The sequence below is a fragment of the bacterium genome (genome assembly GCA_036382775.1).
In the GTDB taxonomy this organism is placed as follows: Bacteria; Hydrothermota; Tepidihabitantia; order SM23-42; family JAOAFX01; genus DASVHD01.
On sequence record DASVHD010000020.1, the window covers coordinates 1 to 41,122 of the forward strand.

At 50.0% G+C, this 41,122-nt stretch carries 32 protein-coding genes; 6 read left to right on the plus strand and 26 right to left on the minus strand.

Annotated features, from left to right (window positions below; all coding sequences use genetic code 11):
• Positions 1 to 398: 398 nt before the first annotated feature.
• From VF399_03195 to VF399_03280, 18 genes are all read right to left on the minus strand, one after another.
• Positions 399 to 629 (minus strand): type II toxin-antitoxin system HicA family toxin, encoded by a 231-nt coding sequence (locus tag VF399_03195; protein ID HEX7319348.1) that lies wholly within the window; start codon positions 627 to 629, stop codon positions 399 to 401.
• A gap of 61 nt (positions 630 to 690) precedes the next feature.
• Positions 691 to 984, minus strand: a complete 294-nt coding sequence (locus VF399_03200; protein HEX7319349.1) for a hypothetical protein — start codon at positions 982 to 984, stop codon at positions 691 to 693.
• 136 nt (positions 985 to 1,120) lie between these two features.
• On the minus strand, positions 1,121 to 1,963 hold the full coding sequence (locus tag VF399_03205; protein HEX7319350.1) for a hypothetical protein: 843 nt from the start codon (positions 1,961 to 1,963) through the stop codon (positions 1,121 to 1,123).
• A 237-nt stretch (positions 1,964 to 2,200) separates the two neighbouring features.
• On the minus strand, positions 2,201 to 4,624 hold the full coding sequence (locus tag VF399_03210; GenBank protein ID HEX7319351.1) for a hypothetical protein: 2,424 nt from the start codon (positions 4,622 to 4,624) through the stop codon (positions 2,201 to 2,203).
• A gap of 207 nt (positions 4,625 to 4,831) precedes the next feature.
• Positions 4,832 to 5,572: a hypothetical protein gene (locus tag VF399_03215; GenBank protein ID HEX7319352.1), complete on the minus strand. Its 741-nt coding sequence runs from the start codon at positions 5,570 to 5,572 to the stop codon at positions 4,832 to 4,834.
• A 209-nt stretch (positions 5,573 to 5,781) separates the two neighbouring features.
• The gene (locus tag VF399_03220; GenBank protein ID HEX7319353.1) at positions 5,782 to 8,589 is read right to left on the minus strand and encodes a tail fiber domain-containing protein; all 2,808 of its coding nucleotides are present in this window, start codon (positions 8,587 to 8,589) and stop codon (positions 5,782 to 5,784) included.
• Positions 8,590 to 9,018: 429 nt separating this feature from the next.
• Positions 9,019 to 9,384, minus strand: coding sequence for a hypothetical protein (locus VF399_03225; protein HEX7319354.1), 366 nt, complete (start codon positions 9,382 to 9,384; stop codon positions 9,019 to 9,021).
• 355 nt (positions 9,385 to 9,739) lie between these two features.
• Complete coding sequence (locus VF399_03230) at positions 9,740 to 10,084, minus strand: DUF5674 family protein (GenBank protein HEX7319355.1); 345 nt, start codon at positions 10,082 to 10,084, stop codon at positions 9,740 to 9,742.
• A 232-nt stretch (positions 10,085 to 10,316) separates the two neighbouring features.
• On the minus strand, positions 10,317 to 10,718 hold the full coding sequence (locus tag VF399_03235) for a cyclophilin-like fold protein (GenBank protein ID HEX7319356.1): 402 nt from the start codon (positions 10,716 to 10,718) through the stop codon (positions 10,317 to 10,319).
• Between the two features lie 160 nt (positions 10,719 to 10,878).
• On the minus strand, positions 10,879 to 11,508 hold the full coding sequence (locus VF399_03240) for a hypothetical protein (GenBank protein ID HEX7319357.1): 630 nt from the start codon (positions 11,506 to 11,508) through the stop codon (positions 10,879 to 10,881).
• 318 nt (positions 11,509 to 11,826) lie between these two features.
• Positions 11,827 to 13,251 (minus strand): PKD domain-containing protein, encoded by a 1,425-nt coding sequence (locus VF399_03245; GenBank protein ID HEX7319358.1) that lies wholly within the window; start codon positions 13,249 to 13,251, stop codon positions 11,827 to 11,829.
• Between the two features lie 132 nt (positions 13,252 to 13,383).
• Positions 13,384 to 14,346, minus strand: a complete 963-nt coding sequence (locus VF399_03250) for an OmpA family protein (protein HEX7319359.1) — start codon at positions 14,344 to 14,346, stop codon at positions 13,384 to 13,386.
• A 253-nt stretch (positions 14,347 to 14,599) separates the two neighbouring features.
• Positions 14,600 to 14,977, minus strand: a complete 378-nt coding sequence (locus VF399_03255; GenBank protein ID HEX7319360.1) for a four helix bundle protein — start codon at positions 14,975 to 14,977, stop codon at positions 14,600 to 14,602.
• 120 nt (positions 14,978 to 15,097) lie between these two features.
• Positions 15,098 to 15,535: a four helix bundle protein gene (locus tag VF399_03260; protein ID HEX7319361.1), complete on the minus strand. Its 438-nt coding sequence runs from the start codon at positions 15,533 to 15,535 to the stop codon at positions 15,098 to 15,100.
• 535 nt (positions 15,536 to 16,070) lie between these two features.
• Positions 16,071 to 18,749, minus strand: a complete 2,679-nt coding sequence (locus VF399_03265; GenBank protein ID HEX7319362.1) for a polysaccharide biosynthesis tyrosine autokinase — start codon at positions 18,747 to 18,749, stop codon at positions 16,071 to 16,073.
• Complete coding sequence (locus tag VF399_03270) at positions 18,746 to 19,216, minus strand: four helix bundle protein (GenBank protein HEX7319363.1); 471 nt, start codon at positions 19,214 to 19,216, stop codon at positions 18,746 to 18,748. Before VF399_03270 ends, VF399_03265 begins: the two co-directional genes overlap by 4 nt.
• Before the next feature lie 84 nt (positions 19,217 to 19,300).
• Complete coding sequence (locus VF399_03275; protein ID HEX7319364.1) at positions 19,301 to 20,050, minus strand: polysaccharide biosynthesis/export family protein; 750 nt, start codon at positions 20,048 to 20,050, stop codon at positions 19,301 to 19,303.
• Between the two features lie 585 nt (positions 20,051 to 20,635).
• Positions 20,636 to 24,244 carry a S8 family serine peptidase gene (locus VF399_03280; protein HEX7319365.1) on the minus strand — a complete coding sequence of 1,203 codons (3,609 nt, stop codon included), beginning with the start codon at positions 24,242 to 24,244 and terminating at the stop codon, positions 20,636 to 20,638.
• Between the two features lie 652 nt (positions 24,245 to 24,896).
• Between VF399_03280 and VF399_03285 the strand changes: the two genes are divergently transcribed.
• Both VF399_03285 and VF399_03290 read left to right on the plus strand, forming a co-directional pair.
• Positions 24,897 to 25,589, plus strand: coding sequence for an SIMPL domain-containing protein (locus VF399_03285; protein ID HEX7319366.1), 693 nt, complete (start codon positions 24,897 to 24,899; stop codon positions 25,587 to 25,589).
• 152 nt (positions 25,590 to 25,741) lie between these two features.
• The gene (locus VF399_03290; GenBank protein ID HEX7319367.1) at positions 25,742 to 27,067 is read left to right on the plus strand and encodes an NCS2 family permease; all 1,326 of its coding nucleotides are present in this window, start codon (positions 25,742 to 25,744) and stop codon (positions 27,065 to 27,067) included.
• A gap of 209 nt (positions 27,068 to 27,276) precedes the next feature.
• Here the strand turns inward: VF399_03290 and VF399_03295 are convergent, their stop codons facing one another.
• The 8 genes from VF399_03295 to rpmH form a co-directional block, all read right to left on the minus strand.
• Positions 27,277 to 28,215 (minus strand): PorV/PorQ family protein, encoded by a 939-nt coding sequence (locus VF399_03295; protein ID HEX7319368.1) that lies wholly within the window; start codon positions 28,213 to 28,215, stop codon positions 27,277 to 27,279.
• A 123-nt stretch (positions 28,216 to 28,338) separates the two neighbouring features.
• Positions 28,339 to 30,429, minus strand: a complete 2,091-nt coding sequence (locus VF399_03300) for a hypothetical protein (protein ID HEX7319369.1) — start codon at positions 30,427 to 30,429, stop codon at positions 28,339 to 28,341.
• 168 nt (positions 30,430 to 30,597) lie between these two features.
• Positions 30,598 to 31,974, minus strand: coding sequence for a tRNA uridine-5-carboxymethylaminomethyl(34) synthesis GTPase MnmE (gene mnmE, locus VF399_03305; protein ID HEX7319370.1), 1,377 nt, complete (start codon positions 31,972 to 31,974; stop codon positions 30,598 to 30,600).
• A gap of 124 nt (positions 31,975 to 32,098) precedes the next feature.
• Positions 32,099 to 32,770 (minus strand): R3H domain-containing nucleic acid-binding protein, encoded by a 672-nt coding sequence (locus tag VF399_03310; protein ID HEX7319371.1) that lies wholly within the window; start codon positions 32,768 to 32,770, stop codon positions 32,099 to 32,101.
• A complete protein-coding gene (gene yidC, locus VF399_03315) occupies positions 32,767 to 34,311 on the minus strand; it encodes a membrane protein insertase YidC (protein HEX7319372.1) in 1,545 nt (514 codons plus the stop codon). The genes VF399_03310 and yidC overlap by 4 nt, the downstream gene beginning before the upstream one ends.
• A 99-nt stretch (positions 34,312 to 34,410) precedes the next feature.
• Positions 34,411 to 34,668: a membrane protein insertion efficiency factor YidD gene (yidD, locus tag VF399_03320; protein ID HEX7319373.1), complete on the minus strand. Its 258-nt coding sequence runs from the start codon at positions 34,666 to 34,668 to the stop codon at positions 34,411 to 34,413.
• An 11-nt stretch (positions 34,669 to 34,679) separates the two neighbouring features.
• A complete protein-coding gene (rnpA, locus tag VF399_03325; protein ID HEX7319374.1) occupies positions 34,680 to 35,009 on the minus strand; it encodes a ribonuclease P protein component in 330 nt (109 codons plus the stop codon).
• Complete coding sequence (gene rpmH, locus VF399_03330; GenBank protein HEX7319375.1) at positions 35,006 to 35,140, minus strand: 50S ribosomal protein L34; 135 nt, start codon at positions 35,138 to 35,140, stop codon at positions 35,006 to 35,008. The genes rnpA and rpmH overlap by 4 nt, the downstream gene beginning before the upstream one ends.
• A 344-nt stretch (positions 35,141 to 35,484) precedes the next feature.
• On the opposite strand from rpmH, the gene VF399_03335 reads away from it, so the two are divergent.
• The 4 genes from VF399_03335 (at position 35,485) to cdaA (ending at position 40,643) form a co-directional block, all read left to right on the plus strand.
• On the plus strand, positions 35,485 to 36,990 hold the full coding sequence (locus VF399_03335) for a HEAT repeat domain-containing protein (protein HEX7319376.1): 1,506 nt from the start codon (positions 35,485 to 35,487) through the stop codon (positions 36,988 to 36,990).
• Positions 36,991 to 37,000: 10 nt separating this feature from the next.
• On the plus strand, positions 37,001 to 38,377 hold the full coding sequence (locus VF399_03340) for an HD domain-containing phosphohydrolase (protein HEX7319377.1): 1,377 nt from the start codon (positions 37,001 to 37,003) through the stop codon (positions 38,375 to 38,377).
• A gap of 121 nt (positions 38,378 to 38,498) precedes the next feature.
• On the plus strand, positions 38,499 to 39,794 hold the full coding sequence (gene folP / locus VF399_03345; GenBank protein HEX7319378.1) for a dihydropteroate synthase: 1,296 nt from the start codon (positions 38,499 to 38,501) through the stop codon (positions 39,792 to 39,794).
• Positions 39,795 to 39,884: 90 nt separating this feature from the next.
• Positions 39,885 to 40,643 carry a diadenylate cyclase CdaA gene (gene cdaA, locus VF399_03350; GenBank protein HEX7319379.1) on the plus strand — a complete coding sequence of 253 codons (759 nt, stop codon included), beginning with the start codon at positions 39,885 to 39,887 and terminating at the stop codon, positions 40,641 to 40,643.
• The last annotated feature ends 479 nt before the right edge of the window (positions 40,644 to 41,122 follow it).

The following is a 41,122-nucleotide window of genomic DNA, read 5'->3' on the forward strand; positions in this document are numbered from 1 at the left end:
AAGTCGGTGCACTGGTTTTCATTCAAATTCCTAAAGGTACAAACAGTACACATAAGTCGGTGCACTGGTTTTCATCATAATTCTTATAGGTGCAACCGGTACTCAAAAGTCAGAGAGTGCGTTAATAGTGTTAAGATCGTCATTATCGTTAATCATTAGATCCTTCGTATAGTTTACCATGAACCGCTTCCTGAGATTCTTCGCCTGCCAAGAACCATGGCGGACTCAGAATGACAGAACGATAAAAGCATTGCGAATTTCGAATTTATGACTAAAAGTCATCGATTACAGAGATATAAGATATGATTACAGTGATGGAAGTACGCTAACGACATTTTTGATTGCGCTTTGCAGTTTTGCCGAAAGCCGTGAAAATTGCGAGCAGCTCACCGGATTCTTTAGCACTTTTTTAGCAATTCAAAGTATTGCTCACGGATCATACCCACGGTCTTCATATTTATCCGTATGATAGAAACTGGTATCTCATCGTATTTCGGTATAATTACGGGTCGCCTGGCACTGGGGTGGCTATAAACCATATGGTCACCTTTTTGCCGTTCGAATTTACACCCGAAGAGCTCAAAAATCTTACTTAATAGACGCCAGTTTATAGGGTTTATTTTTGGCAAAGTTATTCCTCTTTGTCTTTAATTGAGAATTGGGTAATGACTTCGGATTTATGTATTTGTATTACTTGCTCTTTATCGGCAAAGACAGCGTTTCGAATTCGACAATTTCGCATCGGCGAATCAGAATCGCATCCTTTGCTGCCGGGTCATACCCGGCTTCTTCCAACAGGTCATTCAAAGTACCCAACTTTGATGTTTCTTCAAAAAATATTTCCAGTGCTTCACGCAGATTTTTCTGTGCTTGAGCTACGGTTTTACCGCAACTGGCAACTTCCAGTTCAGGACAATAGGCAGTATACATCTTTCCTTCTTTCCAAATTTGTTCGGACACAATTATTCTTTTCTTCGTCTTCATAATTTTATCATAATCTTTTTTACTCATAAGTCAAGACTCTTAAACACAGCATTCCGAATTGCACCGCTTTATGGAATAACCATATATTGTAGAAGCGGTACACAAAAGTCAGAGAGAGTGTTAATAGCGTTCATTTTCACTCCACCAGCCTTAGCCGACGGCCTTTCTTAATCGCTTTTATCATCTCGCGCTTTTCAATACAATCGCCGTGTTTGGGGCCTGCAAGTCCGCCAATAATAAGTCCAGCAACCATAAGGCTATTAGAAGTAATCGATTCAGTAACACTTAGTCCCGTGGTCATAAAACCGTCTGAACTGAAACCTATTATACATCCAGTTGCGTATAATAAGCACCCAGAAACACAACCGATTCCTGCATATCGATTAAAATTTGAGTTTTTTTTGAATTTTAAAACCTCTCGCGCGGTAATGGGAAGCCCTAAGCAATCATCGTATTCCACGATTTGCCGTTCTGCTTCAAGCGGATCTTTAATTTTTTCAAAAACAGGCTCTCTGTCTTTAAAATACAACACTTTACGCAGTTTTATTAGGCTGTCCCTTTTTGCACTATATGTTTCGTAATTATCAACCATATCAGTGAGAATCCGTGATCCATAATTATCGTGATATACAGCACGGAATTTATTATTGTCAGTCGTTATGATCTCAACTACATAGCCCGCTTCTTTAGCAGTAGTATCGCTAAATATCGTATAGATCTTTGCGGATGAAAAATTTACCGCTTTAGGTAAGAGGTGGTACTGATTTCTTTCCAGAGAATCTATGGTATCCCCTACTTTATTGCTTATGGTAATGAGCTTAAGGTTGGCGTCCGGCACATTATCATAGTCAGGCAGCGTGTATTTGACAGAACACGCGATAAAGAGCAGGATACCTAATAACGATCGATTCACCGTTTTTAATAAAGATCTTTTACGAACAAACGGTATGCACACTTCAGCACATGATACACGATTCATGGTTATTCAACCAATTTTTATTTTCGGTCTTTTTTGATCGCTTTGATACATATACGAATAGCACGACCCGGCACTTTCACTGATAACTTTCATTACGGCTGCCTTTATATGTATATGCATACCAATTAAGAAAGTGCTGAATTCATGGAGAGAATACTGGATTCCCGCTTTCGCGGGAATGACAAGGATCTGTCATAAAACTCAGATTCTTCACTGCGTTCAGGATGACAAATTATACTACTTGTTGTTTTGCTCCAACATCCGTATCATCTCCTTATAGCGGTTTTCTTCAGACGCGTGGCGGAATTTGAAGCCGCCGGCCTTGCCCATGCGCTCAAGCTGGGCCTTCGTGACCACCAGGAATTCGTCGTCCAAAGAACGACCGGCCAGTCCGCCGGTCTTGAGCTGTTCCACGGGCATGAGGACCCTGGTGATCTCGGCGGATTGATCTTTGCGCGCGCCGGTCACTGTCCAATGGACTTCGGCGCCTGGCTTGCCGCCGATGATAAAGCCATTATCTTTCACGTTCTGCGCGATGAATACTTCATAAGTCCCGACGCCGGTCAACTGAATCTGGGGGTTTTCATTGAGCGCGTCATAATAATCCGGAAGGTGGACCGCGCAGCGGCCATCATCACCGATCACGGCGATACCCCGGTAAATATTTACCATCTCCGGCGATTCCACGAAGTAGTGGTTCAGTATCTTGTTTTCCGGATCCAGAGGATGGTCGATCGTGAACGTGCCCGAGTTTTTGGCTAAGATGCCGACCCGGGTCTGACCCGCCGCAGTAGTAGTCTGGCCATTGAACGCAGCGGAATTGTCGTCTCCGGATGGAACAGTAGAGTTTAAGCCGACAGTAAAACTGTAAAGCGCCATGGAACTGTCATTTTGCCCGCCAGCCACGGTTGCACAATAACCGAGCGCTTTGTTGATCACTCCACCGCTTACGGTTGCATAATAACCGCTGGCAGTATTGCCATAACCCCCGCCTACGGTCGCATGTTCATAGTTGGCCATGTTGCTATCTCCACCAGCCACGGTCGTATAGTAGGAATTAGCTACGTTCTTCAAGCCGCCGCCAACATAGGAATATTTGCTGTTTGCATGGTTATTCAAGCCGCCAGCTACGGTGGCAGCGGTGTCACTGATATCCGTACCAGCACGGTTGCGGTAACCTGAAAGGGCGCCGCTATAATACGCTCTAGCGGTATCGCATAATCCGCCACCCACGGTCGCGTAGTTGCCGCTGGCCAGGTTGTCATAGCCTCCATCTACGGTCGCATATGTCGCGCTGGCAGTGTTATTTCGCCCCCCGCCCACGGTCGCATAGCCGCCACTGGCGGTATTTTGTACGCCTCCGCCCACGACCGAGTAAGCCCCGCTGGCAGTGTCCTGATATCCGCCGCAAACGGTCGAATAGGAACTGGTGGCGGTATTTTCAAACCCTCCGCTTACGGTCGATGAGTAACCGCCGGCGACGCCGTGATATCCGCCGCCTACGACCGCATAGGATCCAACGGCCGTATCAGCAAACCCTCCGCCCACGACCGCATAGTAATTGGTGGCGTGGTTGTTTCTCCCGCCTCCAATAAAAGAATATTTACCTGTCGTAGTGTTCCCGTATCCACCCGTGATCACATTCGCTGTATCGGACGGATCGTTGCCCACCTGGTTATCGTACCCGAAACCGATACCTGAATAATAACCATAAGCCAGGTTGCTTTCTCCGCTGACGATCGCGGTAAAGGGATCGTTCGCGGTATTCAGATATCCGTTCACAACCGCGGTGGTGAAACCATAGGCCGCGTTCTGCTGCCCGCTCCCTACAAAGGAATGCCCGCCGTATATCATGTTCCCGTAGCCTCCGGCGACGACTGAACAAGTATCAAATTCGTCGTTGCCGGCTAAATTACTATACCCGCTGAACACGCCGCATTGTACGCCATAGACATAGTTGTTTTGGCCCCCACCGACGACCGATTGTTCAGCGTACACGCTGTTATTATAACCACCCAGGATCGCCGCGTGATTACCATCGGACAGATTGCCGTATCCGCCTACTACCGTGCCGTAATTTCCATATACCGTATCCATGGTTCCGCCGCATATGATCCCGTTAACGTCCAGGGAATAACGGGGAGTTATGTTCCTTATCCCAACGCTGTCGGTCGCATTAAATGTGTACACCTTGCCGCCAGACCGGGTCCAGTCGTTGTCCGGGGCCGAATTCCGCGCAAATTGCGCTGTGTCTGAATAAGTCGAAGTATAGGCATATGCCGAAGATACGATCCGAGTGCGCGGCGACAGCACTTGCCCGGCAACGGTCAATTGCAGATAACGGCTGGTGCTGTTAACAAAAACGCTGTCCGGGACCGGCGTCACGCCGCCTAAAAGAACGTTGAATATTCCTTTATCGATAGCGACAGAAGCTTGATTTTCCGACCATTTCTGGTTACCTGCTGATGCCGCGTCGAAGATCGCGAAGGTCATGGATACCGATGGATTGGTGATCGGATTACCCTGGGTATCGGTGAGATAGCCCTGGTAGTTGAGTAACCTTGGAGATAAGCGGATGTCGTTCACCTTGATGGTTTGACCGAAGGCCGTGACGGCCAGCAGGCAAACAATACATACGCATAAAGTGATTTTTGATTTCATTATGGCTCCTTTCAAGTTGGTCTTTCTAGTCTTTTTAGTCTTTTTAGTCTATTTGGTCTGTCTGGTCTTTTTGGTTTCATACATTAACGAACATTAACGAAGAGAACGAATGATAGCGAATCATACGAATGGAAAGCGTTGAGATCGTTAATATCGCTAGTATCGTTGAGAGCGTTTGGAGCGTAAGAATGGTTAAGAACGTTCATTTTACTCCACCGGCTTTAAGCGACGACCAGCTTTGATGGCCTTGACTATTTCAGCTCTGTCAAATCTCTTGCCATAACTAAAACCAGCAAAAGTCGATATACCTATTCCGGTGACAATACCCATTGAGGCATACGCTGCTTCATTATCTTTTGTCAAAGCGTCGTTGTTGAAAATATTTATAATCGCCAATGATCCGGTTATACAAGAAATACCGCAACATGCCAATCCATAAAATGTCGCATTGTAATTGTGACCGTACATATAACCATCTATTTCATCATTTGTTATCGGTAAACCAAGAGCATCGTCGTAGTCCACGATATGCCATATTTTTTCATATTGTTTTAGCACTGGTGCAATCTTTTCATAATCATCAACATATTTGCGTAGGAATTTAACATGAGTATAATCACTGCCGTATGTACGGTATTTTTTGCCATCGGTTGTTGTGACTTCAACGATATAACCTATTGTATCTTTCCAATTACAGAAGCTTGAATAACAGAATCTTTCCACTCCGTAAAAAATGGCAGATTCGCAACCTTTCATTTTAGAAAAGAGTTTAAATTGCTGCATTTCATTATAATCTATCGTATCCCCCACCCGCTCGCTGATGGTTATGAATCTAAGGGAATCATAGGGGGGCCATATTTTATCATAATACGGTAACGTATATTTTGCAGCACTGCAAGCAATACATAGGAATACCATCGGACACATAATACAAGATACACGATTCATGGAATGACAAATACTCCTGATTTATTGGTGCGCATGGAACGAATACTGGATTCCCGCTTTCGCGGGAATGACAAAAGGGACGGAAATGACAGTGATTCTATTGTCATTCAGAGGACGGTAAGTAAGTTTACCCTGAGTTTCTTTTTGAGATTCTTCCCCTTCAGGCTGTTCGGGGTCAGGATGACACACATAAAAACTATATAGCTTATTTATTTTTCGCTCAGTTTTGCGATCTGGGCTTTCAGCTGTTCGATCTCGGCCTGCTGCGCCTTGTTCTGCTTAATGAGTTCCTGGATCGCGGCCAGGGCAATGCCGTCGGCGTCGATGGTCGTGATGTGCTTGTCGTCCTCGCCCACGCCGAATTTTGAAAAATCCTGCGCCATGGGACCGATGTGACGGATCGAAGGATCCTGGCTCTTATAGTTCCAGGTCGTGATCGGCAGCTGCTCGATATTGTTGAGGATCTCATCGCCGTCCACGGGCTGGAAGTTCTCTTTCATGTTCCGGTCACTGACCGCGGACCAGGAGTTGCCGCCGGCGGCGACGTATACGCCGCTGGTCAAGCCGCTGTTAGTATAGAAATAAACTCCACCGCTGCAGCGCGCGATCCAGCGGTTATCCACGCTGGCAGATACATCCGCGTCGGTCGCGTCGCCCCAGACAAAACAACCCTGGTTGTAAGATTTAGCGCGGCGTCCCGCCGCGAATGAATATGCGCCGTCGGCATTATTCAAACGCCCCCCAGGTACCGTGGCAAATGATCCAGCAGCGGAATTTTGCTCTCCACCGCCCGCCACACTTGAACCGCCGCCGGCCGTATTCGCTAAGCCACCGCCGATAAATGTGTATGAACCGGAGGCATCGTTGGCTTGGCCGCCACCTATTGTCGCGCACCAGTCGGTGGCATTATTGCTCTGTCCGCCACTGATTGTTGCATAATAACTGGTGGCACAGTTGACAGCTCCGCCACTCACGCTCGAAGCTTCTCCGCTAGTCAGATTATCATATCCGCCGCCCACGGTCGTATAATTGCCATTTGCAGCATTTGAATATCCTCCGCCCACGGTCGCGTGCGTGCTGCAAGCGGCGTTGTTATCTCCCCCGCCCACAAATGCATATTTGGCGCTCGCTGAGTTATCATATCCCCCGGCCACCACGGCGCCGGTATCCTCGGCTGCATCGCCGACGAGGTTGCCATATCCGGATAGCACGCCGCCGTATACCGCCTTTACAGTATCCTCGCTTCCCCCGCCCACGACCGCGAAATTACCGGTAACATTGTTAAACCATCCGCCGGTGACGACCGAGTAATCACCGTAAGCATAATTGCTTCGTCCACCGCCTATGAATGACGCCATACTATCAGCGTTATTTGAATAACCTCCACCCACGAATGAACCAGCATTATTTGCCCAGTTATTTAAGCCTCCGCAAACAGTCGCGTACGTTTTAGCGGCGAAACAGGATCTCCCTCCGCCGACGAATGAATATTTCCCGGTCGCGTTATTATCATACCCGCCGCAGACTACGGCCGCGGTATCTGAGGGACCTACTCCAGCCCTGTTACTGTAACCGCCCAGTATCGAGCCGTAAACCGCTTTTGCTGAATCATACACGCCACCCGCTACAATGGCACAATCACCGCCAGCTTCATTCAAAGCCCCGCCGCACACGGCAGCGTCCATTCCGCCGGCTTTGTTGTTTTCACCGCCGCCCACGGTCGATCCATATCCATTCGCCATATTATCGTCACCGCCGCCTGCGAATGCGTAAGTTCCGCCAGCCGTGTTACAATTCCCGCCGCTGACGGCTGCATGATCACCGCCGGCACTATTCATTTCACCACCACCCACGGATGACCTGTTTCCGTCAGCCTGATTGGACAATCCGCCGCCGATAGCTGCGTATGCGCCATAGATATTGTTCCCATATCCACCGGCGATCACGCAGGTATTGCCGCGGGCCACATTCATCGTCCCGCCCCCGACTGCGGCATTTATTGAGTCAGCGGCATTGCTTACCCCGCCGGCCACGACCGCGTACCTGCCTCCGGCTATATTGCTGTATCCACCGCCGGCAAACGCATACCGGCCGGTAACGGAATTATTATAACCTCCGGCCACGACGGCGCCGGTATCTTCGGCCGCGTCGCCGGAGATATTATTCCGTCCGCCGCCTACAGCCGCATAATGGCCGTTGGCCTGGTTTGTACGGCCCCCGCCGATGGCCGAGCCGTCGTTCGCGGCGCTATTGTCGCAGCCGCCGGCGATGGTCGTGCACCAGCCGTCGGCAAAGTTGTCTTCACCGCCGCCCACTGCCGCGAAACCACCGATGGCTTTGTTGATCCAGCCGCCAGCCACGGTGGCGTACCAGCCGCTCGACGCGTTGCCGTCGCCGCCGCTGACTACGCAGTATTTGTTGTCCAGACCGGCTGCTCCGGTTGTGCACGCGACGCCGAAATTAACGTGTGTGCTGTCGGCATTGCCCCATAGCATGTTCCCGGCGCGCGCCAAACCCCATGTGCCTGTCATCTGGAGCGTGGTATCCGCGGTATCGGTGACACGAAATGCCCAGTCGTTATCAGCCGCAGAATTGCGCGCGAACAATGCGGTATCCGAATAGGTCGCGGTATAAGCGTAAGGCGCGGACACAATCTGCGTGCGGGGCGCGAGAGTCTGGCTGTTAAACCTCAGTTCCAGCCACCGGTTCGCTCCTTTGGTGAACACGGAATCCGGTATCGTGCTCACGCTGCCCAACAGAACGTTAAAGATCCCTTTCAGGATCGGCACTTCCATCTGCGTTTCGGACCAAAGCAGGTTGCCGGACGTCGACGCATCGTAGACCCGGAATAATATGTCAAATGAATCGTTTATCGGGTTGCTTAGATCATCGGTCAGATAGCCCTGGTAGTTTAAAAGGCGCGGCGAGAGACGGATATCGCCGGACTTATAAACCGTCTGGCTAAATGCTAGAGTGATGAACAGGGCCAAAATAAGGGTGGCATGTATAGATCTCATTTTTCTCCTTTCGTTTCGGTTATTAAATCCTAAATTCTAAACTCTAAATCCCGCTTCGTGTCGAAACTCAGCATGAGACATAAACAATATCAAAATTCTAAATTCTAAACAAGAACTGGATTCCTGTTGGAGTTCACCCCTTTGGATTCCCGCCTTCGCGGGAATGACAAAAGGCGCGGGAATGACCCCATTAGAAATTGCATTTCTAACGGGGCAGGCAGAAAAAGATGAGATTGCTTCGCACGCGGCATACTCGCAATGACATCTCCCCTCACCCTTACCCTCTCTCCCACAGGGACACCTTTCATTGTAACTCCTTTATTTTTTCCACGTTGCCACAAGGGGAGAGGAAAAAACGTGTAATGCTGCACACACAAAGCGCTCGCAATGACGGGCAAAGAGGCAGGTCTTTGAGACCCTGCATTATGTTCAAGATGATAACACCGCATAGCTGTTTTTGTCGAGCGAGACCAGAATCCTGGTTAATTTTACCAGTTCCATGCAGACGCTGCCCGCGATCATCGTTGTTATTTGCGTCATATCAACGTAAACTTGCGCGAGCGCCTCACGGAAGCGCAGGAGTTCAAAACGAAGGGTTCCGGAAACACCTTCCACAGTCAGGTCGACAAGCTCGAACGCGCGCTGTATCGCGTTGACAGCTTCGACCGGATCGTTTGAGTCCTGCAAGAGATTTTTTGCCCGGTTTAGTTCGTTGGCGATCATAAGCAGCCGTTGATCCTGCGTAAATCTATGCCAGCGCTGGGCAAGACCGGGATGATATTTTAAGGGATACATTTACTGCGAATGGATCGAATGATAGCGCATGTAACGAATAACAGCTGAGATTGCCCCACGGGGACACCGGTTATCCCTCACCGCTGCCCCCGTATCATGTACGGGGCAGGCTCTCTCTCCCACAGGGACACCAGTTATTTTTGATGTTCAATATTTTGATGTTGCCTTTAAAGGAGAGGAATAAGGTGAGGGTTGAGTCTTTAAGGTTGCGCACAAAGAACACTCGCAATGACAGAAACCCAGCACTTTCATAGATAATCATAGTTATGTATACCCGATATAGAGCCATTGTTTATCTCTTTTCAAACTTTTTAATATGTAAACGTAGTACATCTTCGTTTAAGAAAGTGCTGGGTCATTCCTGGATCAGCTTTTCGACGATGGCGCGGACCTTAGCCCTCATACCCGGATCTTCGACTTCCATGGAACGGTTGTTCATTGACGGACGGATGTTGATCAGGGCGGTGAACTCGATCCACTCCTCTTTGGGCTTGTCCAGGAAGAGGTTTACGCCCCAGAGATCTTTCTGATCGCTGTTCCTTTCAGATAAAAGCATGTTCTCCAGATCAGCATGCAGTTCGGCATCGATCGCCAATAATTCACGTTCCACGTCAACCACCGCCTTGATCATGCTTTTGAAAAACTGGCCGTGCAAGGCTTGTATTACTTCCTTTTTTTCCGGATAGGTGATGATTTTCATCGGTTATTGTTTTTTGAGATCCCTTTTTGCCATTCTTAGGGTTTGGCAGTAAGTTTACCCTGAGCGTGAGTCGAAGGGAAGAATCTGAGATCCTTCACCTTCGCGTTGTTCAGGGTCAGGATAACAGAAAAATGCGTTCAGGATGACAAACATTTGGTTTTTGTGGGCTTTTGGTTTTAACTAAATAGACGAAAAAGACCAGAGAAACTAAAAAGATGATTATTTTCTATGGTTATTCTATTGCGTCCGGTTCGGCTTCGACCCGGCTGACCGTGATCTCTTCGTTGCGTCTTACCTTTTGAAAGACGTCGGGATTGCCGGAGATCTTGCCGATAACGTTGACCACGCTATAAGCCCTGATCTCCTTGCCCTTGCTCATCGGTGTCTTGCCGAAGAAAATACAGAATGAAGGATTTTCGATCCAGATGGCGATCTCGCCTTTTTTCACGACTTCCCTGGCATTTTCCGCTTTTATTTCTTTAACGGGCAAGGGGAAGTAGATCTCTTCGCCCCAGACATAGGTCCTGCCCGATAGCGGCAGGGCGTCGTAAAATTCCTTTGCCGTTTTGGGATTTTCATCGGATAATACGGCGCGGATCTTGCCGATAGATTTGCATTTTATAATTATTTTCATGTTATTGTGTTATTATACATATATTTAAGGCGGAATCAAGCATTGTTTTCGTTTGGATCGTTAGGTTCGTTTCGCCGGTTTTCATTATAATTCTTATAGGTGCAACCGGCACTCAAAAGTCAGAGAGAGCGTTTGTATCGTCCCATTCAGGATAATTATTTTATTGCCGGCGTCTTTCCTTGATACGGGCTCTGATCCGCGTGAGCATTTCAAGGTCCGCCTTATCCTGCAATCGGTTAGACGCTTTTTTATTTTTGATCAATGAATTCAACCCGATAAAATATGCCCGCTGCCGGCCGTAAGTGCCTGTTTTCTTACTGCGCCACACTTCATTGAATTCGCAGCCATCAATGGACGTTAGGATATCGACCCGTACTGGTTCATAGCCCAGCTGTACGATCCTGCCTTTATGCATAAAGTCCCTGGCTTGTAGTTTCAGACAGCTAAATCCGAAATCGTTCAATGCCTTGACAACCTTAGCGGCATTCACTGGATCTGACCCGACCATGATATCCAGGTCTTTCGTGAAACGCGGCCGCGCATAAAAGGCCAACGCGTAGGCGCCAACGATACAGTACTTAACGCCATGGCGGTTTAAAAGTTTTAATAGATCTTCATAATCTTTTTGAAATTTTGCCTTTCCTCGTTTTATTTTTTTGTAGTCCGAAAAAACATCTCTTAAAAACCGCATGGTCGCCAACCTTTCGCGGCTGCCCATATTGGAATAGTAGGTATCGTTCGTGCTTTCCGAATCAGAGACCGAACATATCTTAATCCATATTTTTTTCATAAAATGCGGTAATTAATGGAACGAATAAAACGAATCACAGCAAATGATTTTCGTCACTCCCGTGTAAACAGGAGTCCAGGAATACAAGCTGGATTCCCGCCGCAGTTTACCCCTTTGGATTCCCGCTGTCGCGGGAATGACAAAAGGGACGGGAATGACCCCGATTTCCTTGTCATTCGGAGGACGCTGAGAATGGCGGAGCGGACGAAGAATCTCCGATCCTTCGCAACCCTGCGGGTTACTCAGGATGACAGAGGAGGGCGGGTTACCCAGGATGACAAAAACAAAGATTGCTCGCAATGACATTCTACGCAACAATCATAGGATGATGAGCTTAAATACCGCCTGCCGGGGCGAACTGGATCCATGGTTTTCAATAGTCTGGTATTTAAACAATAGGAAATAAATTCCGGGCGCGAGCCATGCCGGCATTGACAGATTCTGAACGCATTTGTTTGATCCGAACGGTTCCAGATCAGTCACGCAACGACCGTCAGCGGAATATAATACGGCGCTTAACGAATGAACGGACGAATGCAATTCGAATGATAAATGCGAATTAGGGCGAATGATAGAAGACGAATAAAAGCGAATAACGGAATTCAGATCACGGACCGCGGTTTGCGCTTCGTTCTCAGCGATTTGGGTGGAACGCACGACGATATCGAATTTATACTGGGCGCAAAGACGAGGGTTATTATATGCCCGGAAAACCACGCGGTAATGACCCGTGTCAGCGTAGCTATGCGTAATATTTGCCTGCCCTGACGCGCTGCTGTCGCCGAAATCCCAGGCGTACGATAAAGAGCGCCAGTCCGGAAAATTGAAAGAATCGACAAGGCAGTCGAAATACGCCGTCTCCCCTGCCTGCAGGGTTTCGGGATCGACGGACGCGCCGACGATATTGACCATGGGCACCGTGTCCAGGGGGCTTTGCAGCCAGACCGTAAAGGTTTCGATGCCGTTTGAAAAAACCTTGACCACCCGGTACCCGCACAAACCGATGTTCGTTTCGCAGGTCGCGAGGCCGGTCTGGAGCAGCGACGGACCGTATAAAAACTGGAGATCGCCGTGTAAATGGCCGGCAAAGACCGCGGAAAAATCGTAATCAACAAGATCGAACAACAAGGTGTCGCGCCGCGGCCGGTCCACTGACGAATGGCTGTTCCCCTCGCCGGGCGATGACACGTACAGGGGAAAGTGATGGAAGAAAAAGAGGTGTTTGTATTTTTGGGGCGACCCGGCGACCGCCGCAAGGTCGGCACGCAGAAAGGAATCCTGCTCGAGCGAATATGGGTCATAGCACGCGTGACCCGAATAGGTATCGAGCAGCGTGGAGTTTAAGGCGATGAAATGGCACGAATCGGCGCTATTATTGTCGAAAGAATAATAATCGGGCCCCCAAAACCCGCGATATAATAAAAGCTGGCCCGGCGTCCAGCATCCCTCATCCTCGTAACCGACATCATTGTTACCCGGCGCGTAATATTTTCCCACCGGTACCGGCAGGAGATCGAACAGCGAATCGCAGGTATGCCACTGCTGCTGGACCAGGGTTTGGTTCTCGGGGTTGTTCGCCATATCACCGCAGACGATCACGAACCCGGGTAAAGGCGACATCGCACTGATCTGGGCTATTGCCAGGGAACAATGCGGCACAGCATAGGCATTGCGCCCGATCTGCGGGTCAGAGTAGTGGATGAAATAGAAGGAATCAAAAGTCAGTAAGAATAAAATAAACATAGTCTTTTGGTCTTTTAGTCTTTTTAGTCTTTTTAGCTTAAACCAGAGAAAGGAAAAACACTGGAGAAACCAGAGAAGCATCACCCCCACCTTTCTCCTCCCCCCTCGAGGGGGAGGGTAAGGGAGAGGGGGTTATTTCAAAATTATGAAATCGACGCGGCGGTTTTTCGCGCGGTCCGCTTCGGTATCGTTGCCAGCAACGGGCTTTGATTCGCCGCGGCCCCGCGCGATCATCCGCACCGGCTCGATCATGTGAATATCGATGAGGTAATCCCGCACCGCCTCGGCTCTTTTCTGCGACAATTCAAGGTTGTATGTTTCCGACCCCACGTTATCGGTATGCCCCTGGATCTCCACCTCGAGTTCGGGGTGGTTGGTCAGCAGCGCGGCCGCCTCGTCCAGCGCCGGCACGGTCTTTGACTCGGGATCGAGCTTGAGCCGGGCGCTGCCGAATTCGAATTCCACGCCGTACAGGGTGATCGTCGTGTTGATCTTGAGCATGCGCATCATGACCTCTGAATCTTTGTTCGGTTCGACTACAACCTCGGACACGCTGGGCGTGTAATCAATAGTTTCGAACTTAAGCAGATAAATGCCCGGTTCCAGGTCGTTGAATTCGAAATAACCCAAAGAATCGTCGGATGCCGCGCGGACGGGCTCAGTGCCCTTGAGGAAAGAAATGTCGACGACCAGCGGTGCATTCGTCATATAGTCGGCAACGATCCCAGATATTTTTCCCCGCGCCGATTCCTCGTTTTTCAACATCACACGCTGCTCGAACTTCTTACCGCCTTCGATATTTACTTTGACGTTAAAAGGCGCGTATCCGGCTTTGGTTATAAGCAGAGTGTATGATCCCGGTTCAATATCAGCGACCTGAAAGTATCCGGCGCGGTTAGTATAACATGAGTATTGCTGAGCGATATCCCCAGCGATCCGAACCTCGGCGTTTTCAACCGGATCATAACTTTCATTGGTCACGAACCCGTAAACCGATCCGACTTCGACCAAACCGGAAGTGGAGCGGGAAAAGACAGCGCAGGACGAAAACAACAGCAGTGCCGATATTATTACAGTGAAAAGATCTTTTGTCATGGTGTTACCCTCCTCCTTTAACAGCATTTATGTGATTAAGCTATTAGGTAATTGAGTAATTGATGTTATTAACGGATAGCGAAATTTATTAAGTATTTTTTTTCTTTTCTGCCAACCACATCTTTATCTTAACCCTCACCCCGACCCTCTCCCTGCCTAGGGAGAGGAAAAAGCGAGGGATATTTTTTTGCAGAGCAAGTTCTGGCCGCTACGGTCTTCACTTCATCCCTTCAGCTCTGCATCTCTGCTTGTTTCACTGTACTAACTCCGACGGTTTGCTCAGCATGCCCGAGATTTTCTCGATCAGTTCATCGTAGGATTTCGATATGGTGAGGGCTGTTTCCGGTTTTATATATTTGGCATCGACCGCCGCTTGTATCCGTTTCTGAGTTTCCGCCGCATCGAGGGACGCGGAATTGAGCTTATCCATGAACACCGGATGGTTCGTGCGGTTCTGCCAGGCATCGAGCATGTTATGGCAGACCAAGCTTGAATAATAAATCATTTCCTCGGTGATGCGGCGGGGATCGTTATGGGGCAAATGCGGCGTGAGCTCAAAGACCTTCATCGCGACATTCATCGCCGTGGTGTAAACGTTGTGAGCCTCGAGAAGCTTGACGGCGGAAAGCATGATTATTCCTTCGGAAATAAAGATATTCCTACGGAATGGAAGTTAACCACGGAAGGTTGGAAGCTAATGCTTCGCATTGGAAGTGATCGCTGCACGATGGAATCGAACCAAAGGATTAATCTATACCGCTTGAGTATCATTTTTATCCCGTGCTTTACGAACATTTGTCATCATTCTATTTAACAAATATCCGATTTCTTGCATCTTTATTTTGAAATGCCGGTGTTGTTTTATATCTATGTACTTATGAGCTAATGCATCACCAAAGTGATTGCGCAATTCACCAAGAGAAGCACGTGCACGTTCATAGAATGTAAGTTTATCATTAAAATGAAATCTGTAGAAACCTTCGCTAATCTCAGACGGCACACTGCGAGCTGAACGGTGCATTTGACTCGCGAGATCATACTTCTCATTACCTGGAAAAGTCTTAACGAGCTGCGATACCTCCAGCGACAGTTTGTTTGCTAATTGCCAGACTTTAAGATCTTCGAACTTTTTTACATTCATATAATTTTCTGTTTTCAAAAGAACATTATCATTGTGCATAGATTCCATGTTTTGTACATAACTTCCATCACGTTAGAATAACATGATCACTTCCATGATGGAATCATAAATTCCATCTCGACAGAGATCGTATTTTCTTTTTGCTTTTTCCGCAAAAAGGAAAAAGGCTACCGCCCTTGTCAGGACGGCGTACGCATGCAAGTTGATATTGCGCCGCCCGCCACTGACCATTACTTTAGTGCCTCTCTTTTCGATCCACAACAGTACATATTAGTTAGTCAGCGCAAAATACTCCAGTATAGATTATATATATTGAAGCGGAATTGTCAAGGAATAAAAGCACATTCCGTTGGAATGGAAGTAAGCCATTTAGGCTGGAAGTGAATGCTACGCATTGGAATTGAGCGTTTCCCCTAACTGGAACAACCCATTATCAAATATATTCTTAATGATGCACGCTGGAACTCTGTAAAATTCCACGCGAAGCGTATATTATATTCCAGTGCGAAGCACTAACTTCTATGGCGAAGCCATAACTTCCAGACGGAGTCTCGCTTCCATTCCGAAGGAATTACTTGCAGCGCTACGCTTCTTTTCTATAGTACTTACTATAGTATTTGTAATAACTTTGGTAGTAATACGAGCCCGGGGACAAGGGTACGCCGTTCAGCACCATGCCGATGACGTTCGCCCGGGCATTGGTCAGAATGTCTTTCGTGTCCTGCAGTTCCTTTAGAACCGTCCTGCCGTACCGCGCGGTCAACAGCACCGCGTCCGCGCTGCGCGCCGAGTATGTCGCGTCAGCAAAAAGAAGCATGGGCAGGCCGTCAATGATGACGTAATCGTAATGTTTTCTGAGTTCATCCAGCACCTGGTTCATTTTGACCGATTCTAAAAAGACAAAGGGATTGGGCGGCACACTACCCACGGGGAGCAAGGATAGACTGCTCGTTACGGCAGATTTATCGTTGGGATCGTGATTAACGTTTTTATCGTATTCCGGCTTGTAGGCGACGACCGCATCCTTTATCGTTGATTTCCCCTGCAGGACATCGAACAGGCCGATTTCTTTTTTCATTTTTACGACGTCGGTGAGGTGCCCTCTTTTTTTTCTGAAATCCGTGTCCACGACCACGACCTTCTTCCCCACCGCGCTCATGGTCACGCCCAGGTTAAGCGATACGTAGGTTTTGCCTTCTTCAGGGCCGGCAGAAGTTACGTACACGACTTGATAGTGTTTGTCAGGATGGGCGAATTCGATATTCAATGACAGCTTGCGGAAACTCTCGAATTCAGCCGATGAATCGTAGCTGACGGTCCGTACGTGATAATAACCGGATTTGCGCTGAGGCCGCGGAAGGACCACGGAGAACGCGGAACGGAAAAACCTTACGCCTTTCTTGGCAAGGTTATAATCCCGCGGCGCCGGATCATGACCTTGCTTTACGTGATCATTTTTTGTATCTCCACCCCGCCTTTTTCCTCCCCCTCGATGGAGGTTAGAGGTGGGGCCGTCATCGCCGTTTGATTCGACCAGCGGTATAGAAGCGAAGATCGAAAGACCAAGCTTGGTCTTTATGACCTCGAGGTCTTTGACAGTATTGTCGAAATATTCGGCGATAAAGATCCCGGCGCCGCCCACGAGTATGCTTATAACCAGAGCCAGGATAAAACTGGTCAGGCGGCCGCGGGAATTGACCGGCGTGCCAGACACTAAAGGCGGGTTTATTATTTTAAGATCCGAGGTAACGCCGGCTTCCTGGACCCTCGTTTCCTCAAGCTTTTCCGCAAAAAACGTATACAGTTTTTCCGCGGTTTCACGGTCACGCTCAAGTCTTGCCAGACTTAATTCGTCAACCGGCACATTCTCCAGTTTGTCCTGGAGCAGTGATATTTGCCTTTCTACGCTCGCGATCTCAGTGCTGATAGTCGACATACGCCGGCTTATTTCTTCCTTCATTTGACCTTTAATGCCATCTAATTTAGCTCTTATTTCAAGCACTTTAGGGTGTTCGTTAGAGTATTCCTTAAGCTTCCCTTTGAGCTCGGCTTCAGCCTGGAAAAACTGATTATAGAGGTTTTGCAATGCCGGCGATGACAGCAAGGTCGCGGCGAAATTGGGCAGGGTATCAGCCACCGCGTATTCGACACTGGAAACCAGATACCGGTTAAGACTTCGGATTATCTGTTCTTCGACCTGGATCTGGTTTTTGCGCGATTCCAGAGCCGAAACCTGAGAGATCAATGCCTGGGTTGACGCTTGAAGATCCACGATCTTTTTTGTTTCCTTAAATATCTTTATATTGTCTTCAAGCTCGGTAAGCTTGTTCTGATACAGGGCAAGCTGAGATTCAATAAAGGTACGGGACTGGATATAGGCCAGGGATTTTTCGCCTATGTCTTCCTTGATGATCTGCGCCGAGAGCGCACGCGCGATCTTGAGCGCCTCCTGGGGATTTCCCCAGTACAGGTTGATCCTCAGGATGCCGATAAGGTTCATACCGGGGAAAAGGGTCTTTGCCGTCACCAGTTTCTTGGATACGCCTTCGCCCGAACCAGGGATCTCGCCGGAACCAATACCCTTGTCAATGCGGTCGGCTTCCAGCACGTTTATCGAGGTCGAATTCCGCAGGGCTAATGCCATGCGGTCGCGGGGATAGAACACTACCGTGTAGGTATGGTCACGCGTGATCTTCTTGAGCGCCGTCACTGAAAAAGTAAGGGCGCCACTGCCCAGGTCAACCTCGTGTTCCGTACCGTACCGCGTGAGCGGGACAATCGTATAGCTATTCTGATGGAGTGAATAGCCGTTCGCGGTCACCCGCAGTTTATAGGGCCCCAGCTGGTTTTGGAAATCGCTCTTCATCCGGGTCCTGATGTCTATGTCAGAGATCGTTTTACCGCCGTTCTTGATATTAGCGCACAAGGACAGCGTGTCCACGACCTTGCTCGTGAAATTGACGCTCAGGAGCGTGGAGATAACGCGCTGGGTAATGGAACCGATCTGGGTCGTGGGTGTTTCCGAAAATTGGTTGAAGAACCCTTCCACCGGCTGTTCCTTGGAAACGCCAAGGTCAAAGGTCGCCATGTAGGCGGGATTGTACGGCCGGGTAACGCGGTACACGATAATGCCCAGGAAAACGGGGATCGCGAGATAGAAGAACAGCCGGCGCCGGCGCAGGAAAATACCGTACAGGTCGCGGAGATGGAGAGAAGACTCCTCATCGCCGTTTCCGTTGTTGATGCGCGGTTGATCGTTCATGGAAACACCTTAGCACGCTGCGCTGTAGACACATTCGGCACTGAAGCCGAATTGCAGTCACACTTCGTTGAAGTCACGCTGCGCTGCCTTAGAATTACAATATCTTTTCGGATACGGGTAATGAGATTTGTCAGTTTTACTGAGATTATATGTACGTTCTTTTGAAACCTGGCATGATCAACTGCATTTAGGTATCCAACATTGAAGGCTTCTATTAAATGATTGGCACATTCTTCAGCTGATCCGCTAGCTATATTATAAAATGAAATCTTTTCTTTCGGAAAACGTCTTCCCCATCCTTCGGAAATATTCGCAGGTATAGATCGTGCAGCTCTCAACAGATCATCAGTAAGGCTATATTTTTCTTTTGTTGGAAATTTTTTTGTTAATTCATAAACATCTTTGGAAAACTGTGAGGCTAATTGCCAAACGATCAGATCCTTAAAGCTTTTCAATTTCGTTTTCATATTATTCAGCCAAAGGCATGAATGCAGGCGCGCAGCGCCGTGTCTGCAGGCATGTAATGCCATATCTACAGCGTAGCATGTTTTTCATAGCCTTTGTATCGTAATGTACAGCGTCACGACTGACACGGCAAGGGACAGGGTGTTGATGACGATACCCCATTCGATCGTGAAGCGCTTGTTAATGTACACCCAGTCGCCGGATTTAAGCTCGAAATTCTGATCCTGCCTGCCTTTTTTTAGTATTTCGTCGACGTTAACCGTGAGCACAACCGCTTTCTGATCCACGAACCGCACGGCCTTGACCTTTTTAAGATTGGCGCGGTTTGTAGGTCCGCCGGCCAGCGCGATGTAGTCGGTCACGCGCAATCCCCGCTGGTATTCAACCGAACCGGGACGCAAGACCTCGCCGAAAACCGAAACATGCGGTAAAGTCGGGCTTTTCAAGATGACGGAAATGACAGCGTGTGTGAAATAGGTTTTGAGCTTCTCGCTTAACAGGCGGGCGATCTCCTCGGTCGTCAATCCGACAACCCCGACCTCGCCGATCAGCGGGAAGGATATGGTGCCGTTATGCATAACCATGAGGGTGCGGGTCAGTTCTTCCTCGCCCAGGATTACGATCTCCAGAACGTCGCCGGCTTCGATCTTGTAGGGCGCGGATGGATTTAATTCACCCTCACCCTTACCCTCTCCCCCTAACGGGACACCAGTTATTATTGCCGGTTCATCCTTCAATGCTGCCATCAAGGGAGAGGAATTTTTTTCTATGGTATCCGGTGCCGCGGAGGACGCGTGAAATAATAATATAGCGGATAAAAGCACAGTTATCAACATTAAATTCATTATATGGAACGACATGGAAAAGTCAAGATGCATACATTGCGAATGTGACGAATCAAGAATACGAATGAAACGAATTCTGGATTCCCATTTTCATGGGAATGACAGATTAAAAGATGAGATTGCTTCCCTTCGTTCCTCGGGACACCGGTTATCCCTCACCCCTGCCCTCTCCCTTTCAAAGGGAGAGGAATAAGGTGAGGGTTGAGTCTTTAAGGTTGCGCACCCAGAACGCTCGCAATGACGAAAAAAAAGCGTCCCCCACCCTACCCCCGTATCATGTACGGGGCAGGCTCTCTCTCCCACAGGGACACCAGTTATTTTTGATGTTCAATATTTTGATGTTGCCTTTAAGGGAGAGGAATAAGGTGAGGGTTGAGTCTTTAAGGTTGCGCACCCAGAACGCTCGCAATGACGAAAAAAAAGCGTCCCCCACCCTGCCCTCCCCCTTGGCGGGGGAGGATTAAGGTGGGGGTGATATACGCCCGGCTGTCCGCGTCTGTCATTCCTGCGAAAGCAGGAATCCCGCAATATATGGATCCCCGTTTTCACGGGGATGACAGCAGCGGCTGCCTTGCGCTATTTCATCAGTATCAGCTTGCCCGTTTTCTTTACGAGCGGCGTTTCGATCGAGAAGAAGTAAATGCCGTTCGGCAAAGCCGTGCCGTCGTTATCCCGACCGTCCCAATACATCACCTGCTCGCCGGTCTTTCTCGGCTCGTCGAGCACCGTCCTCACGAGCTTGCCCGCGATATCGTACACATTGACCTTGACGTTCCCGGAGACGCGCAGGTTGAATACCAGACGCGTTTTTTCGCAAAACGGGTTCGGATAGGACTGGATAAAATCACGGTCGAACGGACTGATGATCGCGTTATCCTCGCTGATGCCGTAGAACAAGCTGTCGTAGATCGCCTGCGCCGAATCCGCATCCTCGATGAGCGTTGGCAGCGTGGTACCGCCGACGAAAGCGAATGCAACATGCTTCACTTCGCCCCCGCCGAGGTTGTACGGACCTGCCGACACGACGACGGAAAGATCGGTATCGACCGGCGATGCCAGGAATTCCAGCGTGCCGTTGAGGAATTTCCACAGGGTTGTGTCGTTCCAGATATTGGTCGCGCCGTTGTAAACGTAGTTCGTATTATCGAGCGACGTGACGTTCGCCGCGGTGTAGGGATCCAGCAGCTTGACGCCGACATAGCGGTTCGGCGCACCGGGTTCCCACTCGTATGAAAGACGCCGGAGCGTATCGGTGGCCCCGCGGTTGACGTAGGCATTACCCATATCGAAATCAGCGATCACGCCGGTATAGATATTATTGATCGCGGCGCCGCTGTTGTTCTTTACGTCGCACAATACGATGACAAAATCATCGTAACCAGCCGCGCGCCAGGCGTAACCATGCTGGGTAACGACGATACCCTTGGGCGCCGAATTGCCGGAATCAGCATACATCGACCATGATTCCTGGTCGGAGACCGCGGGCGCGATGCTGTCGATCCAGCATTGACCGTTAGGCACTGTCGTACAGCGCCAGTCAGTGTTGTTCGGGTTGGCACCGGTATTAGGATAGAACCGGTCCAGTACCCAGTTATTGGCGTTAGCGAGAGCGAGTGACGAGTGGTACAGCTCATTCGTTCCGGATTTGGGATAAATGAACCCGCTGCCGCCGGAGTTGACATCGAGGAAGCCGATGCTTCCCTGTTTAGTGACGGTCAGCACGCAGTTCCCGACATTATGGTCGACATAATCGTAACGCGGCGCACCAACAACGATCTGGAAGTTGCAGTTGGTCGTGTATCCGCCATCCGCGGTCACGTACACCGTGAATGCCACGGTCGTGCCCTGCGGAGTTGAAGCCGAAGCCGTGAACTGGAAAATACCGTTGGCGGTTCCGCCGCCGCCGGTTATCGTCCCGTAGGTCGCGGTCGAATCCAGCAGGGTAATGTAAGCGGAAGCGGTCCTCAGCGTTCCATTGGTATTCGTCGCGTTCGTTGAGCCGTCGTTCCTCAAGGTGACGGTCATGTTCACGGTCTCACCCGGATCGACCTTGCCATTGTTGTTGCCGCCGGCATCATCGATGGTATTCGTTTCATAGACAATGCTGGGCTGCGACGCGGTACCGAGATCCCCGGTCACCACGATCGCGAAAGGCTGCGGGCCGTTGGGTACATGCGAAGCGTCAACCCTGATGGTCCAGTTGCCAGCCGTCGGACTATTGCGCCGCACGCACTCTTCAACATTGACCGTATCAGCGCTGCCGCCGGTCGCGGACTGCCCGCCAGAGTAAACATTGCCCAGATAGACGACATTGTTCGGATCCGTGACCGTCAGGTGCAGGTCGTTGATGATGTTATGAGCACCACCAGCAGCACCCGGATAGTCGGTCCAGACAAGCGCCACACGGAGCGGCACCGAGCCGGACAGCACGTTGTAATCATACTCGACAAACTGGCCGGTAGAAAGACCGGTAGCTTCATCGACGATCGCCAACTTTTTAGCATCGCCGGTGAAATACAGCACGCTGTCGAGATCGACGCGGCCCCAGCCGATGTTATTATCCGGGACCGTGTAACCGCTCATGGAATTGTCGGCGCCATTAACGAGCACCGCTTTCATGAGCGCGGCCGAAGGCGCGATCGAATCAGAGGAATTTGCCGCGCCCGTCGGATAGAATCCATCGGTGAAGTATTGCCTTACCAGAACTCCTGCTCCCATGGCTCCGGGCGAAGACATACTTGTTCCCTGCATACCGGTGTAGCCGGCGTCGCCGCCGCCGTTTACCGAATACACGGTATTGCCCGGCGTGAGAATAGTCGGTTTGCGCCGACCGTCATCGCAGGGCCCGCGGCTGGAGAAACTGCTCAGCGTCGCGTAACCGGTAGAGTTGTTGCATGAACCGACCGAGACCACGTTCTTCGCGGTGGCGGGCGAGCCGACGGTACCGCTGCCCGGTCCGTTATTGCCGTTAGAGAAAAACAGCAGGAAGTCCTTGTGATCCCACATGAACTGGTCGCACTGCGCCGAATTTGACGTGTACGAGCCATTGGCATTCGAACCCCATGAGTTCGAGCACAGCTTCACGCTGCCCGCGGCATTGCCATTGTAAGGGATCGCCCATAGCGTGTTCAGGTTCGGGTACAGGTACACCGCGCCGTTGGAACCGCCGCCATCCAGGAAATAAAGCCTTCCCTTGATCGCCAAGCCGTCGCGCGTATCAGCGGCGTTGAGCGTATCGTCGCCGCTGCAGGTACCGGCCGTATGGCTGCCGTGGTAATAGTTCACGGCTTCATCGCCGAAATCGGCATAGCCGGCGCCCATGGTGTTGGCGGGCTGGTAGCCGATGATCTTGCGGTCGTTCGGGTAATTACCCCAGGTCGTGATCCACGATGAAGAAGTGCTCCGGAACGCGTAATGCGATGTCCTGACCCCGGTATCGCAGGTCGACATCAATTCGCCGTTGCCCCGGATGCCCATGTCCCATACGTGGCGGTTGCCGTTTATGCAAGTCTGAAGGACCCACTGGACGCTGTTGTTGTCCAGTTCCATTTTGTGCCAGGGTTCGATCCAGCTGACTTCATCGAATTTCGCCAGTTCGGGAACGAGCGCGAGGTTGATCTCGGCATTGATCAGTTTGTCCCATTTTGATTCCGCCACGTCCTTGATAACGGCCTTGTTCGAACGCAGGTAATTCATCACATTCTCAGCCCCCGCGTCGGCATACAGCAGGATCGTGACAACGTGCGTGCCGCTCAAGCTCTTGAATTCATCCTGGCTGGACAGCTTGTACGACGGCTGGTAGATACCGACCCAGTCGATGAAATCGCACGCCGCGACCTTGGCCTGTGCAATATCGTCCATCCTGACGATGAAAGCGTAGTTCGGCAGATATGAATATATCTGAGCGCCGGCCGCTTCCAGCTGGTCCTTGGACTGCTGGTATATCGGACTATTGAAATGGACAATATAATATTCCGACTTTTCAATCGTGTACTCAAGTGCCGGTTCGCCGGTCTTCACATCGATCGTTATCCCGTTGGAAAAACAGATAAGATCGGCGTTACCGAAACGCGCGGGCGCGAACTGATGGATCGTACCGCTGCCCGGCATTTGATACACATCCGCGTTCGAAGCAGCGAATCCCATTGCCAGCATTGCCGCCGCGAACATTATCATTTTTTTCATTGATCTAGCTCCTTTCATTTTTGCGAATTTCACGAATTAACGGACGCGAATAGTACGAATAACAAAACACGAATGGTACGAACAAAAAAAGACGCCCACCTCCTTTCTTCGTTTTAAAAATTCTCATAGAGACTATGTCCACTGTGTACGGTTTCGTATGTATTTATGATAATATTACCTACCTTATTGCTTAGCATAATCCTGATAGATTATAATACAGGACAGCGGGAAAGTCAAGAAGGAGATGCGTTAAGAACGTTAAAAGCGTTAGTATCGTTAGTATCGTCAGTATCGTTTAGATCATTAATATCACTTAGTGCGTTAGTTAAAACCCTAAATCCGAAGCACTAAATTCCGCTTCGTGTCGAATACTCAGCATGAGACATAAACAATATCAAAGCCCCAATTTTCTAAATCTCAAACGGTTTGGAACATTAAAATTTTGAATTTAGGATTTGCCTGCCCCGTTAGACAATAAACGCCTAATGGAGGTTGGGATTTCGATATTAGGATTTCGTGCTTCAAAAATGTATTGACTTTAGGCCGGTGATTGAATAGAATGAAACGATAATGGTCTAAGTAATTATGTTATTAAGTTATTGTGTAATTACGTGATTACTAATCACTATCCTAAGGAATGGAGGTAAAGAACATGAATATTTCGCTTTTCACCATTCTTATCGTGCTTACTGCCCAGACCGGCACCAATTCCGCGCCTGCGGTCTCGTTGTCGTACGACAAACCCGTCATCAGCGTCAGCGGTCAGGGAACGTCCACGACCACGTTCACCACATCGGAGTACCAGATAACTTTGTACGCTGATACAGCGGCAGGCACCGAGGCTGAAGCAAAGGCCCTTGCCGAAACGATGCGGCAGGACATTATCAAAGCGGTAAAAGAAATGGGTGGTAAGGAAAGCGACGTGGTGTTATCAAATATCAATAACGTGCCGCCTTATGAAACCGATCCTCTATATCGCATAAATCAAGACCTGTACGTAACCCTAAGGAATGTCAAAGACATAAACAAAGTACGCGAAAAATTTTTACTGACCACAACGGCGCAGATCGGAAGCGTCATGCCGGTCGCCGAGGGAAAGATCGATTATGGCCCGGCGGTCGCGGAAGCACGGACTGCAGCCATGAAGAATGCGCGCGATGAAGCCTCAAGCCTTGCCCAGGCGGCAAACGTGATCCTGGGCGAACCGCTGTACATCAGCGAGCAGATCACCTATCCTTATTACTACAATAGCAGCGAATACGGCGATTATGGCGGCTCTTACGGGACCGACAGCACGGTGACAGTGCAGGTGACGGTATATTACCTGATGATATATAAAAAATAAAGCATCTTTGAGAATGATGCGAATGGTAGGATGCGAATCCGACGAGCAAAGATGAGATTGCCGCGCCCCTTCGGGGCTCGCAATGACAAAGCACCATATAGTATTCATATCTTTTCTAATTACCAATTACTGTCGTATTGATTGGAGGATCTATGAACTCGTTTTTTGACAGATTGTTCAAGCTTAAAGAATACCATACCAGCATAAAAGTCGAGGTGCTGGCGGGCGTGACGACATTCATGACCATGGCTTATATCATCGCCGCCAATCCATTGATCCTGGCCGCGGCCGGCATGGACAAGGGTGCCGTGGTGCTGGCAACATGCCTCGTCAGCGGGATCATAACGATCGTTATGGGGTTGCTCGCGAATTACCCGATCGCGCTCGCGCCGGGCATGGGCATCAACGCATTTTTTGCCTTCGCGATCTGCTCGGGCATGGGCATTGACTGGCGGATCGGTCTTGGGTTCTTTTTCATCGAGGGCGTGATCATCGTCATCATCACGTTGACCAAGCTGCGGGAAACCGTGATCAACTCGATACCGATGCCGCTCAAGTGCGCAGTGTCGGTGGGCATCGGCCTGTTCCTGGCATTCATCGGTTTCGAGAATGCCGGGCTCATCGCCAGCCACCCGGTCACGTTCATCACGATCTCGCAGATCGCCAACCCGGCGATCTTTCCAAAGATCATCCTGGCGTCGGTCATTCTGATCGTCACGACGATCCTGCTGGTGAAAAAAGTGCGGGGCGCGATACTGATCGGCATCGTCGTGGGTACGCTCCTGAGCTTGATTCCGGTTTTCCGCGCTCGCGGCGAAGCCCTGCAATTGCTGCAGCCCTCCCTGGCGCCAACTTTTTTCAAGCTCAATATCATCGGCGCGCTCAAGTGGTCGTTCATACCCCTCATCTTCACGCTCCTGTTCGTGGATTTTTTCGACACCGCAGGCACGGTCATTGGACTATCAGTCAAAGCCAAATACATCGATAAGAACGGAAAAATCCCGCGGATCGGCCGAATATTATTCGCTGACTCGCTCGGTCCCGTTATCGCGGCGCTTTTCGGCACTTCGACCGTGACCTCCTATATCGAAAGCGCGGCCGGCATTGAAGAAGGCGGCCGTACGGGCCTGACCGCGGTCGTGACCGGCATCCTATTCATGATCGCGCTGCTGGCCGCGCCACTGGTTGGGTATATCCCTTCGGTCGCCGTGGCACCGGCGCTGATAATCGTCGGGATCATGATGATGGAAGCCGTTACGCGGATCGATTTCAACGATTATTCAGAAGCGGTCCCGGCGTTCATCACGATCACCAGCATGCCGTTCACCTACAGCATTTCCAACGGCATCTCGCTGGGGTTTTTATCTTACGTGTTGATCAAGCTGTTAAGCGGCAAGCCCAAGGAAGTATCGGTGATAATGTACATTCTCGCGGCGTTCTTCCTGGTATTCTTTATTACGAGTCCGGTGTTCAAATAGAATTGATTCACTGCGCGAATAGAAGTTAGCTTTTCAAGCTGGAAGTTATCCTTTCAGGATGGAAGTTACGCTTCGCGTGGAATTTTACAAATTTCCAGCGTAAAACGCTCAATTCCAATGCGTAGCATTCACTTCCAGCGGCTTTTTGCTTACTTCCATTCCGAAGGAATAATTAATACTTCGATCAACGGTCTACGGTTCGCGGTCCTTTATTGTATTTTAAATGATATCGTGAATCTATTCGACATTCCCAGTTTCCCATACGGCGCGTAAGCATAATCGATCCCGAAACCCTTGATCAATAACCCCACACCGGCCCGCAATCCCGACAGCCCTTCATAATTCGCGCCGGTGCGGTACCCAAGCCTGAGCGCGAGGACTTCAGCGATCCAGTATTCAGCTCCTGCCCCGATGCCAAGATCATCCGCGTTGGAGAAAATGAAATCCTGGGTGATGGCGAGTCCCGGTCCGGGCAGTGAATATCTCCAGCCAAGCCTTACCAGCATGGGCAGGGAATAGGCAAGGCTGTCCACTTTCAGCTGCGTGCCGAGATTGGCGAGCGAGAATCCCATCTGCAGTCCCTTAAGCGGGGTGTCGTACATCGCTCCCAGGTCAAAACCGAAACAGCTACCGCCTAAGCTGTCGTTCATCTCGCTAATGTATTTAAAACCGCCCCCGATATAGAACTTGCCGATGTCTTTGCCATATCCGAGATTAGCGGTCCAGTCCGAGGCAGAAAAATCACCAATGGTGTCGCCACGGATCGTGATCCTCGGGATCGTACCTGAACCCCAGTAATTGAACGACAGTCCGAAACTGCCGACCTGCTTGATCTTGAATCCAACGGCGCCATATTCATGGTACATGCCGAGCAGCCACATGTTATGCATGAAGGTGAAATCAGCCTTCTGGATCCTTGCCAGACCGGCGGGATTATAGTAAAGCGCAGACGCATTATCCACATAAGCAGCGCTGGCATCGCCAAGGGCGACAACGCGTGAATCAACCGGGATCTTTAAAAATGTGGCGCTGGCATCGCCGGCACCGGCGTTTAGAGTACCAAAGAATGTCAGTAGCAGGATCAGTAATGCAGATATCCTGCTAAATCCTAATACCGAAGTTCGAAATCCTAAACAATCTAGAAACACAGCCCCCCCTCCCTTACCCTCCCCCTCGAGGGGGGAGGAAATAGGTGGGGGTGATTGTTTGAAATTTGATATTTGTTTGGTATTTGAAATTTGATATTTGGAATTTATCTTCATGTTCTCCTCCTACCGTATCACCGAAAGCTTGCCTTTTCTATGATCGCCGTCAGGTGCCGTTACGAGGTAGATATAGATGCCGCTTGCGACGTTAGCCTCCCATGAGATGTGGCCGTCAGCCGCATCATCCGTGCCTGAATTCGAATCCCAGACCAGGGCGCCGGCGAGATCGTAAACGCGAACCCGGGCGCCGCTGACCAATCCCTGGAAGTGGATGGCGTCATGCGTCGGATCGCGGCCGGGCTTATAAGGGATCGGCACGACCTCTAAAGAATCCAGGCTGCCCCGCGGTTGTGGACCCTGGTAGCGCAGGACGAATGTCTCCTCGGCCGGCGCGCCAACCGAATCAACGCCCGAGATTAGCACCGTTCCAAGGAATGAACCAGGGGTCGTGCCGACCGGTATCGCGACCGCCAAAGTGCAGACATTCACCTGACCCACGGTCATGGACGCGGGCAGGCCAAGGACGAACACGCTATCCAGCGAACAGGAGGCGGTGATCGAATCGACACGCGAAATACTGGGTCCATCAAAGGAATCCGGGTTGTAAGCGTCGCTGGTGTTCGCCAGGATAAAAGCGCCTTTGGCAAAAGGTGAATACGCCGGTCCGGCAGGCTGGGCGCGAAGATCGAGGGTGTCATTGTGCACGTCCAACGAATCGTTATCCACATCCAAATCGGCCAGCACTTCTACAACCCGTCCCCGGACCGAGTAAATATTGCCGCCTGTAGTGTCCTCGTAAAAATCCTGCCAGACAAGAAAAAAGTCTGTGGTTGTGTCTGTCGCCGTTATGAATTCAGTCACAAAAAGCGAAGGAGCGTAGAAATTATTACCCTGTGGTCCAGCCGTTGTACCGGTAAAAGTATGAAGGAGCGTCTGGCTATTCGAAAACCGAGTTATTGTATCGTTGTAAGCGGCCATATGGATCCCATAAGAAGCCGCATCCGTGGGATTACTGTGCCAAGCAGCAACCATAATGCCATTGGGGTCCATTCTGATAATGGATCGGTAATTATCACACATTAAAGTCGTATCAAGTCCCCACCAGTTAACCCGCTGATCGGGCATGAAACTCAAACTGTCGCGATGCATGCGAGTAAACCAGATATCGGGATTAGCATTACCGCTGGCGCGCCGCGAGTCTTCCCAGGAAACAAGAACATTGCCGTTTGCGGCGTTATATGCCAAGGTCGGGTTGCCGCGATAAAAACTGACAGCGGTATCGTTTGCGATTATGTCGCTGGCGAGAAAAGTGCTGCCGCGGTCCGAAGAGCGGTTGTATCCGATCCACGGATGAGGATCATTACTGCTTCCACTCGTACCTCTTCCCCATGCGCAATGAACCGGGCCGCTATCATCCACGATAATGAACGGATGACGGTTGACCCTGCCGTTATTCTTGTCAACAATTCCGAGATCGGTAAATGATTGGCCAAAGTCAATTGAACGCGCCAGTCTGATCCTCAGATCTCCGGTTCCCTCATCTGACCATACCAGATAAATGAAGGTCGTATCGGGACTGCTTTTGCTGTCTGACACGATTTTTGGCTGGGGGCCGTAATTAATTGTAGAATTGTCCGAGTTATCAATGAAGATCCCGGGTACTGTATCGGATGCAGTCCAGGTCGTCCCGCCGTCGTTGCTTTTTGTCAGGAAAACTTTCCAGGCACCGGCACGCCAAGACTGCCAGACGACATAAAGGTTGAGCGAATCAACGCAGAGCCATGGATAATCATCGTTGATAGTCGGCGTCTGGCTAAGGTCAATGTTCGGGCGTGTCCAGGTACTCGCTGTATCAACGGACTTCGCAAAATAGATATCATATATAAGGTCGTTGTCGCGGTCATCTTGCCAGACGGAATAGATCACCATGCCCTTATCATCGAATATTGCCTGAGGGTGGTTGGCGTTATGAATAGAAGGTCCTGGCGCATCATCGACTCTTACCAACGTATCGAATACGATAACACCTTTCCAGGGCAGTGAGTCCTGGGCATACGCCATGTTCGGGAGGGTCGTGGCCAGCGCGACGATGCCGAGCATCGCGGTCAACATTATCTTGATACTTTTTCTATTCACTTTTATGCCAATGTCATTCATAAAACCTCCTTAGCACATATCTTTAGATTATAAGACTAAAAAGAAAATTGTCAAGACTTAAGTATTTATTGGTTCAGTTCCTTTGGATCGTTTTGATAGTTATTATCGTTATTTCAAACTTTGTTAACGCTTTAAACGCTACTAACGATAATAACGATCTTAACGTCTTTATTTCCCTATACAGAATTCCTCGAATATCTTGTCGAGGATCTCTTTTCGCATGATCCGCTGGCCGGTTAGTTCTCCGATTATCTCAAGCGCGGAATGCAGCTCAAAGGCAACCGTATCCGGGGTGTTGTTCTCGATCACTCCGAGCAGGCACTTTTTGACTTCTTTCAGCGCCCGGATATGCCGGTGCCTGGTCAGCATCAGATCCTTGCGCAATCCCGGTCCAGCGTTTCTGTCTGCGCTCAAGTGTTTCCTGATCGCATCCCGTAATTGGTCCAGATTATCCCCGGTTTTAGCGGATAATTTAACCGAATCCGTAAGTATGTCGCCTTCGCGAAGCTTGATATTGAGATCGATTTTGTTGATCACCATGATCTTCGACCGGTCTTTGACTAGATTGTATAGCTGGATATCATGTTCGTTCAGAGGCTCTGAGCCGTCAAACACCATCAGTACGAGATCGGCCTGATCCAGGACCTGCAGGGTCCGGTCAATGCCCAGTTTATCAACGTCCGGCATATCCACCACGTTCATGACGCCCGCGGTATCGGTTAAACGCAGGAACAACCCTCTGATCTCGACGCCTTCTTCAATGTAGTCGCGCGTCGTGCCAGGAGTCTGGTGAACTATCGCCCGCTCATAACCGAGCAGTTTATTAAATAACGTGGATTTGCCGACATTCACCCTTCCCGCGATCGCGACCCGGTAACCCTCTTTGATCTTAACACCCGTCTTTGCAGAGGTGAGTAGAACGTCGATCTCGGTCAGCAGTTTTTGAACCTGAAAATTGACCTGTTTTTGTTCGTATACTACGTCCTCTTCATCCGGAAAATCGATGTGTGCTTCGACCATGATCAGCAGATCGGTTACTACGGACCGCCATTCACGCACTCTCTGGGACAAAACCCCTTCATACTGGACGATCGCCAGCCGGCGGGCATCATCGCACGGCGCGTGGACCATGTCCAATACGGCCTCGGCCTGGATAAGATCGAGTTTGCCGTTGAGCAGCGCGCGCCGCGTAAATTCACCCGGCTCGGCGGGCCGGGCGCCCTGGCTTACCGCGATTGAAATGATACGGTCGACTATCAGGGGATTTCCGTGGCAGGATACTTCCACCGCGTCTTCTCCGGTATAGGAGTGCGGGGTGATAAAAAACGTCGCGAGCGACCAGTCAATGACTCTCTTTTCCGGATCCCGGGGATCGATGATCCGGCCGTAGTAGGCATGATTTGATTCTACCGACTTTGAAGCATCTGCAAAGAGGAAAAAATGCGTGGCAATGAATACCGCATCCGGTCCGCTCAGCCGGATCACGGCAAGGCCTGAATACCCTGTCGGTGTCGCGCATGCAACGATCGTATCGCGGGCTATCATGAGCAATTGGTTAAATGGTTAATTGGTTAAATGGTTAAATGACCGCATAACGAATCGGTTATATGGTTAAATATTTAAATTGTTAAATGGTCAAACACAAAGACCATCAAATAAGATCCCGGCGTTAATGGTCCAGATCCTCTTCGTCATGCTCTTTCTCGATCTGCTTAATGTCCGCCTCCGTCACCCCTGATTCACCTGGTTCGCCGCCTGAAGGCGCGATGACGATATTGCGGTTGACGCCTTTGCCAATCGAATAGATCTTGATGCCCTTGAGCTCGACAAGCCTCATCATCACGATCTTTTCCTCACGCTTGGTCATCGCATCAAGTGCCATTTCGCGACCTGTTTCCAGAACGATGTGCGCCACCGCCTCGGCTTTTTTCTTAAGGAAGTTATTGCGCCGGATACGGTAGCCATTGACATCGATCAGGATCCTGATGTTGGAATAGAACCGTTTCGCCAAACGCGATATCAGGTACTGCAGCGACCATAGCGTCTCCCCTTTTTTGCCGATGAGCAACGAATCGGCATGCCGGGTTTTGATATTGACGTAAAATCCCTGGTCATCCTTGGTTACTGTGATCAAGGTCTTGAATCCACATGCGGTGAGGACATAATTTGTTAAGGCAGTCAGATACTGACGAGGCTCTTTGATGGTCAGCTTGACCTTGGTCTCTTCCCCGGTCTGGGATATGACCTCCTGGTCAACCTCATCCCGGATAGAACCAAGCATTTTTAATCCGTTAGCGATCGCCTCTTCCTGTGTTTTCCCGGTTGCCTCAACCACTTTCATTTTATGCCTCCTTTCTTCGTAATATAATTTTCCAGAAGCGTTAAAATATTATATGCGAACCAATATAATTGTAATCCCGAGGGGAGATTTAAAAAGATAAAGATCATGAATACCGGCATGAGAAACACGAGTAAACGCTGCCGTGGATCGACCGTAGTCATCAGCGACTGGATAAGCATCATGACCCCCATGCCAATGGGCAATACATAATAAGGATCTTTTACAGAAAGATCGGTGAGCCATAGCATGAACGGCGCCTGGCGGAATTCGATCGATGTCCCCAGAGTCTGATAAAGAGCGAAAAAGACCGGCATCTGAATAATGAGCGGCAGGCAGCCGGAAAACGGGTTCACCTTATAAACCTTGTAAAGATGCATCATCTCCTGGTTCAGCGCCTGCGGGTCGTTCTTGTACTTTGCCTGGACCTTTTTCATTTCCGGCTGGAGCATCTGCATCTTGTGCTGCGATATGATCATCTGCCGCGACAGCGGGAAGAAGATAGCCTTGAGCAGAATGGCAAAGACAATGATCGCGACGCCATAATTCCTGAAGAGCCTGTACATGAGATTAAAGAACAATAGGATCACGCGCGCGATCGGACCCCATATGCCTCCACCGAGAACGTGTTCGAAACCCTGACCGTATCTCGCCAGGTCTGCCTGTCGAAGCGGCAGGAGGATAACGCAAAGGTCAAAACCGCGGCGGCTTACCAGCTGAGCACCGTAAACGCTGGCCGCGGCTGACATGAAAGCGCAGCCAAAACCAGCGGTGGTCTTTTTTACCACTGCCGGCGCAGGCAATTTGAAAAACGTGGTCTGCTCCATCGTTCCCAGGTTCCTGATCGCGAGCAAAAAGTATTTGTTTCGAAAAGCCAGCCATTCCCAAGCACCGGCGTAGTCGAGTTCGTCCTTGATCTCTTTGGTGATATTCACAACCTTGCTGGTTTTGGCATAGACACCGAAATATCGAAGATCATCACCGCGATTTTGCAGCTCGGTGATCCTGAGCCCAGCCCTGAGGTCCATGACGGCAGCCACCGAGTCCATGTCGATCGACGCGCCGGTCTTTTTGTCGAACGCGGTCATGGCCAAGCTGAAGCCGTCGGGTTTATCAAAATGGTAGACCTTCCTGACGGCAACCTTACCCGCGTCATGCGTGAATACGACTGAATCATCCGTCACCAAAGGCGTAAAGACGACCGCTTTGCCGTCTTTTAAATTTTCGCTAACGAACAGACAGCTGTTATCGGGAACGATGTTGACCTTGTATTTTTTAAGGTAAAATCCCTGAACTGAAGCGCCGGCCGAGGTCAGGATCAGCCGGTAGGCGTCGCGTTCAACAGTGATCGTATCCTGGGGGATGACTGATGCGGCGGAACCAGGAAGGACTGGCCTGGCGGTGTCACCAGGTACGGTCGAGGTTTGATCCGTCGGCGCCGGCATTGATTTCCTGGCGGGAGGCTTTGACAGCATCGTCCAGAGGAACATAACGACAACAATGGCGGCGAATGCAAAAATAAGGCGGCGCTGCTCCGGGTTCATGACTTCGACCTCGCAAGAACGTTTAGATCGTTGTGTTCGTTAATATCGTTTGGATGGTTTGGATCGTTTGGATCGTTAATATCGTTATTCATAATCATCCTATCCTCTTAACTTCATAACTTCATGCCTTTCCGGCACCGGGTCGTGACCGCCCTCGCACCACGGATTGCAGCGCATGATCCGCCAGGCAGCAAGGCCTGAACCCCGGAAAATACCATGTTCACGGATCGCTTCGATCGAATACTGGGAACAGGTTGGCTCATACCGGCAGACCCGCGGTATCAGCATGCCGATAGTATGCTGGTATATCCGAATGAGCAAAATAAGGGTATGTTCTATCATCTTCGTCGCTGTCATCACTGCCGCCATCATGATGATGCCTGGGTTTTGAACCTTTCGAACGCCTGCAGGATGCATGTCTTATCAACGGCACCGAGAGCATAGAACAGCACCTTCCAACCTTCGAATATTTCTTTGCGCATGCGATATGCCTCCCTTAATAGTCTTTTCACCCTGTTCCGCATTACCGCGCCGCCAATCTTCTTGGAGGCAATAAAACCAACTCGAGTATCGGATGAAGGTAAATATATCAAAAGCAATGAGCCTGATTTTATTCTTTTACCCATGGAAAACAGCTCTGAAAACTGCCGTTTTCCCCTGACAACACTAGCTTTTGCCAGACTAAACCGTTTGCTCACACAACAAGTCTTTTTCTGCCTTTTCGTCGCCGCCGGTTCAGCACTTTTCTGCCGCCTTTGGCTTTCATGCGGCTGCGAAAACCATGGGTTTTCTTGCGCTTCCTGCGGCTTGGCTGATAAGTTCTTTTCATAGCTACTATTATAAGTAAAAATATCGAGAAGTCAATGATGGTTTATGATCGTTAAGTTCGTCAATATCGTTGAGATCGTTATTATGGTTAAGCTTGTTCCTTTAAATTCGAAATTCTAAGCACTAAATTCCGCTTCGTGTCGAATACTCAGCATGAGACATAAACAATTTCAAAGCACCAATTTTCTAAATCTAAAACTATTTTGAACATTTGAATTTTAAATTTAGGATTTGTTTAGGATTTAGGACTTCGTATTTAGGATTTGACAAGTCTATCTTGTTGACACATTTGTTATTTTTTATATACTTTCATTGCGTATGGAAGAAAGGGCGAACGAGCTTGTTATGCAGATGATCAAGACCATAAAAGCGCTCCAGATGTACGGCAAGTCACATCCCTCATACCGCTCTTTTTTCGCGCCCTTTTTCCAAAAGATTTCCGAGTTTTTGAAAGAATACAGCGAGTTCAGCCTTAAAGTAGACCGGTTCACGATGGCTTACGCCGATAAGGTTATATACGACGAAGCCGAAAAGGATACCAGCATTTCTTTCCGGCTATTCCGTGACGGGATCAGGAACATCACGTTCTACGAAGGGCTGACCGAAGAGGAATTGATGTTGTTCACCGAAACGATAAGCCAGCCGGCAAAAGAACAGGACATCGCCCTGATCCTCTGGGAATGCGATTTCGCCCATATCACTTTTTTTGTTGTGGAAGAAGAAGAAGAACCGATGAGTTATGTGCTGCCTGACACTCCGCCCGTCGACATTGACTATGACGCTTTTATCCGGGATATCTTGAACCGTGAAAAAATCGACATCAACGTGAACCTTAACCCCATTCTTGTTTACAATGAGCTGGAGGAACTGAAACAGGAGATCGAGACCGAAGAAAGCCGGCCGCAGCTGCCAAAAGCGATAAATATCCTCATTGATTTTTTAAACACCGAAAAGGCCCAGGAGATCATTGACAGCCTTATCGGCCTGCTCGAACTCTGTATTAACAATAACGATTTCTATAACGCCCGGAGGATCGTGCACAAACTGCAGACTTATCCCGAGATCAAGCCGCTCGAGCGGTTCGAGAACGAAACGACCGTAACCGGTTTCAGCCGCCTGTGCGATCCGCTGGATGACAAGTCATTCAACGAATTTGTCGCGTTTATCGGATTTTTTTCGCAAAAGACGATCCCCTATTTTATCCGGATACTGACGCTGGTAAAACGAAAAGAACGACTCGAATCGTTGATGCAACGCATTGCTTATATGTGCCAGAATGACCTGGCTCCGGTCATCGATTTTTTAGCCGGCGGGAACGTCTACGAGGTAATCAACGCCATCGGCATCGCCGGCATCATGAAAAACAGAGCTGTTATCAAACACCTGAACGCACTGGCCGTACATCCGGACGCGCGCGTGCGCTCCGCGCTTGCCCAAACATACGCCGAACTCGGAGAACTAAAAAAGGTTGCGGCACTGACCGACGATCACGACCCGGACGTGCGGATCAAAGCGCTGCAGATGCTTACCCTCAACCAGTATACGCGGATCTACCCGGAACTGCTGCGCCGGACCAGGCAAAAGGATTTTAAGCTCCTTGACTATACGGAGCAAAAAGAGATCTTCAGCTGCATGGTGGCGAACGGCGATAAAAAACTCACCCGCCTCCTGGAAAAAATGCTGTTCAAACGCAAGCTGTTCGGCGCCAAGGCATACCGGAACATGAGACGGCTTGCCGCCATGGGATTGTCACAGATCGGTACCGAGGAAGCGATGAAGACATTACAGGCGGGTTTGAATAAAAAGAACAAGGATATCAAAATGGCATGTGAAATGGTGGTAAGAGGATAGCAAGATACCCATGACTACGGCAGTGAATATCCAAAATTCGGCCCGGGAGCTTATTACGCTGTTCTACAGCCTGGCCAAGTCGATGCAGGTCTATGACGTCAACAATGACGTCGTGCAGAATGCCGCCAAAAAACTCAGCCTGCACGTAACCGAGCTGTTCCGTACCCTGCCCATGGCCGAGATCGTCCTGTACCGCGATTATATATTTTTCAACAAACAGCGCCTGCGGTATGATGTGGAGGGATATGTCAGCCTGCAATTCCTAGAAGAAAGCATGAAGCGGCTCCGGATCAAAAATTTGACCTTTATGCCGGGGATCGCGGTTTTGGAACTCATCCGGTTCGCCGGGATATTCAAGGGTTCAAAAAACACGTTTCTTAAAGCCTATGCCCTGGAGAAATTAAAGTCCATCGCTATCGACTTCATGACCACCGAGGACGATCTGCCCGAATTTTTCAAAGACAGCGAACGCGTGAAAAAAACCTATTTTAAAGCGCTGAAAGTAACAAAAAATCTGATCCAGAACCTGTGGTCGCGCCAACCGATCGACTCCAAGGGATTCCGGCGCGTCGTCTATGCGCTCGTCGATAACCTTTCACGAGACGAGTTCGGACTGGTATCGCTCACCGCGATCAAGAACTTTGACGAATATACCTTCAACCACTCGCTCAACGTCGGCATCTTGTCGCTGGCTGTAGGCCAGCGAACGAATTTGAGCAAGAAAGGATTGGTCAAACTTGGCACTGCCGGCCTTCTCCATGATATCGGCAAGGTCGACATACCAAAAGAACTGCTTTACAAGCCCAGCAAACCGACACCCGAAGAATGGGAGACGATCAAGCTGCATTCCGCATATGGCGTAAAACAGATCATAAAAACGCGGGGACTGGACGAGATCGGCGTCAGCGCGCTGATCGGTGCGTACCAGCACCATTGGAATTACGACGGCACCGGTTATCCGGGCGAACCCAAGACCGGCCGGGAAACGAGCCTGATCGCGCGCATTATCCGGATCTGCGACGCTTATGACGCAATGACCACGCCGCGGCCGTATCAGCCTATCCCCTATCTGCCGTCCATCGCCATCAGGGTATTATGGGCGCGTCATGGTTTTTATTTCGATCCGCTCCTGCTCAAGGTATTTATCCAGGTGCTGGGCATGTATCCGACCGGATCCTGCCTGGAACTGAACACCGGCGAGACCGCGATCGTGATAAGACAAAATTTTGGCTACCTTGATCTACCTATCATACAGGTCATACTGGACAAAAACAAAGAAAGGATAAAGGGATCCATTGTTGACTTGACGACACGAACCGATATCAAGATCGTCACACCGGTCTACGCCCAGAAATACGGGATCAACCCATCGACGTACTTCGTGTGATGAACAAAGTTCATCATCGATTACAGCGATAATAACGGTATTAACGATTTTAACGATACTAACGCTATTAACGAACCTAACGAATCATTGACTTCCCTTTGAAATCTAATTATAATCAGCCGTGATACGAAGATTGATCGCGGCCCGGACTGAACACATTATCCGGGAATTGACCGAGATAAAGATCGACGAAAACGCGCTGGTTTTTTTCATTGGAAAAAGCCGGTGCGAGATCCTGCGCTTTGACCGGCTCTCGGCTGCGCAAGCGAATGTCCTGAAACAAACCGCGTTGGTCTGCGGTGCCGACCTCGCGATCCCTAAAAACGCCTACCGCGGGTCTGCCCACAAGAATTTTTCCGCGATCCTCTTCGCCAATCGGCGCGAGATCGGGAAAATCGTTTTGCGTCTCGATGAACAAAAGTGGATGACGCGGATCGCCGACGAGCTCCGGATAGTACTGCAGCCGGAGCCATCGCTAAATTTGGATGTCGGCACGAACCGATATTCGATCGACCGCACCTTTATCATGGGTATCATAAACCTGACCACAGATTCTTTCTACAGCGGCAGCCGGTACGTTTCCGCTGAAATAGTCAAAAAAGCGGCGCGGGAAATGGAACGGGAAGGCGCTGATTTCATCGATATCGGCGCGGAGTCGACCAGACCCGGAGCCATGCCGACCGACGAGAAGGAAGAGATCATGCGCTTGAAGACATTCCTGCCGGCGGTCGTTAAATCGGTCAAAATACCCGTATCCGTGGATACCTACAAGTCCCGCATTGCTGAATTCGCCATCGATCACGGTGCATCGATGATCAATGATATCTCGGGGCTCGGCTTTGACCGCGCCAACCGTTCCCGAACAATGGCGAGGATAGTGGCGCACGGAAAAGCCGGACTGGTCATCATGCACATAAAAGGCAAACCAAGGACGATGCAGGTGCAGCCTGAATATAACAACCTGATGGCCGAGATCCATGCGTATTTTACCGAACGGCTGCAATGCGCGACTGATGCCGGTATCAACCCCAGCCGGATCATTATTGATCCGGGACTCGGTTTCGGCAAACAGCTCCATCACAACTATGAGATCATTCTGCGGCTCAAGGAATTCGGCGTTTTCAGGCGACCGATCATGGTCGGCCACTCCCGTAAATCGTTCATCGGCGCTCCATTTAACCTCGCGCCCGAGCAGCGCCTGGAGGGAACCCTGGGCAGCACGGCACTCCTCATCCAGAACGGCGCTTCGATCCTGAGGGTCCACGACGTGCAGGAAATAAAAAGGGTAGCGATGCTAGTGGATAGAATGCTTGCCCCCGGGGATGCGGGGCAGCGGGATTGGGAGTTAACTCGCAAGAGTTTTATAAAAGCCTCACGGCTGAAATCCAAAAAACGAAGAAAGGGAGTGGTAAAATGACACGGGGATATGGGGTTATGGGGATATTAAAAAGATGAAGGTGAGAGGGTAAGAAGTTGGGATGGTAAGAACAGGGATAAAAATATAAAGATGAAGTTATTCGGGTTCATCCCTCTGCAGGCGGTCGACGTCATCGACATCATTATCGTCGCATTCCTGCTATACCAGTTCTTCCGGTTTGTCAAAGGCACCAAGGCGACGCCCATCCTGGTTGGACTCTTTCTCTTTTTCCTTGTCTCCTTTGTCGCGCGCTGGTTCGGTCTTAAAGCGCTCTCATGGATCATTGGTTCCATTCTCGCGGTTTGGGTCGTTGCTTTCGTCATTCTGTTCCAACCCGAGATCCGGAATGCCCTGGCACGGATCGGTCGCCAGCGGCCGTTAAAATTTTTCCTGAGAGTCCAGGCGAGTTCCATGGTCGATGAGATCATCGACGCGGTGAAGAAACTATCCGAGAAAAAATTTGGAGCACTGATCGTGATCCAGAAAAACATCGGATTGAAGGACATCATCGAGACCGGGATCCCGATCGACGCCGTGGTGACCTCAACGTTGCTGCAAACCATATTCTTTCCCGACGCCCCCCTGCACGACGGCGCCTGCATCGTTCATGGCGACAAGATCTGCGCGGCTGGCTGCATTCTGCCGCTCAGCGATGATCCGATGCTAAGCGGCCAGTTCGGTCTTCGCCACCGCGCGGCGCTGGGCATTGCCGAACATAGCGACGCGATATGCATCGTGGTATCCGAAGAAACGGGCAAGGTCTCGTTCGCGTACCAGGGAAAACTGGTCACGAAGGTCGAGATCAGGACGCTTACCCGGTCGTTAAAAAGCCTGTTAAAGGAAATATAAGGAAATCCCTCGATGCACTTACAGTGCAAAAACCTCGGGACGCTGAATTTTTCAGCTGAATCATACATGAGATTCAGGAAAAATTCGCGGAAGCCCCTGACGGGACATCCAGCTATCCCCCCCACCCTAACCCTCCCCCTCGAGGGGGGAGGAATAAGGAGAGGGTGAAATCAGGAAATTAATGAAGCCCCTGACGGGACATCCAGCTTTTGTTATCGCTTCGCGATCATGAGATCAATGAAGCCCCTGACGGGACATCCAGCTATCCCCCCCACCCTAACCCTCCCCCTCGAGGGGGGAGGAATAAGGAGAGGGTGAAATCAGGAAATCAATGAAGCCCCTGACGGGACAACCAGCTTTTGTTATCGCTTCGCGATCATGAGATCAATGAAGCCCCTGACGGGACATCCAGCTATCCCCCCCACCCTAACCCTCCCCCTCGAGGGGGGAGGAATAAGGAGAGGGTGAAATCAGGAAAT

Coding starts and splice junctions, on each gene's coding strand:
- VF399_03200 (HEX7319349.1), bottom strand. CDS start 984: ATGAAGACGAAGAAAAGAATAATTGTGTCCGAACAAATTTGGAAAGAA.
- VF399_03205 (HEX7319350.1), bottom strand. CDS start 1,963: ATGAATCGTGTATCATGTGCTGAAGTGTGCATACCGTTTGTTCGTAAA.
- VF399_03210 (HEX7319351.1), bottom strand. CDS start 4,624: ATGAAATCAAAAATCACTTTATGCGTATGTATTGTTTGCCTGCTGGCC.
- VF399_03215 (HEX7319352.1), bottom strand. CDS start 5,572: ATGAATCGTGTATCTTGTATTATGTGTCCGATGGTATTCCTATGTATT.
- VF399_03220 (HEX7319353.1), bottom strand. CDS start 8,589: ATGAGATCTATACATGCCACCCTTATTTTGGCCCTGTTCATCACTCTA.
- VF399_03225 (HEX7319354.1), bottom strand. CDS start 9,384: ATGTATCCCTTAAAATATCATCCCGGTCTTGCCCAGCGCTGGCATAGA.
- VF399_03230 (HEX7319355.1), bottom strand. CDS start 10,084: ATGAAAATCATCACCTATCCGGAAAAAAAGGAAGTAATACAAGCCTTG.
- VF399_03235 (HEX7319356.1), bottom strand. CDS start 10,718: ATGAAAATAATTATAAAATGCAAATCTATCGGCAAGATCCGCGCCGTA.
- VF399_03240 (HEX7319357.1), bottom strand. CDS start 11,508: ATGAAAAAAATATGGATTAAGATATGTTCGGTCTCTGATTCGGAAAGC.
- VF399_03245 (HEX7319358.1), bottom strand. CDS start 13,251: ATGTTTATTTTATTCTTACTGACTTTTGATTCCTTCTATTTCATCCAC.
- VF399_03250 (HEX7319359.1), bottom strand. CDS start 14,346: ATGACAAAAGATCTTTTCACTGTAATAATATCGGCACTGCTGTTGTTT.
- VF399_03255 (HEX7319360.1), bottom strand. CDS start 14,977: ATGCTTTCCGCCGTCAAGCTTCTCGAGGCTCACAACGTTTACACCACG.
- VF399_03260 (HEX7319361.1), bottom strand. CDS start 15,535: ATGGAATCTATGCACAATGATAATGTTCTTTTGAAAACAGAAAATTAT.
- VF399_03265 (HEX7319362.1), bottom strand. CDS start 18,749: ATGAACGATCAACCGCGCATCAACAACGGAAACGGCGATGAGGAGTCT.
- VF399_03270 (HEX7319363.1), bottom strand. CDS start 19,216: ATGAAAACGAAATTGAAAAGCTTTAAGGATCTGATCGTTTGGCAATTA.
- VF399_03275 (HEX7319364.1), bottom strand. CDS start 20,050: ATGTTGATAACTGTGCTTTTATCCGCTATATTATTATTTCACGCGTCC.
- VF399_03280 (HEX7319365.1), bottom strand. CDS start 24,244: ATGAAAAAAATGATAATGTTCGCGGCGGCAATGCTGGCAATGGGATTC.
- VF399_03285 (HEX7319366.1), top strand. CDS start 24,897: ATGAATATTTCGCTTTTCACCATTCTTATCGTGCTTACTGCCCAGACC.
- VF399_03290 (HEX7319367.1), top strand. CDS start 25,742: ATGAACTCGTTTTTTGACAGATTGTTCAAGCTTAAAGAATACCATACC.
- VF399_03300 (HEX7319369.1), bottom strand. CDS start 30,429: ATGAATGACATTGGCATAAAAGTGAATAGAAAAAGTATCAAGATAATG.
- mnmE (HEX7319370.1), bottom strand. CDS start 31,974: ATGATAGCCCGCGATACGATCGTTGCATGCGCGACACCGACAGGGTAT.
- VF399_03310 (HEX7319371.1), bottom strand. CDS start 32,770: ATGAAAGTGGTTGAGGCAACCGGGAAAACACAGGAAGAGGCGATCGCT.
- yidC (HEX7319372.1), bottom strand. CDS start 34,311: ATGAACCCGGAGCAGCGCCGCCTTATTTTTGCATTCGCCGCCATTGTT.
- yidD (HEX7319373.1), bottom strand. CDS start 34,668: ATGACAGCGACGAAGATGATAGAACATACCCTTATTTTGCTCATTCGG.
- rpmH (HEX7319375.1), bottom strand. CDS start 35,140: ATGAAAAGAACTTATCAGCCAAGCCGCAGGAAGCGCAAGAAAACCCAT.
- VF399_03335 (HEX7319376.1), top strand. CDS start 35,485: ATGCAGATGATCAAGACCATAAAAGCGCTCCAGATGTACGGCAAGTCA.
- VF399_03340 (HEX7319377.1), top strand. CDS start 37,001: ATGACTACGGCAGTGAATATCCAAAATTCGGCCCGGGAGCTTATTACG.
- cdaA (HEX7319379.1), top strand. CDS start 39,885: ATGAAGTTATTCGGGTTCATCCCTCTGCAGGCGGTCGACGTCATCGAC.